The 57,671-nt window shown below is 64.3% G+C and carries 44 protein-coding genes and 2 pseudogenes (2 of these 46 running past the window's edge); 27 read left to right on the forward strand and 19 right to left on the reverse strand.

From position 1 onward, the window contains the following. The 5 genes from AB4Z00_RS15255 to AB4Z00_RS15275 all read left to right on the forward strand — a co-directional run. A protein-coding gene (locus AB4Z00_RS15255; protein WP_134093787.1) for a carboxyl transferase domain-containing protein crosses the window boundary here: on the forward strand, nt 1-1,499 show its 3' portion. Its footprint begins 103 nt before the window's first position; the window shows 1,499 of its 1,602 coding nt (coding positions 104-1,602); the start codon falls outside the window, past its left edge; its stop codon occupies nt 1,497-1,499. 5 nt (nt 1,500-1,504) lie between these two features. After that, complete coding sequence (locus AB4Z00_RS15260; protein WP_442046459.1) at nt 1,505-1,816, forward strand: DUF3088 family protein; 312 nt, start codon at nt 1,505-1,507, stop codon at nt 1,814-1,816. Then, nucleotides 1,813-3,657, forward strand: coding sequence for an acetyl/propionyl/methylcrotonyl-CoA carboxylase subunit alpha (locus AB4Z00_RS15265; RefSeq protein WP_442046460.1), 1,845 nt, complete (start codon nt 1,813-1,815; stop codon nt 3,655-3,657). The genes AB4Z00_RS15260 and AB4Z00_RS15265 overlap by 4 nt, the downstream gene beginning before the upstream one ends. A 107-nt stretch (nt 3,658-3,764) precedes the next feature. Further along, the gene (locus AB4Z00_RS15270; protein ID WP_442046461.1) at nt 3,765-4,184 is read left to right on the forward strand and encodes a hypothetical protein; all 420 of its coding nucleotides are present in this window, start codon (nt 3,765-3,767) and stop codon (nt 4,182-4,184) included. A 63-nt stretch (nt 4,185-4,247) separates the two neighbouring features. Continuing rightward, nucleotides 4,248-4,700, forward strand: coding sequence for a MaoC family dehydratase (locus tag AB4Z00_RS15275; protein WP_132267969.1), 453 nt, complete (start codon nt 4,248-4,250; stop codon nt 4,698-4,700). Nucleotides 4,701-4,744: 44 nt separating this feature from the next. Here AB4Z00_RS15275 and AB4Z00_RS15280 read toward each other — a convergent pair whose 3' ends face one another. From AB4Z00_RS15280 to AB4Z00_RS15305, 6 genes are all read right to left on the reverse strand, one after another. Beyond that, entirely contained in the window at nt 4,745-5,749 is a 1,005-nt protein-coding gene (locus tag AB4Z00_RS15280) for an LLM class flavin-dependent oxidoreductase (RefSeq protein ID WP_442046462.1), read from the reverse strand. A 132-nt stretch (nt 5,750-5,881) separates the two neighbouring features. Beyond that, nucleotides 5,882-6,919 (reverse strand): DUF2889 domain-containing protein, encoded by a 1,038-nt coding sequence (locus tag AB4Z00_RS15285; RefSeq protein WP_442046463.1) that lies wholly within the window; start codon nt 6,917-6,919, stop codon nt 5,882-5,884. 33 nt (nt 6,920-6,952) lie between these two features. Then, on the reverse strand, nt 6,953-7,975 hold the full coding sequence (locus AB4Z00_RS15290) for an NADP-dependent oxidoreductase (RefSeq protein WP_442046464.1): 1,023 nt from the start codon (nt 7,973-7,975) through the stop codon (nt 6,953-6,955). Nucleotides 7,976-7,983: 8 nt separating this feature from the next. Further along, nucleotides 7,984-9,306: a cytochrome P450 gene (locus AB4Z00_RS15295; protein ID WP_442046465.1), complete on the reverse strand. Its 1,323-nt coding sequence runs from the start codon at nt 9,304-9,306 to the stop codon at nt 7,984-7,986. Nucleotides 9,307-9,308: 2 nt separating this feature from the next. Further along, nucleotides 9,309-10,109, reverse strand: a complete 801-nt coding sequence (locus tag AB4Z00_RS15300) for an SDR family NAD(P)-dependent oxidoreductase (protein ID WP_442046466.1) — start codon at nt 10,107-10,109, stop codon at nt 9,309-9,311. 13 nt (nt 10,110-10,122) lie between these two features. Beyond that, on the reverse strand, nt 10,123-11,547 hold the full coding sequence (locus AB4Z00_RS15305) for an aldehyde dehydrogenase family protein (protein WP_442046467.1): 1,425 nt from the start codon (nt 11,545-11,547) through the stop codon (nt 10,123-10,125). Between the two features lie 238 nt (nt 11,548-11,785). Here AB4Z00_RS15305 and AB4Z00_RS15310 point away from each other — a divergent pair, with 238 nt between their 5' ends. Further along, a complete protein-coding gene (locus AB4Z00_RS15310) occupies nt 11,786-13,237 on the forward strand; it encodes an NAD-dependent succinate-semialdehyde dehydrogenase (RefSeq protein ID WP_442046520.1) in 1,452 nt (483 codons plus the stop codon). A 73-nt stretch (nt 13,238-13,310) separates the two neighbouring features. Here the strand turns inward: AB4Z00_RS15310 and cydX are convergent, their stop codons facing one another. From cydX to AB4Z00_RS15325, 3 genes are read right to left on the reverse strand one after another with little or no spacing between them, the layout of a single operon-like run. Then, nucleotides 13,311-13,427 carry a cytochrome bd-I oxidase subunit CydX gene (cydX, locus tag AB4Z00_RS15315; RefSeq protein ID WP_132267958.1) on the reverse strand — a complete coding sequence of 39 codons (117 nt, stop codon included), beginning with the start codon at nt 13,425-13,427 and terminating at the stop codon, nt 13,311-13,313. Between the two features lie 10 nt (nt 13,428-13,437). Next, nucleotides 13,438-14,586, reverse strand: a complete 1,149-nt coding sequence (gene cydB / locus AB4Z00_RS15320; RefSeq protein ID WP_442046468.1) for a cytochrome d ubiquinol oxidase subunit II — start codon at nt 14,584-14,586, stop codon at nt 13,438-13,440. A 13-nt stretch (nt 14,587-14,599) separates the two neighbouring features. Next, the gene (locus tag AB4Z00_RS15325; protein WP_442046521.1) at nt 14,600-16,195 is read right to left on the reverse strand and encodes a cytochrome ubiquinol oxidase subunit I; all 1,596 of its coding nucleotides are present in this window, start codon (nt 16,193-16,195) and stop codon (nt 14,600-14,602) included. A gap of 132 nt (nt 16,196-16,327) precedes the next feature. Between AB4Z00_RS15325 and AB4Z00_RS15330 the strand changes: the two genes are divergently transcribed. Together AB4Z00_RS15330 and AB4Z00_RS15335 are read left to right on the forward strand one after the other, a co-directional pair. Then, nucleotides 16,328-17,926 carry an ABC transporter ATP-binding protein/permease gene (locus tag AB4Z00_RS15330; protein WP_442046469.1) on the forward strand — a complete coding sequence of 533 codons (1,599 nt, stop codon included), beginning with the start codon at nt 16,328-16,330 and terminating at the stop codon, nt 17,924-17,926. After that, nucleotides 17,923-19,533, forward strand: a complete 1,611-nt coding sequence (locus AB4Z00_RS15335) for an amino acid ABC transporter ATP-binding/permease protein (RefSeq protein WP_442046470.1) — start codon at nt 17,923-17,925, stop codon at nt 19,531-19,533. Before AB4Z00_RS15330 ends, AB4Z00_RS15335 begins: the two co-directional genes overlap by 4 nt. A 5-nt stretch (nt 19,534-19,538) precedes the next feature. On the opposite strand, the gene AB4Z00_RS15340 is transcribed toward AB4Z00_RS15335, so the two are convergent. Both AB4Z00_RS15340 and AB4Z00_RS15345 read right to left on the reverse strand, forming a co-directional pair. Continuing rightward, nucleotides 19,539-19,958, reverse strand: a complete 420-nt coding sequence (locus AB4Z00_RS15340) for an ArsR/SmtB family transcription factor (protein WP_442046471.1) — start codon at nt 19,956-19,958, stop codon at nt 19,539-19,541. A gap of 1 nt (nt 19,959) precedes the next feature. Further along, complete coding sequence (locus AB4Z00_RS15345) at nt 19,960-20,607, reverse strand: peroxiredoxin (protein ID WP_442046472.1); 648 nt, start codon at nt 20,605-20,607, stop codon at nt 19,960-19,962. Between the two features lie 389 nt (nt 20,608-20,996). Here AB4Z00_RS15345 and AB4Z00_RS15350 point away from each other — a divergent pair, with 389 nt between their 5' ends. The 7 genes from AB4Z00_RS15350 to AB4Z00_RS15380 all read left to right on the forward strand — a co-directional run bounded on the left by AB4Z00_RS15350 (nt 20,997) and on the right by AB4Z00_RS15380 (nt 32,355). Then, entirely contained in the window at nt 20,997-23,798 is a 2,802-nt protein-coding gene (locus AB4Z00_RS15350) for a TonB-dependent receptor (RefSeq protein WP_442046473.1), read from the forward strand. A 189-nt stretch (nt 23,799-23,987) separates the two neighbouring features. Continuing rightward, complete coding sequence (locus tag AB4Z00_RS15355; RefSeq protein ID WP_442046474.1) at nt 23,988-26,210, forward strand: chondroitinase-B domain-containing protein; 2,223 nt, start codon at nt 23,988-23,990, stop codon at nt 26,208-26,210. Further along, nucleotides 26,207-28,498, forward strand: a complete 2,292-nt coding sequence (locus AB4Z00_RS15360) for an alginate lyase family protein (protein ID WP_442046475.1) — start codon at nt 26,207-26,209, stop codon at nt 28,496-28,498. Before AB4Z00_RS15355 ends, AB4Z00_RS15360 begins: the two co-directional genes overlap by 4 nt. Beyond that, nucleotides 28,495-29,757 (forward strand): MFS transporter, encoded by a 1,263-nt coding sequence (locus AB4Z00_RS15365; protein ID WP_442046476.1) that lies wholly within the window; start codon nt 28,495-28,497, stop codon nt 29,755-29,757. The genes AB4Z00_RS15360 and AB4Z00_RS15365 overlap by 4 nt, the downstream gene beginning before the upstream one ends. A gap of 13 nt (nt 29,758-29,770) precedes the next feature. Continuing rightward, entirely contained in the window at nt 29,771-30,523 is a 753-nt protein-coding gene (locus AB4Z00_RS15370; protein ID WP_132269792.1) for an SDR family NAD(P)-dependent oxidoreductase, read from the forward strand. A 62-nt stretch (nt 30,524-30,585) separates the two neighbouring features. Continuing rightward, nucleotides 30,586-31,488, forward strand: a complete 903-nt coding sequence (locus tag AB4Z00_RS15375) for a rhamnogalacturonan acetylesterase (protein WP_442046477.1) — start codon at nt 30,586-30,588, stop codon at nt 31,486-31,488. A gap of 129 nt (nt 31,489-31,617) precedes the next feature. Further along, the gene (locus AB4Z00_RS15380) at nt 31,618-32,355 is read left to right on the forward strand and encodes a FadR/GntR family transcriptional regulator (RefSeq protein WP_132269788.1); all 738 of its coding nucleotides are present in this window, start codon (nt 31,618-31,620) and stop codon (nt 32,353-32,355) included. 99 nt (nt 32,356-32,454) lie between these two features. Here AB4Z00_RS15380 and AB4Z00_RS15385 read toward each other — a convergent pair whose 3' ends face one another. From AB4Z00_RS15385 to AB4Z00_RS15405, 5 genes are all read right to left on the reverse strand, one after another. Beyond that, nucleotides 32,455-33,144 (reverse strand): hypothetical protein, encoded by a 690-nt coding sequence (locus AB4Z00_RS15385; RefSeq protein ID WP_134093772.1) that lies wholly within the window; start codon nt 33,142-33,144, stop codon nt 32,455-32,457. Nucleotides 33,145-33,385: 241 nt separating this feature from the next. After that, nucleotides 33,386-34,525 carry an ABC transporter permease gene (locus tag AB4Z00_RS15390; RefSeq protein ID WP_431567753.1) on the reverse strand — a complete coding sequence of 380 codons (1,140 nt, stop codon included), beginning with the start codon at nt 34,523-34,525 and terminating at the stop codon, nt 33,386-33,388. Continuing rightward, nucleotides 34,522-35,454 (reverse strand): ABC transporter ATP-binding protein, encoded by a 933-nt coding sequence (locus AB4Z00_RS15395; RefSeq protein WP_442046478.1) that lies wholly within the window; start codon nt 35,452-35,454, stop codon nt 34,522-34,524. Before AB4Z00_RS15395 ends, AB4Z00_RS15390 begins: the two co-directional genes overlap by 4 nt. After that, nucleotides 35,451-36,458, reverse strand: coding sequence for an HlyD family secretion protein (locus tag AB4Z00_RS15400; protein WP_442046479.1), 1,008 nt, complete (start codon nt 36,456-36,458; stop codon nt 35,451-35,453). Before AB4Z00_RS15400 ends, AB4Z00_RS15395 begins: the two co-directional genes overlap by 4 nt. Beyond that, the gene (locus AB4Z00_RS15405) at nt 36,451-37,965 is read right to left on the reverse strand and encodes an efflux transporter outer membrane subunit (RefSeq protein ID WP_442046480.1); all 1,515 of its coding nucleotides are present in this window, start codon (nt 37,963-37,965) and stop codon (nt 36,451-36,453) included. The genes AB4Z00_RS15400 and AB4Z00_RS15405 overlap by 8 nt, the downstream gene beginning before the upstream one ends. A 90-nt stretch (nt 37,966-38,055) precedes the next feature. Here AB4Z00_RS15405 and AB4Z00_RS15410 point away from each other — a divergent pair, with 90 nt between their 5' ends. The 4 genes from AB4Z00_RS15410 to AB4Z00_RS15425 all read left to right on the forward strand — a co-directional run bounded on the left by AB4Z00_RS15410 (nt 38,056) and on the right by AB4Z00_RS15425 (nt 42,812). Then, nucleotides 38,056-38,733, forward strand: coding sequence for a TetR/AcrR family transcriptional regulator (locus AB4Z00_RS15410; protein ID WP_431567749.1), 678 nt, complete (start codon nt 38,056-38,058; stop codon nt 38,731-38,733). 213 nt (nt 38,734-38,946) lie between these two features. Then, the gene (gene opgC, locus AB4Z00_RS15415; RefSeq protein WP_442046522.1) at nt 38,947-40,191 is read left to right on the forward strand and encodes an OpgC domain-containing protein; all 1,245 of its coding nucleotides are present in this window, start codon (nt 38,947-38,949) and stop codon (nt 40,189-40,191) included. Between the two features lie 199 nt (nt 40,192-40,390). Continuing rightward, complete coding sequence (locus tag AB4Z00_RS15420; protein WP_442046481.1) at nt 40,391-41,326, forward strand: glycosyltransferase family 2 protein; 936 nt, start codon at nt 40,391-40,393, stop codon at nt 41,324-41,326. A 22-nt stretch (nt 41,327-41,348) separates the two neighbouring features. Beyond that, nucleotides 41,349-42,812, forward strand: coding sequence for a lipopolysaccharide biosynthesis protein (locus AB4Z00_RS15425; protein WP_442046482.1), 1,464 nt, complete (start codon nt 41,349-41,351; stop codon nt 42,810-42,812). Nucleotides 42,813-42,964: 152 nt separating this feature from the next. Here the strand turns inward: AB4Z00_RS15425 and AB4Z00_RS15430 are convergent. After that, nucleotides 42,965-44,063: pseudogene (locus AB4Z00_RS15430) on the reverse strand (IS3 family transposase). Between the two features lie 523 nt (nt 44,064-44,586). Here AB4Z00_RS15430 and AB4Z00_RS15435 point away from each other — a divergent pair. After that, nucleotides 44,587-50,322, forward strand: a complete 5,736-nt coding sequence (locus tag AB4Z00_RS15435; RefSeq protein ID WP_442046483.1) for a hypothetical protein — start codon at nt 44,587-44,589, stop codon at nt 50,320-50,322. A gap of 267 nt (nt 50,323-50,589) precedes the next feature. Here the strand turns inward: AB4Z00_RS15435 and AB4Z00_RS15440 are convergent, their stop codons facing one another. Further along, a complete protein-coding gene (locus AB4Z00_RS15440; protein WP_442046484.1) occupies nt 50,590-51,030 on the reverse strand; it encodes a transposase in 441 nt (146 codons plus the stop codon). Between AB4Z00_RS15440 and tnpA the strand changes: the two genes are divergently transcribed. The 3 genes and pseudogenes from tnpA (at nt 50,926) to tnpC (ending at nt 53,312) form a co-directional block, all read left to right on the forward strand. Beyond that, complete coding sequence (tnpA, locus tag AB4Z00_RS15445; protein ID WP_442046485.1) at nt 50,926-51,333, forward strand: IS66-like element accessory protein TnpA; 408 nt, start codon at nt 50,926-50,928, stop codon at nt 51,331-51,333. The genes AB4Z00_RS15440 and tnpA overlap by 105 nt on opposite strands. Then, nucleotides 51,299-51,550, forward strand: a complete 252-nt coding sequence (tnpB, locus tag AB4Z00_RS15450; protein ID WP_442046486.1) for an IS66 family insertion sequence element accessory protein TnpB — start codon at nt 51,299-51,301, stop codon at nt 51,548-51,550. Before tnpA ends, tnpB begins: the two co-directional genes overlap by 35 nt. A gap of 161 nt (nt 51,551-51,711) precedes the next feature. After that, nucleotides 51,712-53,312, forward strand: a pseudogene (gene tnpC, locus AB4Z00_RS15455) (IS66 family transposase). On the opposite strand, the gene AB4Z00_RS15460 reads toward tnpC, so the two are convergent. Next, nucleotides 53,223-53,432, reverse strand: coding sequence for a hypothetical protein (locus AB4Z00_RS15460; protein ID WP_442046524.1), 210 nt, complete (start codon nt 53,430-53,432; stop codon nt 53,223-53,225). The pseudogene tnpC and the gene AB4Z00_RS15460 overlap by 90 nt on opposite strands. 655 nt (nt 53,433-54,087) lie before the next feature. Between AB4Z00_RS15460 and AB4Z00_RS15465 the strand changes: the two genes are divergently transcribed. The 4 genes from AB4Z00_RS15465 to AB4Z00_RS15480 all read left to right on the forward strand — a co-directional run. Continuing rightward, the gene (locus AB4Z00_RS15465) at nt 54,088-56,484 is read left to right on the forward strand and encodes a glycosyltransferase (RefSeq protein WP_442046487.1); all 2,397 of its coding nucleotides are present in this window, start codon (nt 54,088-54,090) and stop codon (nt 56,482-56,484) included. Nucleotides 56,485-56,534: 50 nt separating this feature from the next. Further along, the gene (locus AB4Z00_RS15470; protein ID WP_442046488.1) at nt 56,535-57,065 is read left to right on the forward strand and encodes a hypothetical protein; all 531 of its coding nucleotides are present in this window, start codon (nt 56,535-56,537) and stop codon (nt 57,063-57,065) included. A gap of 65 nt (nt 57,066-57,130) precedes the next feature. Then, nucleotides 57,131-57,295, forward strand: a complete 165-nt coding sequence (locus AB4Z00_RS15475) for a hypothetical protein (protein WP_442046489.1) — start codon at nt 57,131-57,133, stop codon at nt 57,293-57,295. Nucleotides 57,296-57,481: 186 nt separating this feature from the next. Then, on the forward strand, nt 57,482-57,671 hold the start of the coding sequence (locus tag AB4Z00_RS15480) for a hypothetical protein (protein ID WP_442046490.1). Its footprint extends 1,658 nt past the window's final position; the window shows 190 of its 1,848 coding nt (coding positions 1-190); its start codon is at nt 57,482-57,484; the stop codon falls past the right edge of the window.

A 57,671-nucleotide genomic window follows, 5' to 3' on the forward strand; every position in this document is an offset into this window, starting at 1 on the left:
TCGCCGCGGCAGCGCTGGGCGGAAACGCAAAATCGCGGGAACGCCATGTCGCGCGCGGCAAGCTGCTGCCGCGCGAACGGGTGGAGCGCTTGCTCGACCCCGGCTCTCCGCTGCTGGAGCTGGGCCAGCTCGCGGCCGAGGGTCTCTACGAGGACGATATTCCCGGCGCGGGGCTGATTACCGCCATCGGTACCGTCTCAGGGCGCCAGTGCATGATCGTCTGCAACGATGCCACCGTGAAAGGCGGCACCTATTACCCGATCACGGTGAAGAAGCACGTCCGCGCGCAGGAGATCGCCCAGGAGAACAACCTGCCGTGCATCTACCTGGTCGACAGCGGCGGCGCCAACCTGCCGCACCAGGCGGAAGTCTTCCCGGACCGCGACCATTTCGGCCGCATCTTCTTCAACCAGGCGCAGATGTCCGCAAAGGGCATTCCGCAAGTCGCCTGCGTGATGGGAAGCTGCACAGCGGGCGGCGCCTATGTGCCGGCGATGAGCGACGAATCGGTAATCGTGAAGGAACAGGGCACGATCTTCCTGGCCGGTCCGCCGCTGGTGCAGGCGGCGACGGGCGAGGTGATCTCTGCCGAGGACCTTGGCGGCGGCGATCTGCACAGCCGCAAGTCGGGTGTGACCGATCATTTGGCCGACAGCGACGAACATGCGCTGACCATCGTGCGCGATATCGTCAGCCACCTCGGCCCGCTGCATCACCACGACCAGCCGCTGCGGACCCCGCGCCCGCCCAAGTACGACCCCGAGGAACTCTACGCGATCGTGCCGGAAGACGTGCGCGCGCCCTACGACGTGCACGAAGTGATCGCCCGCATTGTCGACGGCAGCGAATTCCACGAGTTCAAGGCGCTCTACGGCAGCACGCTGGTCTGCGGTTTCGCGCATATCCATGGCCAGCCGGTGGCCATCCTCGCCAACAACGGCGTGCTGTTCTCCGAATCCGCGCAGAAGGGCGCGCACTTCATCGAACTGGCCTGCCAGCGCCGCATTCCGCTGCTGTTCCTCCAGAACATCTCCGGCTTCATGGTCGGCGGCAAGTACGAGGCCGAGGGCATCGCCAAGCACGGCGCCAAGCTCGTCACCGCCGTCGCCACCGCCACGGTGCCGAAGATCACGGTGCTGATCGGTGGCTCGTTCGGTGCGGGCAACTACGGCATGTGCGGGCGCGCTTACGATCCGCGCTTCCTGTTTACCTGGCCCAATGCCCGCATCTCGGTGATGGGCGGCGAGCAGGCGGCCTCGGTGCTGGCCACCGTCCACCGCGACGCCGCCAAGTGGTCGCCCGAGGAGGCCGAGGCGTTCAAGGCCCCGATCCGCCAGAAGTACGAGGATGAGGGCAATCCTTACTACGCGACCGCGCGTCTCTGGGACGACGGCGTGATCGATCCGGCGCAGACCCGCGATGTGCTGGGGCTGGCGCTGGCCGCCTGCCTTGAGGCGCCGATCCCCGAAAAGCCGCAGTTCGGCGTGTTCAGGATGTGATGGCGATGGCCAAGGATACTCTCTTCGTCCTCGACACCGACTATGCCGATCCGGCGTTCGGCGGCGAGCGGCGCTTCTACTGCAAGGACTGCGTGACGGTGGAGGGCCTGCTGGCGCTGTTTCCCGAACGGGCGGCCAATATCGACGTCGTCCGCGTCGGCTGGCCGCGTCCGCGTCCGGCCGTGGTCGCGGCGCTGGGTGAGGAAAACCAGAACCTTCCCGCGCTCGCCTTTGCCGAAGGCGGCTTCGCCAACGATATCGAGGGCGTCCTTGCGGCGCTGCACTCCCGTCACGGTTTCCCGGAGCGTCACCCATGATCCAGTCGCTGCTGATCGCCAATCGCGGCGAGATTGCCTGCCGCGTCATCCGCACGGCGCGGGAACTCGGCATTCGTACCGTCGCGGTCTATTCCGACGCCGATGCCGATGCGCTGCATGTGCGCGAGGCGGACGAGGCCGTGCATATCGGCCCCTCGGCCGTGCGCGAATCCTACCTTGTTGGCGAAAAGATCATCGCCGCCGCGAAGCAGACCGGTGCGGAGGCGATCCACCCCGGCTACGGCTTCCTCTCGGAGAACGCCGCGTTCGCACAGGCGGTGAAGGACGCGGGGCTGATCTGGGTCGGCCCGAACCCGTCCTCGATCACCGCGATGGGCCTCAAGGATGCGGCCAAGACGCTGATGGCCGCGGCCGGAGTGCCGGTGACCCCCGGCTACACGGGCGCCAACCAGGAGCCGGCTTTCCTGGCCGAAGAGGCCGCCAAGATCGGCTATCCGGTGCTCATCAAGGCTGTTGCCGGCGGCGGCGGCAAGGGCATGCGGCTGGTCGAGGCGCCAGCGGATTTCGTCGACGCCCTGGCATCGTGCAAGCGCGAGGCGGCGTCCTCGTTCGGCAACGACCATGTGCTGATCGAGAAGTACATCGCCAGCCCGCGCCACATCGAAGTGCAGGTCTTCGGTGACAGCCACGGCAACGTCGTCCACTTGTTCGAGCGTGACTGCTCGCTTCAGCGCCGCCACCAGAAGGTGATCGAGGAAGCCCCCGCGCCGGGCATGGATTCGGCAACGCGCGAGGCGCTCTGCGCGGCGGCGGTGCGTGCGGCCAGGGCAGTCGACTATGTCGGCGCCGGCACCATCGAGTTCATTGCCGACGGTTCGGGCAAGCTTTCCGCCGATCGCATCTGGTTCATGGAAATGAACACGCGCCTGCAGGTCGAGCATCCGGTGACCGAGGAAATCACCGGTGTCGATCTGGTCGAATGGCAGCTTCGCGTTGCCAGCGGCGAAGCGCTGCCGATGTCGCAGGAAGACCTCACCATCGATGGCTGGGCGATGGAAGCGCGCCTCTATGCCGAAGACCCGGCGAAGGGCTTCCTGCCCAGCATCGGCAAGCTGGAACTGCTGGAATTCGGCGAGGCCGAAGGGGGCCGTATCGACACCGGCGTCTATCAGGGCGCCGAAGTCTCCCCGTTCTACGACCCGATGATCGCCAAGGTCATCGCCTGGGGCGAGGACCGCGAAGAGGCGCGCGAGCGGCTGGGCGAAATGCTGGAAGACAGCGCCGTCTGGCCGGTGCGCACCAATGCCTCCTTCCTCGTGAAAGCGCTGCAGCATCCCGACTTCGCCGCGGGCAAGGTCGACACCGGCCTGATCGGCCGCGACGGCGAGGCCATGGCAGAAGCGCCCCGGCCTTCGGACGAAGTGCTGGAGGCAGCCGCCAATTCGCTGGTTCCGGTGCGCGCGCTTCCCGGCTTCCGCCTCAATGCCGCGCCTGCGCAGTCGGCATGGTTCTCGCTCGACGGCGAGAAAGTCGAGATCGCGCTGACCGGAGAAGGCAGCGAGGAGCCGGACGACGCCGTTCTGGTGACCGAGCAGGGGCAGGCCTGGCTGCTTACCCCCTGGCGGCGCGACGGCGTGCATGGCGGGGCCGATGGCTCCGGCGCGATCCTGGCGCCGATGCCGGGCAAGGTGATCGCGGTAGCCGTTGCCGAAGGGCAGGCCGTCACCAAGGGACAGAAGCTGCTGACCCTGGAAGCGATGAAGATGGAGCATACGCTCACCGCGCCGTTCGATGGCGTGGTGGCGGAGCTGAACGCCGTAACGGGCGCACAGATCCAGGTGGATGCGCTTCTCGCGCGGGTCGAACCGACGGAGGCTTGAGGCAGGTTACGGGCTGGGCCGAAGAATCCGCATTTTCAGTTCATCCGGATCGGCCTAGCCCTCTTGCATCCGCGCCTTCGCGCGGACTCGATACGAGGAGACTTCCCGTGAAATTTTCGTATCTTCCTGCCTGCTCATTCGCCTGTTTCGCAGCCGCTCTTGTTGGCACCTTTGCCGTTTCCCTTGCCTCTGCCGATGCCGCGCCGCCCTCGAACTGGCGGGTACTGGCCTCGCAGACCGTGGCCACCGGCAGCAGCCGCACCACGATCCGCATTCCCGGCAGCAATCGCTATCGGCAGATCCAGCTCTGCACGCGCAATGCCCCGATCCGCCTGTCGAACTACACCTTCCGTTTCGACAACGGCCGCCAGCAGAGCGTGCGCGTGAATACCCGCATCAACACCGGCGGCTGCAGCCGGGCCATCAACCTGACCAATCCGCCGCGCCGGATCGACCGCGTGGACCTGGCCTACCAGCCGATCCCGCGCGGTACACGCGCTCCGCAAATCCGGGTGGTCGGACGCTGAACACTGTTTCCGGCCGGAGCGCTGCTGCGGTCCGGCCGGACATCATGAAAAGGAGAGAGGATCGTGCCGGGGCGCTTTTTCGACGAATGGACCGTGGGTGACCGGATCACTCACCAGCCGAGCCGTACGGTCACTGAGACCGACAACCTGATGTTCTCGGCCATGACGCACAATATGCAGCCGCTGCACCTCGATGCGGAATTCGCAAAGAAGAGCGAATTCGGCCAGATTCTCGTCAATTCGACTTTCACCTTCAGCCTGGCGGTGGGCCTGTCGATCGCGGATACCACCGTGGGCACGCTCGTCGCCAATCTCGGCTTCGACAAAGTGGTGACGCCCAAGCCGACCTTCATCGGCGATACGCTGACCTGCACGAGCGAAGTCATGGAGATGCGCGAAAGCAAGTCGCGGCCCACGCAGGGCATCGTCGTGTTCAAGCACGAGCTGACCAACCAGCGCGGCGAAGTGGCGCTGTCCTGCCTGCGTTCGGTGCTGCTGAAAAAGAAGGACGCCTGAAAGTCCGCTGAAAATTCGCGGTAGACGAATTTTGCAGGGGCGGCTCAGGCCGCCACCGCTTCCTTCAGGCGCGGCATCGTCCGCTCCAGCAACCTGAGGCTCTTCCAGCCCTCTTCCGGCGACAATCCGCCGAGCAGAGGCTGGAAGCCGACTTGCCCGCCCGGCCCCAGCGCCCGCACTCTTTCCACCAGCTGGTCCGGCGTCCAGGCCGCGAACATGCCGGCATGGCGCAGCGCGGCCGGATCGGTGAGGCCCTTGAAAGGTGAGTTCGAACCATCGCCCTCCTGCTCGGCCCATTTGGCATATTCGGTGATGACGTGGACGGCGTGAGGCGCGATGGCTTCCCAGCCCGCCTCCGGGTCCTCGCATAGATGCACGGCCAGCGGCATGCCCGGAACCGGGCGGAAATAGGTCCGGGGCGCATGGCCGAGCCGCTCGCATTCGGCCAGGTAGAGATCGATCAGGTCCGGCTTCATCGGCCCGAAGCCCACGCCGAATTTGGCCGCGCGCCGCGCCGAGGCAGGTACGCCGCCGCCGACCATGACGATGTCCTCGGGTGCCTGGACCGGCAGCGGGCGCACGAAGATCGGGCGGCCGTCGAACTCGAACTTCTCACCCTTCAGCGCGCGCAGGATGATCTCCAGCCCCTCGTCCATCAGCCGCGCGCGGTCCTTGAGCGATTTGCGGAACATGGCGAATTCGAACGGGACGTAGCCGGCGCCGAAAATGACGTTGAGCCGCCCATTGGACATCTGGTCCACAATGGCGATCTGCTCGGCCAGTTCCACCGGATCGTGCAGCGGCAGCACCACCGCGCCCAGCATGAACCGGATCCGGCTGGTGACCGCGGCCATGCCCCCGGCCAGAGTGAAAGGCTGCGGCAGATAGCCGTCGTCCGACCCGTGGTGCTGCATCAGCCCGATCTGATCGGCGCCGATACGGTCCACGAACGCCGCCATCTCGATCGCGGCCCGGTAGAGCTGCGGGGTCGGAGTCGCCCAATCCGGCGAGCGCATGTCGAACGAGACATTGATGCGGATATTGTTCACGGCCTCACTCCCCTGCGGCAAACCTGCCCGGGTGGTGCGCCAATCGGTTGCCCGCCGCAAATCCGCCGCGGGAGATACCGCCGGGGCGGTCTGCCTGCCAACCGGCCGCAGCGCCCGGTCACCTTGTCCCGCTCAAGCCGGCTGGCGCAATTGCTCGACCAGCCGCGGCACATCGGCCAGCGCGCGCAGCGCATCGTTGAGATGGGTGCAGCCTTCCGGCCCGCGCAGCATCTCCAGCACGTCCTCCCGCACCTGGCCCAGATTGCGACCGACCAGCCGCGTCACATTGTGCACGGCCCCCGGACACTCGCGAAACGGCAGGATGTGTGCCTTCGGTTCGAGGGCGATCACTTCGAGCGTGCCAGCGTCCACCGTCGCGCCCAGGCTGTATTCGTGAATGGCGACACGTCCGCCCTCGCGCAGCCTGGCGCTGTCCTGGAACGCGGAATCGATGTGGATGGTCCCGCGATCGGCGCCGTGCGTCACGTCGATCCGGCGAGCACGGCGGAAGCCCGGGCCATCGTGATCGAGGAACGCGTGCCAGCCCGCCGGGTCCGCCGGATTGCGCAAGTGGCCCGCGTCGGCATCGGCGACGTTCTCCAGCGCGGCGCCGCCGGTAACGCCGCTGTTGCCGGCCTGCAGGCCCCAGCAGACGTTGGCGCGCTGGGCCAGCACCGAGCCGTCCTCGTTCCCGCCGCTCAGCCGCTTGCGCAGCACCTCCATGCGCTCTGGGAACCACTGCCCCCACGCGAAGGCGGAGACCAGCGCGGTGCCGGACAAGTCGTCGAGCACGAGATAGAGCGGGTCCGCGCGCGCGATCAGTTCGGGCACGACCTCGCGCAGCAGCATGCGCAAATGGCCGCCCGCGCGGGCGCCGACAAGCCGGCCGATTTCCGCGGGGGCGGGATCGGCGGCGATCCGGGTGATCGTCTTGTCCTCGCTCATCCGCAGGGTGAATTCGCCCTCGGCAAGCGTGCGGCCCTGTCCGTCCGCGCCGGTGAGGAAATCGCGCGCGCGGCCAACGAAGAGGCGCTCGCCATCGACACCCTCGGGCCAGGCCACGTCGATACTGGAAGTGCGGCGCAGCGAATTCACCGGGCGCGGCGGCGCCGGGTTCGCCGTTTTGCGCGGCGGCGGCGGGTAGGACGCGGAAGGGGTATGCATGGTCATGGCGGCATCCTGCGATTTTATCGTTATCGCGAGTCAGCCTGACACCTTCACCAGCAACTTGCCTAGATGGCTGTTGCCAGAAAACACCCCGGCGAAGGCTTCGGGTGCGGCTTCCAGCCCCTCGACCACCGATTCGGGGCAGCGGATCCGGCCCTCGGCGATCCAGCCGGCGATGTCGTCGAGCGCCTGCTGACCGCCGACAAGGAAGCCCCCGAAGCCCTTGATTTCCAGCCCCTTGGACATGATCGTGCGAAAAAAACCGGGAAGCTTGTCGGGGCCCGGCCCTTCCATGCCCATGCCGTAATAGGCGATGAAGCCGCAGACCGGCATGCGCGCGCCGCGTTTCAGGTGGGGCAGCACGGCCAGCATCACGCCACCGCCGACATTGTCGATGAAGACGTCCGCGCCTTCGGGCAGCGCCTTGGCGAGCTGTTCGGCGAAATCCGGCGCCTTGTAGTCGGCTGCTGCGTCGAAGCCGAGGTCGAGCAGGCCCCGGCACTTGTCCGGCCCGCCGGCGATGCCGACGACTCGCGCACCGCGAATCCGGGCGATCTGCCCGGCAAGGCTGCCCACCGCACCTGCTGCGGCCGAGATCACCACCGTCTCGCCCGCCGCCACGCGGCCGATGCCGATCACGCAGGCATGGGCGGTCTGCCCCGGCATGCCCAACGCGCCCAGCGCAGTGGAAACCGGTCCCAGCGCGGGGTCGAGCTTTCTCGGCGGCCCGCGCCAGTCGGCCTTGTCCGGCGCGACCACGGCATATTCGCGCCAGCCGGTGCGGTCCTCCACCAGGTCGCCCACCGCGTAACCGGGGTGGTTGGAGGCGACCACCGCGCTGACGGTCGGCCCGTACATCACCTCGCCTGGACGGACCTGGGTAACACCGGAGAGCCGCTTCTCGTCGATGGCGAAGCGGATCAGCGGGTCGAGCCCGAGCCAGAGCGTCCGCAGCAGCACCTCGTCCTCGCCCGGCTGCGGGATCGGCGCATCTTCCACGCGGAAGTCCGATGGCTTCGGATTGCCGCTGGCATAGCTGGCCAGCACGACTTGCTTCATCGTGCCGCTCACCGCAGCTTCACCGTCACCGCCGACATGCCGCGATGGTCGAGGCCCCGATATTCCGGCTTCGGCTTGCCCGGATCGAGCGTCATGTTCGGGAAGCGGTCGAGCAAGCCGTTGATCGCCACCACCATCTCCTGCCGCGCGACATCCATGCCGAGGCATCGGTGCGGGCCGAAGCCGAAGCCCATATGGTGCTCCTTGCGGCGGAAGATGTCGTATTCCTCCGGCTTGTCGAACACGTCTGGATCGTGGTTGGCGGCGCCGAGGCACAAGTGGATGCGGGTTCCGGCAGGGACTTTCACGCCCTCCATCTCGGTATCTTCCATGCAGAGGCGCATGAACACCGGGTCGGTCGCGCGCCAGCGCAGACCCTCTTCTACGGCGAGGTCGATCACGCTGCGGTCGGCGCGACAGGCTTCCCAGAAGTGGCGGTGGTTCATCAGCGCGTCGATGGTGATGCCGAGTTGCCGCCATGTGGTGCCGCCGCCCGCGAAGATGGCGAGCTTGCAGTAGCCGAACAGCTCATCCTCGGTGAGCGGCCGCTTGGTGCCGTCCTCGTGGGTGATCTCGCAGCCGATCAGCCCGGCGATCAGGTTGTCACCCGGCTCGCGCTGGTTTTCCGCGATCAACCCGCGCAAGGTGCCGTCAACCCAGGCGCGCGCCTCGGCGGCTTCCTCCGGCGCGAGATAGCGGGCGCCGAATGTCGCGCGGTTGAGCTGGTAGCGGAACTCGATCACGTCCTCGCCCTCCAGCCCGATGGCGCGGGTGACGGTGGCCATCGGCAGGCGGGCGCAAAGTTCGGTATTGAGATCGGCGGTCTCACGGTCGAGCAGCTGATCGAGCAGAACGTCCACCGTCTCCTCGATCCAGCGCTTGTTCCACCAATCCAGCACCTTGGGCCGCTTGAACAGCGGCTGCGCGGCGGAGCGCAGGCGCTTGTGCGGCTTGCCCACCATCGACAGGATCGTCGTGCCCAGTGTCCGCACGCCCGCGCTCTCGTTATAGCCTTCCGAGGAATAGAGCTGGTTCTCGCGAAAACCGATCTCGCAGGCGCGGTAGGAGAAGAACGTCATGTTCTCTCGCGGCGCGCCGAGCATCGAGACCATTTCGGGCACGCCCAGCAGTTCGCGCAAGGTGCCTTTGTGCACCGCCCCCGCTTCGCGCAAGGCATTCATATCCTCGGTATAGTCGCGGCTGGGATCGACGCCGGAATTGGCGTCCACTTTGTCGACATCGAACATCTCGGCATAGCGCGGATTGTCCGAGAGCAGCGATGCCAGCGCGTTCGAGCGCGAATCGCTTCCGGAATAGGGACAAGTCGCCATGGTCAGCCTCCTACCTTGCGTCCGGCCGAAAGCCCCCCGTCAACGGGAAGGTTCACGCCGGTCACGTTGCTTGCGAGATCGGAACAGAGGAACAGCGCCGCCGAAGCGGTGTCGCGCGGGTCGATCGCCCGGCCGAGCGGGTGGACGCGGCCCATGCCTTCCAGGATGCGGTCGCGGTGCTCGCTGTCGGGGTCCATCCCGGCATAGTGAGTGAGCATGCCCGCCGGGCAGACCGCGTTCACGCGAATGCCCTTGTCCGCCACCTCGATGGCGAGCGCGCGGGTAAGCTGGACCACCGCGCCCTTGGTGGCGCCGTAGAACACGCCGCCATAGCCGATCAGCCCGGCGACCGAGGCGGTGGAGACGATGGCGCCGCCCCCGCCCTGCTTCTCGAACTGCCGGATCGCGGATTGGCAGCCGTGGACCACGCCCATTACGTTGACTTCGGCCACGCGGCGCATGTCCTCCCCATCGCATTCGGTGAGGGTGCGCAAGCCCTTGCCGGGGATCGGGCTGATGGTCACGCCGGCGTTGTTGTAGATGCAGTCGAGCCGGCCGTAAGCTTCGACGCCCGCCGCCACGGCAGCATCGACGGAGGCCGGATCGGCAACGTCGCACGCGGCGGCGATGGCCTCACCGTTCTGGGCGCGGACCATCTCCGCCGTTTCCGCCGCATTGTCTGCATTCACGTCCGCCGCGATCACTTTCGCGCCGTGTTCGGCAAAGAGCAGGCAGGCCGCGCGGCCAACGCCCGATCCTGCCCCGGTTATCAATGCGACTTTGCCTTCGAGCAGTCCTTTCATCCCGGTCCTCCCCCTACCCGCCGATATTGAGCGTGGTCATGATCTGGAATTCGCGCAGGCCTTCGACGCCGCGCTCGCGGCCGAGGCCGCTCATCTTGATGCCGCCGCCGCTGGCATGGCTGGAGGCGAGCGCGCCATTGACGTTCACCGCACCGCTGCGGATCTTCAGGCCCACTTCCAGCGCCTTGACCTTGTCCTTGCCGTGGACCCAGCCGGAGAGGCCGAAGCGGCTGTCATTGGCCATGTCCACCGCGTGATCGAGGTCGCGGTAGCCGATCACCGAAACGACCGGGCCGAAGATCTCCTCCTGCGCGGCGGGGTTCGCATTGTCGGGCAGGTCGAGCACGGTGGGTTCGAAGAAATAGCCCTTCTCCAGCCCCTCGGGCCGCTTGCCGCCGCAGACGACGCGGCCGCCAGCCTCCACGGCGGCGGCAACGAAATGCTCGCACCGCGCGCGCTGGGCGGCGCTGACCACGGGGCCAAGCTGTGTTGCCGGATCGCGCGCGGGGCCGATCTTCACGCCGGCCAGCAGCTTCGCCATCGCCTCCAGCACCTCGGCCTTGCTTTCCTGCGGCACGAAGACGCGGGTGCCGAGCACGCAGCCCTGCCCCGCATGCGAGGTGCAGACCGAAAGCGCCGCCATGGCCGCGCGCTCCACCGAATCGGGCAGGTAGATCTGCGCCGACTTGCCGCCGAGTTCGAGCACCAGCCGTTTGAGCGTGGGCGCGGCCTGCTTCGCGACCTCCACACCCACGGAGGAGGATCCGGTGAAGCTCACCATGTCCACACGGCGGTCGCTGGTCAGCGCCTGCGCGCCCTCGACGCCCGCCTCGATCACGAGGTTGAACACGCCCTTGGGCAGCCCCGCTTCCTCGGCCGCCTCGGCGAAGACCAGCGAAGACAGCGGCGTCAGCGGATTGGGCCGCAGGATCACCGTATTGCCCGCCATCAGCGCCGGCACGACTTTCCAGAGCGCGGTGTAGAACGGCACGTTGTAGGCCGAGATCGCCGTCACCACCCCGATCGGCGACCAGCGCTTGACGCTCTGCACTGCGAAATGGGCGTTGACCCGCTCATGCAGCGGCAGGGCATTATCCTCGATTTCGGGCAGGCGCAGGAACATCTCGACGATCTCCCGCGCCATGCGCAGCGGCGCGGCGACTTGCGCGCCCATGACCGTGGAGGAAACCGGGCAACCCGCCTCGCGCACGGCCAGGTCCTTCAGCCGATCCGCGCGCGCGGCCATGGCATCGGCGAAGCGCAACATCGCCGCGCCGCGCTCGTGCATGGAAAGGCCGGGCCACATACCCGAGTCGAAAGACCGCCGCGCCGCCGCTATCGCCGCCTCCACTTGCGCGCCCGACAGCCCGGAAAGCTGCGCCACCACGCTCTCGTCCGAGGGATCGAGCACCGTGAACGAAGCGCCCGCCCCGGCCACGAAAGCGCCATCGACATAGCCAGCCTGATCCAGCGACTCTCTCCCGATTAATTCGTTATTGTGAACTTATGTTCGCAAATGAGACTATCGAAGCAATCTGCTCCCGTCAATCGCAGGCGCGGTGCCCGCTCTCCGATCACCTGTCACAGTTGCCTCTCCTTCGGGCTGACCCTATTTCATGCCCGCAAAGCGAGGCGATGCGCACGGCATGGCCGCAACGAGCGAGGATCAGCACGAAATGGCTTTCACCGACTTCCTCCGGCAGCAGTGCTACATCGATGGCCAGTGGTGCGACGCCGACAGCGGCGCCACGCTGGACGTGACCGACCCAGGCACCGGCGAAACCCTGGGCACCGTGCCGAAGATGGGCGCCGACGAGACTTCGCGGGCCATCGATGCCGCCGAACAGGCCCTCCCCGCCTGGCGCGCCAAGACGGCAGGCGAGCGCGCGAAGCTGATGCGCAAGCTGTTCGAACTGATGCTTCAGCACCAGGACGACCTGGGCGAACTGCTCACCCGCGAGCAGGGCAAGCCGCTGGCCGAAGGGCGCGGCGAGATCGCCTATGGCGCCAGTTTCATCGAATGGTTCGCCGAAGAGGGCAAGCGCGCCTATGGCGACGTGATCCCCGGCCACGCACCGGATCGCCGCATCGTCTGCATCAAGCAGGGCGTGGGCGTGGTCGCGGCGATCACGCCCTGGAACTTCCCCAATGCGATGATTACCCGCAAGCTCGGCCCGGCGCTGGCAGCGGGCTGCACCGTGGTCATCAAGCCGGCCTCGGCCACCCCGTTCTCGGCGCTGGCCATCGCGCAGCTTTGCGAGATGGCGGGCATTCCGGCGGGCGTGGTCAATGTCGTCACCGGCAGCGCCGGGCAGATCGGCGGCACGCTGACCGCCAGCCGCAAGGTCGCCAAGCTGACCTTCACCGGCTCCACCGAGATCGGCCGCGATCTGCTGCGCGAATGTGCCGAGACGATCAAGAAGACCTCGATGGAACTGGGCGGCAATGCGCCGTTCCTGGTGTTCGACGATGCCGACGTGGATGCCGCGATCGACGGCGCAATGATCTCCAAGTTCCGCAACGGCGGGCAGACCTGCGTCTGCACCAACAGGTTCTACGTGCAGGACGGCGTCTATGACGAATTCGTCGAGAAGCTGGCCAAGCGCGTCTCGGGGATGAAAGTGGGCTACGGCATGGATGCCGGCAGCGAAGTCGGCCCGCTGATCGACGAGAAGGCGGTCGAGAAGGTCGAGGAACACCTCAAGGATGCGGTGGACGGCGGCGCGAAAGTCCTCGCCGGCGGCCAGCGCAACGAACGCGGCGGTTCGTTCTTCAACCCCACCGTCGTCGCCGGGGTGAAGCCCAGCATGAAACTGGCGAAGGAGGAGACCTTCGGCCCTCTGGCCGGGGTGATCCGCTTCACCGACGAGGCCGAGGCGATCCGCATGGCCAATGACACCGAGTTCGGCCTCGCCAGCTATTTCTACGCATCGGACATCAGCCGCGTCTGGCGCGTGGCCGAGGCGCTGGAGGCCGGCATGGTGGGCATCAACACCGGGCTGATCTCCACCGAAGTGGCGCCGTTCGGCGGTGTGAAGCAGTCCGGCCTGGGCCGCGAAGGCTCGCACTACGGCCTCGATGACTACATGGAGGTGAAGTACCTCTGCATGGGTATCAAACCCGCCTGAGACGCAGCCTGAAACAACGAAAAGGGCAGGAGGCCATCGGCCCCCTGCCCTTTTTCATGCTCGGTCCACTCGATCAGTCGAGCACCGTCTTCTCATCCGACGGGTCTGTGTGGAACTCATGCCACACGCCGTTGATGATGCCGAAGCCGACAGCCAGGCCGACGCCGAGGACCCAGGAAAAATACCACATCGTCGTTTCCTCAGTAGAAATCGGGGTTGAGGTTCACTTCCCGCTCGGTGATCCGGCCGAACATGACCTTGTAGGCCCAGGCGGTGTAGGCAAGGACGATCGGCAGCAGCACCGCGGTCACCAGCAGCATGATGAAGAGCGTGGTGTGGCTGGACGAGGCGTTCCAGGCCAGCAGGCTGGAGCGGGCATCGATCGAGCTGGGCAGGATGAAGGGGAACATCGACAGGCCTACCGAGGCGATGATGCCCAGGTTCGCCATCGAGGATCCCGCGAAAACCACCGCGTCCTTGCGCCCGCGAATGCCGACGAGCGCCACCAGCGGACCGGCCAGGCCAAGCAGCGGGGCCAGGATCATCCAGGGATGCGCGCCGTAGTTGGCCAGCCAGGCACCGGCGGCATGGACCGTCTCGGTCATGCGCGGGTTGGAGGGACCGCCCGCCTCGGCCACGCCGGCTACCCGGTAGCCGATGTCTCCCATCGCTAGCCAGACGCCGCCGAGAGCATAGAGCACGAAAGCCGCCAGTGCCACCACTTGCCCATAGCGCTGGGCGCGGTCGCGAACCGGGCCGTCTTCCAGCTTGAGCGTCAGCCAGCCCGCGCCGTGCAGGACCAGCATCGCCACGGAGACGAGGCCCGCCAGGAGCGCGAAGGGGCTGAACAGGCCGAGCAGCGAACCTTCGTAGAAACTGCGCAAGTCGCTATCGAGCCGGAAGGGAACGCCCTGGAGGACATTGCCCACCGCCACGCCGAAGACCAGCGCCGGCACGAAGCCGCCGACGAAGAGCGCCCAGTCCCAGCGCGCGCGCCAGGCGGGATCGGGGCGCTTGGACCGGTACTTGAAGCCGACCGGGCGCAGGATGAAGGCGCAGAGCACCAGGAACATCGCGAGGTAGAAGCCCGAGAAGCTCACGGCATAGACGAAAGGCCAGGCCGCGAAGATCGCGCCGCCGCCCAGGATGAACCACACCTGGTTGCCTTCCCAGGTCGGGCCGATGGCGTTGATGACCATGCGTCGCTCGGCGTCGGTGCGGCCGACGAAGGGCAGGAGGGCGGCCGAGCCGAGGTCGAAACCGTCGGTCAGGGCGAAGCCGATGAGCAGGACGCCCATGAGCGCCCACCAGATCAGCCGCATCGTTTCGTAGTCGAAGGGAATGGACATTGTTGCCTCCGTCTTACTCGGCCGGGATGGCGGTGAAAGTGCTGGACGAAGATTGCCGGCTTGCGTGTTCGAGCGCAGGCCCGCCTTCGTAGGGCTCGTAACGGTCGGGGCCGTGGCGGATCGCCGAGAGCATGAGCTTCACTTCGATCACCGCCATGACGCTGTAGAGCGCGGTGAAGCCGAAGATCGTCGCCCAGATCTGGGTGGTCGTCAGGCTGGATGCGCCCAGGAACGTGGGCAGAACCCCTTCCACCGCCCAGGGCTGGCGGCCGAACTCGGCCACGGCCCAACCCACTTCGATCGCGATCCACGGCGCGGGCATGGCGATCACGGCCAAGCGCAGGAACCACTTGCGGTCGAACCGGCGGCGGACCGAAAAGGCGAAGGCGGTGGCGAAGAACACGATCAGGAAGAAGCCCAGCCCCGCCATGATGCGGAACATGAAGAACAGCGCCGGTACGTTGGGCACGGTGCTCCAGGCGGCCTTGTCGATGGTCGCATCGTCCGCCAGGCGCGGATCGGCCACGAAGCGCTTGAGCAGCAGGGCATAGCCGAGGTCGTTCTTGTTCCGCTCCCAGGCTTCGCGCGCGACCAGGTCCCGCGGGTTCACCTTGAGCTTTTCCACCGCGTCATAGGCCAGGATGCCGGTACGGATGCGATGGTCCGCGCGTTCCACCAGCGGGATGATGCCGGTGACTTCGCCCGAAAGGCTGCGCGTCGCGATCAGGCCCAGAACGTAGGGGATCTTGATCTCGTAAGCGGTCTCGTGCGCCGAATTGGAAGGGATGCCGAACAGGGCCAGCCCGGCGGGCGCCTTGTCGGTTTCCCACATGGCTTCCATCGCCGCCAGCTTCATTTGCTGGTTGTCGGTAAGCGCGTAACCGCTCTCGTCACCCAGCACGACGACCGAGAGCGAGGACGCCAGGCCGAAGGCCGCCGCCACGGTGAAGCTGCGCTTGGCCAGTTCGATATGGCGACCGCGCAACAGGTAGTAGCAGGACACGCCCAGCACGAAGACGCTGGCGCAGACATAGCCGGCGCTGACGGTGTGGACGAACTTCGCCTGCGCCACCGGGTTGAAGATCACGTCCTTGAAGTTCGAGACTTCCATGCGCATCGTCTCGGGATTGAATACCGCGCCCGTGGGGTGCTGCATCCAGCCGTTGGCGATGAGAATCCACAGCGCCGAAAGGTTCGAGCCGACCGCGACCATGATCGTCGTCAGCAAGTGGCCGCGCTTGGACAGCCGGTCCCAGCCGAAGAACATCAGGCCCACGAACGTCGCTTCGAGGAAGAAGGCCATCAGGCCCTCGATCGCCAGCGGGGCGCCGAAAATGTCCCCCACGTAGTGCGAGTAATAGGCCCAGTTGGTGCCGAACTCGAACTCCATGGTGAGGCCGGTGGCCACGCCCAGCACGAAGTTGATTCCGAACAGCTTGCCCCAGAACCGCGTGACGTCCCGCCAGATGGGACGGTCGGTTATGACATATACACTTTCGGTAATTACTAGAATGAAAGAAAGCCCCAGTGTCAGGGGCACGAAGAGAAAATGGTACAGCGCCGTCAAGGCGAACTGCAGCCGCGATAGTTCCACCACTGCCATGTCGATCATGTCGAATCCCGCTGTTTTTAGCGGCTTGAGGCGGAGAGAAAGCAATTGCCTCAAGCTGGTTGGTTTCGTAGGGTCGCGTTAGGCTTGCATCTGAAAGCTGTCAAACTTTACTTACATGGTTTACTTAATTTGATCTATGTCAAATTTGCCCGGGCCTTGATACCCGGAGCCTGGCTTGTCGATATTGCGGGCGCCGCGCTCTTTGCGTGGGGCGTGGCGAGCGGTGTGGGCGCGGTTGCCAGCCATGCGGCGATCGCGCTGCCTGCGGCATGGATCCTGTGCGGGGTGATGTTGCGCGCGGTGGCGACCTGCACGGTCGACCGGATCGCAGTGGCGTCGGCACAGGCCGCAAGCCGCACAAGGCGGGCCGGCCTGTGGCACAGACTTCTGGGCGGACGACTGGCGAGACTGATCTCCTCAGGCGAAAGCGCAAACCTTGCCCTCGATCATAACACCGCGATCGAGAATCGGGACCAGCGGTTTTCCCCTATAAGGATCAACGCCGTAGTCGGCCCCCTCGTGGTCGCCTTGGTCGTCGCCCCCGCAAGCTGGGTAGCGGCGGCAATCATGCTGGGCACCCTGGTGCCTTTCACGCTCGGCATGATCCTGGCAGGCACCGCATCGCGCCGCGCCGCGGAGCGCCAGCTCGCGGCGCTGGGAGCGCTCTCGGGCCTTTTCGTGGACCGCGTGACTCACCTGCCGCTGATCCGCCATTTCGGAGCGGAAGCCCGGATCGGCCGGCAAGTCCGCACCGCCACCGGCGAAGTGGCCCACCGCACGGTCGCGGTCCTGCGCACGGCCTTCCTTTCGAACGCGGTGCTGGAGTTCTTCTCGGCCCTGTCGATCGCGCTGGTCGCGGTCTATTGCGGCTTCTCGCTGCTCGGCCTCCTGCCCTTCCCGGCGCCCGAGAAGCTGACGCTGGTCCCCGCCTTCTTCGTCCTTGCGATGGCCCCGGAATTCTACCTGCCGATGCGCCGCCTGGCCGCGGCCTATCACGAGAAGCAGCTGGGCGAAGCGGCAGAGCAGGCCCTTGCCCCCTTCGCAGCGGAGCCTGACACCTATGGCCGAGATGGCGCCGCCGGTGGCAGCGCCGTCAGCGATCACGCCAGCCCAGCGCCATTCGACGGCCTCCATGTCGAGCGCCTCGTGCTCGCCTTCCCCGGCCTTGCCGTGGGCCCGCTCGATTTCGACCTCGAATCCAGCGACCTGGCCGCCCTGTCCGGCCCCACCGGCAGCGGCAAGACGAGCACCCTGGCCGCCATTGCCGGACAGCTTGCCCCCTCTTCCGGCAGGATCTTTAGCCGCGCGGGCACACCGCTCGCCGGAAACGCCGCCGCCTGGGCGGCGCAGCGCCCACTGTTGATGACGGGCACCCTCGGCCACAATCTGGCGCTCGCCGCACCCCAGGCCACCGAAGCCGAGATTCTCGCCGTCGCGCAGCGAGTCGGCCTCGGCCCCGTGCTCGCGCGGCGCGGCGGGCTCGCCATGCCCATCGACCATGCGGGTTCCGGCCTTTCCGGCGGCGAACGTCGGCGCATAGGCCTGGCCCGCGCGATTCTCTCCGCGCGCCCGCTGATCCTCTGCGACGAGCCCACCGCGGACCTCGACGAAGACTCCGCCGCCGGCATCATCGCCCTGCTGCGCGAACTCGCGGCCGAGCGCTGCATCCTCGTCGCCACTCACGACCCTGCGCTGATTCGCGCCGCCCGCCAGGAGATCGCGCTGTGATTCCGACCCATGCCGCCACGCTCCCCGCCGCCGCCCGGCCCGCGCTTCTCGCCACGGCCGGCCTCGCCCGCCGCCGCCTGGCCTACGCCAGCCTCTGCGCCGGCCTTGCCGCCATCGCCGCGATCGGGCTGCTGGCACTCTCCGGCTGGTTCCTCACGGCTGCCGCGCTGGCAGGCTCGGCCGGTGTCGCCACCGCCATGGGCTTCAACTACCTGATCCCGAGCGCGGCCATCCGCCTGCTCGCCATCGTCCGCACCCTGTCCCGCTATGGCGAACGCCTGCTCTCCCACAAAGTCGCGCTGGAAGGCATGGCGGACTTGCGCGGCTCGCTGTTCGACAAGCTGGCGGCGCAGGACAGCCGCACCGCACCCGATACCTCGCCCGGAGAGGCCAGCAACCGGCTGATCGACGATGTCGAGGCGCTCGAAGACCTCGTCATCCGCCAACCCGCACGCCACGCCGCGGCGGTCTCGGCATTGGTGAGCCTGGTGCTCGTCGCTTTCGGCGGATGGCGCGCGCTGCTCTTCCTGGCCGCGATGATGGCGGGCCTGCCCTTCCTGTTCCGCCGCATTTCCGAGCGCCTCACCCGCGCGCCGGCCGAAGCCGCCGCCGCCGCGCTGGGGGATTTGCGCAAGGGCTATGTCGAACTGGCCAGCGCGCGCGCGGAAATCGCCGCCTATGGCCTGGCCGATCAAGCCATCGCCCAACTGGAGCCGTCCGCCAGCGCCTTCGACAAGGCCCGCGCCGACCTGTTCCGTGCCGAGGCGCTGCAAGGCGCCCTGCTCTCCATCTACGGCGGCCTTTGCGTCGCCGGAGTCCTGTTGCTCGCCCGCGAATCGGCACCGATGGTCGCCCTGGCCATGCTGGCGACGGCATCAGCGGTCGAAGCCATGGGCGGCCTTTCGCGCAGCTTGCTGCGCCGCGCCGCGCTGGAGGCCGGGCTGCGCCGCATCGCCTCGCTCAATGCCCTCGACGCCGCTCTGCAGGAGCCCGTCTCCGCCGCAGCCGCGCCGCTGGCTTTCGGCATTCACCACGTCCCGACCGGCGCCCGTCTTGCGATCACGGGCCCCTCGGGCTCGGGCAAGACCCGCGTGCTGCTGGCCCTTGCCGGCATGCAGCAACCTGTCGCGGATCTGAGCATGGACCCGACGCCGCTCGCCTCGCTTCCGGCATGGCGCCTGAACAGCCAGTTCGCGCTGTCTCCCCAGGACGCGCCCATGCTGATCGGCACCGTCGCGGACAACTTGCGGCTTGCCCGATCCGGCGTGACCGAGGCGCAAATGTGGGAGGCCCTGAAGGTCGCCCAGCTCGACCAGCGAATCGCGCGCAGCGAAGCGGGGCTCGACACGCCCGTCTCCGAGGGCGGCGGCGTGCTGTCGGGCGGCGAACGCAAGCGCCTCTCGCTGGCCCGCGCTTTGCTGGCCGAGCGGCCCTGGCTGCTCCTGGATGAGCCGAGCGAAGGTCTGGACGCGGCCACCGAAGCGGCCCTGGTGGAAAGCTTGCGCCGCTGGCTGGATCGTACCGGCACCGGCCTGGTGCTGGTCTCTCACCGCAAGGCGCCGCTGACGCTATGCGGCGAAACGATCGACGTGACCGACCTGGCCTGATCCGCTCAGCGAAACACGCGCGCGAATCGGGCCGCGCCGCCCGGCGGCGTCGGGCCGGCGCCCCTCGTGCCGCCTGCTGCGCCCAGCGCGGCTGCTGCCGTGGAGGCGTGCCGAAGCGCGGCCTGCCCCGCCCCCGTGCCGCTCAAGGCCGCGAGCGCCTCGGCCACTTCGGCCATCCGCTCGCCATCGACCTGATAGAAAACCTGCTTTCCGCTCCGCTCCGAACGCACCAGCTCCGCCTTGCGGAGGATCGAGAGCTGCTGCGACAGGCCTGGCTGGCCGATGCCGGTCGCCTCCTCGATCTCGCCGACTGCCAGTGGCCCGGCCCTCACGGCATGGAGGATCTGCAGCCGCACCGGATGGGCAAGCGCACGCAGCAATTCCGCCGTCCCGTCGAGTTCGGCGGCGATATCCGGGTCCATCATCTCAGGCTCCGTCGCCCAGCGGCGCATGGAACCATCCAGCCGCATCGTCCGACCCCAGCGCCGCCTCGGCCGTTTCGCCCGGCAGCCGCAACAGCGGCGCGCCCGGCTGCCAGTCCGCCGGCGCCAGTCCGGCCTGCGCCCGCACCGCCTGAAGCGCTTTCAGCACCCGCAACATCTCGGGAATCGAGCGCCCGACCGTGAGCGGATAAGCGCTGGTCGCCTGGATCACGCCCTCGGGATCGATGAAATAGGTCATCCGCACCGTGCCGCTATCCCGCGCATCGCTGCCGACCATGCCATAGCCGCGCGCGATCTCCATCGTCGGGTCCTCGATGATGGGAAAGGAAACGGTCACCCCGGTCGCATCGCGAATCAGCCTTATCCACGCGAGATGCGAATAGAGACTGTCCACCGAGAGCCCGACCAGCCGGCACCCCAACCCCGCAAACTCATCCGCCGCCCGCGCCAGAGCAATGACCTCGCTCGTGCAGACCGGCGTGAAATCCGCCGGATGGGAAAACAGGACCAACCAGCCCCCCCGATAGTCGTCGAGATCGAAGGACCCCAAAGTACTCCGCGCCAGAAACCGCGGCGCCTGATCGCCAATCTGGAGCGGCAGGATAGCGCTCTCGCGCCTGATGTCGTCCAATTGGCCTGTCATGGGGCCATCAGTTACAGATTTGCCCGCTACGGTAAAGTGAACGCTGCAAGCGCCGCCTGCATATCGGAAATGCCACGGCCATTCCCCGTCTGATATTTCTTTTTCCGACCCTGATGCACCCCGGTAAAGGCGCCATCTCCCATCCATTTACCGAAACGCCGTATCTGTCCGGACCACACCTAGCCGACTGGCCCTGAATTCATGCCTGTTGTGACAGTACGATTGGTATGAATATATTGATTGACATATAAGCGTCCATCGGACCAAGTATGCGGTATATAAAAAAGGCGAGGAGAGTCTGAGTGGCTATGGGGCAGCAATCGGCTGGCGTTGGTTTTGCACGCTTGCGAGCGACACTTCTCGTTGGTGGCTCTTTGATGGCATGTGCGGCCGGGCCGGCATTCGGGCAGGATGCGCAAGCTGGCGCCGCGCCGCCTCCTGCGCAGGAGCCCGCCTCCGGGGATATCCTCGTCACCGGCGTGCGCGAGACGATGCAGAATTCGATCGAGACCAAGCGCAGCGCGGATGCGATCGTCGATGCCATCTCATCGAAGGAAATCGGCGAACTTCCTGGCCAGTCGGTGGGCGAGGTGATCGCCACGATAACCGGCGCCTCCATCGACCGCGCCAATTACGGTCCTACCGAAGTCTCGATCCGCGGCCTGGGCTCAGGCCTGAGCATGACCACCTTCAACGGGCGTGAAGCGACCAACGGCTCGGGTGACCGCGCGGTCAATTTCGGGCAGTTTCCCGCCGAACTCTTCAATGCGATCAAGATCTACAAGACCCAGCAGGCCGATCTCATCGAAGGCGGCGTGGCCGGCCTGATCGAGTTGGAAACCCGCAAGCCGCTCGATCACAAGCGGCGCCAGATCCAGGCCGAGATCAAGGGGAACATGAACCCCTATCAGGACCGGATCGACGGAGAGAGCCCCTATGGCTATCGAGTTACGGCCAGTTATATAGACCAATTCAATCTCGGCGCTCTGGGCGACGTGGGAATTTCCATCGGCTTCCAGCGCAACAAGGTAAGCGATCCGGTAGAGCGCTTCTACACCAGCTCGACCTGGTTCACCTGCAACGCCGCAATCGTCTCCACCGGCAATTGCACCGAAGTGAGCCGAGAACAGGGCAATTCCGGCACGCCTTTCTACCACGCCTCGAATTCCTATGCCTTCCGACAGATGACCACCTCGGACTTGCGTAACGCGCTATTCGGAGCCCTGCAGTGGAAACCCAGCCCCACGCTCGACATCAATTTCGACGTTCAGTACTCGCGCCGCCAATATAGCGAGGAGCGCCACGATTTCGGCACGGCGGAAGGCCGCTACAATCTTCACAACGTCGTCATAGGCGATAACCACCAGTTGCTCGCTGCCGATGGCTCGGCGACGATGCAATCGGTTTCCGGCTTGTTCCAGCGCGACGAGAAATACCTCGGCCTCGGCGGCAACCTGGCCTGGGAAGCAACCGATCGCCTGACGCTGAGCGCCGATGCGGGCTATTCCCACACCAAGCGGGTCGACATCACCCGCCAGGTTCGCCTGCGCACCGATCCCTTCGACATCTATGGGCAGCGTACCGCGATCAACAACCAGCGCATCCCCTACCATGTCGACCTGAGCCAGAGCTTCCTGCCGGTCTTCACATTCGACCAGCGCTTCGACCCGACCAATGCCGACCTCTTCAGCGACGATGCCCGCCTCACCCGCTCGCAGGACGGCCGTGACGACGAGATCTATTCCGCTCGCCTCGACGGGCGGTACAAAATGGACGGTTTCCTTGAGGAAGTGGCGATCGGCGGCCGCTGGTCGCAGCGCACGTTCTTCGGCTACAGCAACGACGTCAATATCGACCAGACCGACCCGGCGGTGGACCGCGACGTCAACCTCGCCTGCCGAACGCCATTCGCGCAGAAGAATTTCTTCGCGGATGGCCCCGCCGGCGCGATCACCAATTTCGCCACTTTCGACGTGCTCTGCCAGTTCCGCAATTATCTTGGCACCGAAGACCCGGGCAACACCGGCGACTTGCGCGCGGTCGAAAACTCGAACGTCACCGAAAAGACCCTCGCCGGCTACGTCATGGCGACCTACTCGGGCGACCTCGGCGGCATACCGGTGCGCGGCAACTTCGGCTTACGCGGCGTGCACACCCGCGTCACCGCGCGCGGCCTGCGCAGCGGACTCGACGTCATCAACAATGCCGACGGCTCGATCTCGCTGCGGGAAAACGGCGACTTCACCGAGACGAAGATCGGCTCCAGCTCGATGCGCTGGCTGCCCAGCCTCAATGCGATCTTCGACATTTCGGACAAGGCGCGCCTGCGCACCGGGCTCTACCGCGCCATGTCGCGTCCGGCGCCCAGCGCGCTTGGCGCCGGCCGGCAGATCACGCTGGAGACCGGCACCGGCTTCACTTCGGTAACGGACGCCATCAACACCATCATCGCCACCGGCAGCCCGGCCCTGAAGCCGACGATGTCGTGGAACGCGGACCTCAGCCTCGAATACTACGCGAACAAGGACACGCTGCTGGCAGCGGCGGTCTATTACAAGCGCTTCACCGGCGGACGCATCCCGATCGAGGAGGACGAGGACTTCACCATCGGCGGCACCAGCTATTCGGTGCCCGTCACCCAGACCACCAACAGCGACGAACAGAGCGATCTGTACGGGCTCGAACTGACGGCCAGCAACCAGTTCACCTGGCTGCCCCACCCGCTTGATGGGCTGGGCGCAAAGCTGAGCTATAACTACGCCTGGACCAATTTCAAGACCCAGGACATCCGCTACGGCGACGTGATCGACAGCGCGACCGGAGAAGTCACGCCCGGCCTGATCCCGGCCGCCAGCCTCAGCGGCTATTCCAAGCACGTCTTCTCGGCGCAGGCTTTCTACGAGATCGGCAAGTTCTCGATCCAGGGCATCTATCGCTACCGGTCGCGCTACTACCAGGCCTTCACCAGCGACAACACCCAACTGCGCTACGTGAAGGGCAACGACACGTTCGACGTCAACGTGCGCTACGCGATCAGCAAGGCCGCCGACATCCGCTTCCAGGCCCTCAATATCTTCAACGAGCCTCGGGTCGAATACATGCCGGTCATCGGCAGCACGCGGAACGTGGAATACTACGGCCCGCAATATTTCCTCAGCCTGCGCCTGCGTCTGCGCTGATCTCGGGAAACCGCGCGGGAGCGTAGCCAAGCTGCGCTCTCCACAGAAGGAAGCGGCCTTGTTCAAACCAAACCTGTCGACTTGTCATGAGATTTGGTATGAACAATGGTTGCCCAATCTTCCGCGCGGCATTATGCCAATTTCAAGGGCCTCCCAGAGGGCCGGTCTGAACTGGAAGAGAGCAGCCTGATGGCACGATCTACCACACTCGCCTTCAGCGGCCTGCTTCTCGCCGCGGCGCCTGCCTCGGCGCTGGCCCGCGATTACCTGGTGCACGACCAGAAAGAGTATCGGGCAGCGGCCGGCGCGGTGAAGGCCGGCGATGTCATCCGGCTCGCGGAGGGCGAGTGGAAGGACTTCCCGATCCTGCTGGAGGGCCAGGGTACCGCCAAGCAGCCGATCACGCTCACCGTGCAGACCAAGGGCAAGGTCATCCTGACCGGCGCCTCCAGCCTGCGCATGGCAGGAAGCCACCTGCTCGTCTCCGGCCTCGTCTTCCGGGACGGCAGTGCGCCGGGCGCCGAGGTCATCAGTTTTCGACGCGACCCGCGCAGCTACGCCCGCCATTCGCGGCTCACCGAAGTGGTGATCGATCGCTACAACAAGGCCGACCGCCGTACCGAAGACCGCTGGGTCTCGATCTATGGCAGCGACAATCGCGTCGATCACAGCTGGTTCGCCGGCAAAGGCAATCTGGGCGTCACGCTCGCGGTGATCCGGTCCAAGGGCCAGCCGGAAGCCAACCGCCACCGGATCGACCACAACTACTTCGGCCCGCGCCCACCGCTCGGCTCCAACGGGGGCGAGACCATCCGCCTCGGCACCAGCGACGAATCGCTGTCCGATTCCGCCAACCTGGTGGAGGCCAACGTCTTCGATCGCTGCGACGGCGAGGTGGAGATCGTCTCGGTGAAGTCCGGCGCGAACGTCGTGCGCGGCAACCTGATCCTGGAATCGCAGGGCGCGATCGTGCTGCGACACGGCAATGGCAACCGCGTCGAGCGCAACGTCTTCCTTGGCAAGGCCAAGCCCCATACCGGCGGGGTGCGTGTGATCAACGAAGGCCAGATCGTGCGGGACAACTACATGGAAGGGCTCGCGGGCACTGATTTCACCAGTGCGCTGGCGGTGATGAACGGCGTTCCGGGGTCCGCGATCAACCGTTACCACGCGGTCTCCGGGGCGGAGATCGCCAACAATTCGATGTTCGAGGTCGCCCGGGTGACGCTGGGAGCAGGCGCCGATGCCGAGCGCACGGCGGCGCCGACCGGCAGCCGGCTCACGAACAACCTGATCACCGGACAGGACGGCAAGCCCTTCCGGGTCGAAGCCGGCATGGTGGGCGTCACGTTCACGGATAACGTGACCGATGGCGAAGTGCCGGGCGCGATCCCTTCCGGCCTGCGGAAGACCGGGATCGCGACGAAGCGCGCGGCGAACGGGCTGCTCTATCCGACCGACCCGGCTCTTGCCGCACTGGGTGCGCCGCGCGACCTCAGGCCGGTCACGCTCGCGGAGGTCGGCCCGGCCTGGTATCCGAAGGCAACCGGCATCGCCGCATTCGGGTCGGGCCGCGCCGTTCCGGTAAAGGCCGGCGATCTCGAAGCCGCCGTGGCCGCTGCGAGGCCGGGCGACACGCTGAAACTGGCGGCCGGCCACTACACCGCCGAAACGCCGCTGCGCATCTCCGTGCCGCTGACGGTTTCCGGCCCCAGGGATGCCGATATCGCCTTCTCCGCTCCCACGCTCTTTCAACTGGAAGAAGGCGCAGCGCTGCGCCTGGAAGGCCTGAGCATCATCGGCGACAAGGCCCCGCGCCAGAGCGGCAATGCCGTCATCCGCACCTCCGCCCTGTCGACCGTCGCCAACTATGCGCTGGAAATCGACGGTACAGCCTTCTCCCGCCTCGACGGCGCCCCGGCCTTCGACCTGATCGCCACCACGCCCGGCACTTTCGCCGACCGGATCGCCATCATGAAGGCCGCAGTGAACGGCCTTTCAGGCGCGGTGCTCGCGGCTGCGGCCGAGACGGAAGGCAAGGGCCGCTATGCCGCCGAGCACATCGCCATCGCCGATTCCCGTTTCGAAAAAATCGGCAGCCTGGCCCAGATCCTGCGCGCGGGCACCGACGAGAGCACGTTCGGCCCCGAGCTGATCCTGCGCGGCAACACGGTCGTGCAGAGCGGCCCGGTTATGCTCGGCCTGTCCGGCGTGCAGTCGATCCTCATCGAGGGCAATACCTTCCGCAGCAGCGGCAGGATCGCCGTGGCCAACAGTGTCGGCACACCGGAAACCCGGATCATCGACAACCACTTCATCCAGACCCCGGAGCCGACCGTGACCAAGCTCTACCCGCAAGGTTCGCCGCGCGTCCTGGTCTCCGGCAACAGTATCGGCGGAGACGCATCATGATCGCCAGGCCCCTCCTTCCCAGGCCCTTCGCTCTCGGACCTCTCCTTCTCGGCACAGCGCTGCTTGCGCTGACGCCGGTTCCCGTCTTCGCCGCCCCGTCCAGCGCCGCTCCGTCGTCCCCGGCCAGGGCTGACGATGCCCATCCGGTCTTGATGAATGCCGCGGTGCTCTCCGGCCTCGGCGCAGAGGCCCAGCGCTATCCGCTGTTCGCGGCGGAACTTGCGCGGGTGCGCAAGGATGTCGACGCCGCGATCCATGCGGGCGTCAACGTACCCGTGCCCAAGGACGCGGGYGGCGGCGCCAGTCACGAACAGCACAAGCGCAACTACACCGCGCTCTACGGCGCCGGCCTGCTCTATCGTGTCACCGGCGATCGCCGCTATGCCGACTTTGCGCGCGACCTTCTGCTTGCCTATGCCAAGCTCTACCCCACGCTCGGCCCGCACCCGGCCACCAAGAACGAAGCGGCGGGACGCCTGTTCTGGCAAAGCCTCAACGACAGCGTCTGGCTGGTCTACGGCATTCAGGGCTACGACGCGGTGCGCGATGCACTCACCCCTCGGGATCGCAAGACCATCGACGATCAGGTCTTCCGCAAGATGGCCGAGTTCCTTTCGACCGGATCGCCCAAGGTCTTCGACCGCATTCACAACCACGCCACCTGGGCTAATGCCGGCGTCGGCATGACGGGCTACGTCCTGCGCGATCCCGATCTCGTGGAGCAGGCGCTGAAGGGCCTCGACAAGAGCGGCAAGGCGGGCTTCCTGCGCCAACTCGACCTGTTGTTCTCGCCGGACGGCTATTATGCCGAAGGACCCTACTACCAGCGTTACGCGCTCCAGCCCTTCGTGATCTTCGCGGCCGCCGTCGACGCCAACGAGCCGCAGCGCCGCATCTTCGAATATCGCGACGGCATCGTGCTGAAGGCGATCCGCACCGCGATCCAGCTCACGTCTGACGGCTATTTCCTGCCCTTCAACGATGCCATGCCCGACAAGAGCCTCAAGACCGAGGAACTCTACCAGGCCGTGGCCATCGGATACGGCAAAACCCACGACCCGGCGCTGCTTTCGATCGCACAGTGGCAGGACCGCACCGTGCTCACCCCGCAGGGCCTGGAAGTCGCGCGCGACCTGGCCGCGGGCAAGGCCAAGCCCTTCCCTTTCGCCTCGATGCTGCTGCGCGATGGACCGGACGGCGACCATGGCGGGATCGCCGTCCTGCGCGATGGCCCGGGCAGCAAGGACCAGTTGCTGGCCGTCAAGAACACCGCGCAAGGCATGGGCCACGGCCATTTCGACAAGCTGAACTGGATCCTATACGACAACGGCCAGCCCATCGTCACGGATTACGGCGCCGCGCGCTTCCTCAATATCGAGGCCAAGGACGGCGGTCGCTATCTTCCCGAAAACGAGACCTGGGCCAAGCAGACGGTCGCTCACAACACCCTGGTGGTGGATGAAACCAGCCACTTTGGCGGCGACTGGAAGCGCGGGGAGACCCTCTCACCGCGCCAGCTCTACTTCTCGGCCGACGGCCAGACCCGCGCTTCGATAGCCGAGATGACGGATGCCTATCCCGGCGTCACCTTCCGCCGCGCGCTGCTCCAGGTGAAAGTGGACGGACTCAAGAGCCCGCTCATCGTCGACCTGCTGAAGGTGAACGGCGGCAAGCCCGCTCGCTACGACCTGCCGCTGCACTATACCGGTCAGCTGATCGACACGAACTTCCCGCTTCAGTCGAACGTCGCGGCCCGGCCGGTGCTGGGCAAGGCGAACGGCTACCAGCACCTCTGGGTGGATGCCACCAGCCAGCCGAACCCGGCATCGCAAGCGCGGAACGGGCACGCATCGGGGAATGTCGTCACCTGGATCGAGGACGGGCGCTTCTACAGCTATCGCGTCGCCACGCCCGGCGTAACGATGATCCTGGGCGAAAGCGGCGCCAACGACCCGCGCTTCAACTTGCGGCGCGAACCTTTCATTCTCCAGCGGCTGGACGGCGCCACCGATGCCGCCTTCGTCAGCCTGCTGGAGCCCCACGGCCGGTATGACGCCTCCGCCGAAACGACCATCGGCAGCGACAGTGCCGTGCAAGCGCTCACCCATGAGCGAAAGGGCGACTTCGACCTCGTGACGATCACCTTCCGCAAGGGCGGCAGCCTGGTGCTGGCGATCGCCGACGACACCGATCCCGCCAAGAACCACACGCTCCAGATCGGCGGCAGGTCCCAGACCTGGGCGGGCCCGGTCGGCCGCTTCGACATGACGCAGGAGGCATCCCGTTGAAGAACCTGCGCTGGATGGTCATCAGCCTGATCGGGCTGGCCACGGTCATCAATTACATCGACCGCAATGCGCTGGCCGTGATGTGGCCCGCCGTCTCCAAGGAGATCGGCGCCGACAAGTCCGATTACGCGCTACTGGTGACCGTGTTCATGCTGGCCTATGCTTTCGGCCAGTCGGTCTTCGGCAGGATTTTCGACGTAATCGGCACCCGGCTGGGCTTTGCCGTCTCGATCCTGTTCTGGTCGCTGTCGATCGGGCTGCACTCGGTGGTCCGCTCGCTCGGCATCCTGGCCGTGCTGCGCGTGACCCTGGGCGTGAGCGAGGCAGGCAACTGGCCCGGCGCAGCCAAGGCGAATGCCTTGTGGTTCCCCCAAAAAGAACGCGCTCTGGCGCAAGGCATCTTCAACGCCGGCGCATCGCTCGGCGCCATCGTTTCGGCCCCGCTGGTGGCGCTGCTGTTCACCGCCTTCGGCTGGCGCATGACCTTCCTGTTCATCGGCGTGCTGGGATTCCTCTGGCTGGTGCCCTGGCTGTTTCTCTACCGCGCGGATCCCGAGACCAACCCCTGGCTCACTCCGGGCGAGCGCAACCACATCCTCGGCACCGCCGAAGCGCAGAGCCGCAAGGCCGATGGCTATGCGCCCGGCTGGACCGAGATGCTGCGCCATCGCCAGAGCTGGGCCATCATCCTCAGCCGCTTTTTCCTCGATCCCGTCTGGTGGCTGTTCGTTTCCTGGCTGCCGATCTATCTGGCCGAGACGTTCGGCTTCGATGTCCAGCAGATCGGCCTCTTCGCCTGGGTGCCTTTCGTCGGCGCCATGGCGGGCAGCCTGATCGGCGGTTGGCTGTCGGGCGCGCTGATCGTCCGCGGCAAGACGGTGAACTTCGCACGCAAGACTGCCATCACCCTGGGCTGCGCGATCATGTTACCACCGCTGCTGCTGACCATGCATGCGGGCAGCCCCCTCTATGCCGTGCTGCTGATCGCCGTGATCCTGTTCGGCTTCCAGATGGCGATCAACAATATCCAGACCCTGCCGGCGGACTACTTCGCGGGCGGTACCGTCGGCTCGCTCGCCGGCCTGGGCGGCACTGCGGCCGTCGCCGGAACCCTGGTCACCACCTGGCTCGTGCCGGCCATGACCAAGGCGAGCTATGCCCCCATCTTCGCGCTGGCCGCCGCACTGGTGCCGGCATCGCTTCTCTGCATCTGGCTGCTCGGCGGCCGGATCGCGCCTCTCTCCTCCCCCAACAGATAACAAGGGCAAACCCATGCGTTTCAAGGACAAGATCGCCATCGTCACCGGCGGCGGCCGCGACATCGGCAAGTCGGTATCGCAATACCTCGCGCGCGAAGGCGCCAAGGTCGTCATCAACTATCGCAGCAACCGCGAGGAAGCAGCCAGGACCCTTTCCGAGATCGAGGCCGAGGGCGGCACCGCAATCCTCCACCAGGCCGACGTCAGCAATGCCGAGGATGTCGCGGGCCTGATCGCCGCCTCGGTCGCCGCCTTCGGCGAACGGATCGACTTCCTCGTCAACCTTGCGGGCGGTATGGTCGCGCGCAAAACGCTGGCGGAAATGGACGAAGCCTTCTTCGACCATGTGATGGACCTCAATCTCAAGTCGGCCTTCCTCGTTACCAAGGCCGCGCTGCCGCAGCTCGCCAAGGGCAGCGCCATCGTCAACGTCGCCTCACTGGCCGGACGCGACGGCGGCGGCCCGGGCGCAACCGTCTATGCCACGTCGAAGGGTGCGCTCATGACGCTGACGCGTGGCTGGGCCAAGGAACTGGGGCCGCAGGGCATCCGCGTGAATGCCGTCTGCCCGGGCCTCATCGGCACGAGCTTCCACGACGTGTTCTCCAAGCCCGAGGGCCGCGCCGCTACCGCGAACAACACCCCCCTGCGCCGCGAAGGCCACCCGGACGAAGTCGCCACCACCATCGGCTTCCTGCTCTCCGAAGAGGCGGCGTTCCTCACGGGCGTCAATCTCGACATCAACGGCGGCCTGTTCTTCTCGTAGGCCGTAGCATTCGCAAGGGAGACTAGAGGATGACCCGAAAGACAAGGATTGCAGCGGCTGTAATGGCAGCGCTGCTCGCACAGGTCGCAGGGACTGGTGCGGCAACGGCCCAGGTCAAGACCTTGGGAATGCCCACCGGCGCCCCGGCATCGCGGGAAGGCGACACCAGCAAGGGCCGCACGGTGCGCACCGATGCAAAGCCGCTCAGCCCCTACAAGATCATCCTGGTCGGGGATTCCACGATGGCGCCGACCAGCGGCTGGGCCTCGATCTTCTGCGCACATCACGTCAAGTCTTCGGTCGCCTGCCTCAATCTGGGGCGCGGCGGCCGCTCGACCCGCAGCTACCGGCAGGAAGGCTCGTGGGACGGCGCCCTGGCCGAGGCGAAAGTGCCCGGCTACCACGCCACTTACGTGCTGATCCAGTTCGGCCACAACGATCAGTCTTCCGCCTCGGAGCGCTGGACCGAAATGGACAAGGAATTCCCTGACAACCTGCGGCGCATGGTCGAGGAAATCCGCGCCGTTAAGGCCGTGCCCGTCTTGGTCACTCCGCTCACCCGGCGCGAATTCGTGGGCGGCAAGCTCAACAATACGCTGGAGCCCTGGGCCGAGAAGGTCCGCGGCGTGGCCCGCGCGCTGAAAGTGCCGCTGGTCGATCTCAACGCCTCCAGCGCGGCCGCCGTGCAACAGATGGGCGCGGAACCCGCGATGGCGCTGGCCCAGACCGCTCCCAACGAGGCCGAACGGGCGGCTGCACGCAGCGGCACCACCCTCAAGCCCCGCACGGCCGAGGAAGCCCGCCTGCCGCCGGTCCCCACCATGCCGGACGGCCCGCACGGGCAGTTCACGCGCAAGTTCGATTATACCCATATCGGCGACGCTGGCGCGGAAGTCTTCGCTGCCCTGGTGGCGCGTGACCTTGCCCGCGCGGTTCCCGACTTGCGCAGCCAGATCGCGCCCTGACTTTCGGCGCTTCGTTCAGCGCACCATTAAGTGCGCTGCATAACTGGTCGGACAATTGCTTCGTTTTGGCATGGAAGCTATTAGGTCTCAAACCTCATGCAGGCGTGATGGAAAGAAAGAAGACACACCATGGCTGACAGGCTGTTCCAGGGCATTGCCGACCAGATCGTTGCCTTGATCAATGAAGGCGCGTTTCCGCCAGGAACGCGCCTGCCGGGCGAGCGCGAACTGGCGGAGCGGTTCAACGTCAGCCGGGTCACGATCCGCGAGGCCGCCATCGCACTTCAGGCCGTGGGTGTGCTCAAGATCAAGACCGGCTCGGGCATTTACGTTTCGGAACTCAGCGATCGCACCGACGATGCGCTGCCCAAGGTCAGCGCGCTCGAACTGACCGAGGCCCGCTCGCTGTTCGAATCCGAGGCCGCGGCGCTGGCCGCGCCGGTCATTTCGGATGCCACGCTGGCCAAGCTCGACACACTGCTGGAAGCCATGGCGGCCGAGGGCGACGACGAAAAGTCGACCGAGATCGACCGCGAGTTCCATATGACGATCGCTTCCGCCTCGGGCAATGCGGCGATCACCCATGTCATCCACACGCTCTGGCGGTTGCGCACCGAACTGCCGGAAGTGAAGTACACCCACGAAAGCGTCTGTCACCATGACGGCAGGACGCGGCAGGACGAACACGCAGCGGTCGTTGAAGCGCTTCGCAAGCACGACCCGCAAGGCGCGCGCCTTGCCATGCGTCAGCACTTCCAGCGCCTGCTCGCCTCCATGCTGGACGCCACCGAAGAGCACGCCATCTCGGAACTGCGACGCAAGTCGCAGGAAAGCCGCGAGCGTTTCCTGATCAGCGCGAAGATCTGACCCGCACCCGTAATCCGGCACCGCCGTTTCTAACGCGGGCGCCGAAGGCTTCCGCCATGTCCCGGCGGGTCGGGCGCCGGATGGACCGGCGCCCTGCACTCAGAACCGGTAGCCCAGCGTAACCTGCAACACCGGGTAGACCTTGTAGTCGTTGATATCGTCGTTGACGCTCTGCCGCTCCGCTTCGAGATCGGCGGCGAGGGTGGAGCAGGGACCAAGGGTGATATCGGCGCAGAGACCGGTGACGGTCAGCGGCTTCACCTTGACGCTGCCCTGGAACAGGGCGCCCGCCTCGATGCCCACGGTCAGCCCCTTCGACAAGCCGCCGCCGTAACCCAGCGTCAGGGCCGGGGCGAGCTTGTCGATATCCGTTTCGGCGTGGAGCGTGCCGATCTCGGCTGCGGTGTAAGTCGTGCCGTCGATGGTATAGCTGGTGCCGTCGTTCGGTACGCCGACGCCGCGACCCTTGTTGCCGTTGACGCGCAGACCGCCGGAAATGCGGAAACCGCCGCCGAACGGATAGACATCGACCATGGCACCGCCCGAGCGGAGCTTCAGCTTCGCATCGTATCGGATGTCGTCCGAATGGATGTTGTGGCTGAACGAAAAGAACGTGGCGTTCGCGCGGACGCCGATGTTTTCCGACACCCGGTACCCGACCTCTGGCCCGATCCCGAGCGTGCCGGCGGTGACACCCAGGCTGACGCGCGCGTCATCGCCTTGAGCAAGGGCGGGAGCGGCGCCCAGGCTGGCGGCTGCAAGAAGGGCTGCTCCGAAATAGGCTCGCACGTAATCTTTCCTTTTCCATTCCGGCGGAATTTGCCGGGCATCGCACCGCGATCTTCGATCACGTCCCTATTGTAGATGGTCGGACCCCTAGGGGAGCAGACGCGATGCGTCCGATCTGGAAAAGATCCCGCCATCAGCCGGCCTCAGCCTGGCTGGTGGCCTTGATCGCGGCCGGTGAAAATGCCGGAAATCGGGGCTTTTGACCGGGCTTCGCGGCTGATGTGGCGAAAGCCGAAGGGGATCAATCGAGTGTGGTGCGCGAACGGGCGACCGTCAGAACGGCAACCACCACCAGGAATCCGCCAAGGGCGAGCAGATCGGTGCCCATGTCCGCGAGCACCTGCCCTTTCAGCAGCGATCCGCGGATGATGCGCAGGAAATGGGTGATGGGGATGATCTCACCCAGAACCCGTGCCCAGCCCGGCAGCCCCGCGAAGGGAAACATGAAGCCGGACAGGAACAGCGAAGGCATCATGTAGAACATCGAGATCTGCATGGCCTGAAGCTGGCTGCGCACCACGGTGGAGATCAGATATCCCAGCGCGAGATTGCCGGTGATGAACAGCACGATCCCCACCGTCAGCGCGATCCAGCCGGCAAGAGTCTGCGCCATGGGCACCGAGAACAGCAACCGGGCCAGAGCCAGCACGATCACGGTCTGGACCAGGCCGACCGCGATATAAGGCAGCAACTTGCCGATCATCACCTCGAACGCCGTGGCCGGGGTGGACAGCAGGCTCTCCATCGTGCCTCGCTCCACCTCGCGGGTGACGGCCATGGCGGTCATCATCACCAGCGTCATCGAAAGGATGATCGCCAGCAGGCCCGGCACGATGTTGTAAGAGGTGATGCCCTCTGGATTGTACAGCCGGTGCACCACGACTTCGAAGGGCGCTGGGGACACGGGCTTTGCGGCCGGGCCTCTCAGTTCGGCCCGGAAGGCATTCGACGGAAGAGTGGCGACCGCCGCGGCAACGCCGCCCGCAGCCGTGGGGTCCGTGGCATCGACTTCGGCCAGGATCTGCGCCCGGTCTCCTTTCAGGACGCGCTCGCTGAAGTCGGGCGGGATCGTCAGGGCGAGAGTGATCTCTCCCCGCCGCATCAGCCGGTCCATCTCGGCTTCGGAACCCGGCACATGCTTCACATCGACATAAGTCGTGCGCTCCAGCGTCGCGACCACGGCATTGGCAAGGCGGCCATGGTCATGGGAGAGCACCGCGGCCGGCATGTGCCGGGGGTCGGTGTTGATCGCATAGCCGAACAGCAGGAGCTGCATCAGCGGCATCACCAGGATCATGGCGTAAGTGATGCGGTCGCGCCGGAGCTGGGTGAACTCCTTGACCATCACGGCCGCGATCCGCGCGAACGACAGGCCGCTCACGATGCGTACCTGTCATCGCTGGTCTTGCCCATCAGCTGGATGAACACGTCCTCCAGCGAGGGTTCGACCTCGTCCCACCGGAACGGCGGCTTGCGCCAGGGCGCGATGGCCCGCTCCAGCGCTGCCCTGTCCGTGCCCGAAACATGGACGGCGGCGCCGAAAGCCGAGGCGCTCAGCACGCCGTCCTGATGCTCCAGTTCATGGGCGGCCTTGCCGATATCCGCTCCCTGGCCGTTGAAGGTAACGAGGCCCGAACCCGCAATGATCTCAGCCGCCGTCCCGCGCGCGATGAGGCGCCCGTAGAGGATGTAGCCGATGTCGTGGCAGCGCTCGGCTTCGTCCATGTAGTGCGTGGAGACCAGCACAGTCAGCCCGCCCTCGGCCAGGGTGTGGATCTCGTCCCAGAATTCGCGCCGGGCCTTGGGATCGACGCCGGCGGTCGGCTCGTCGAGCAGCAGGAGCCGGGGCTCGTGCAGGGTTGCGGCGGCGAGCGCGAGGCGTTGCTTCCAGCCTCCGGACAACGCGCCCGCCAGCTGACCACGCCGATCCTGGAGGCCCAGGCGCTCCAGGGCCTGGCCGACCCGGTCCCTGCGGTCGCCGAGTTCATAGACCCGGGCGATGAAGCTCAGGTTCTCCTCGATCGTCATGTCTTCGTAGAGCGAGAAGCGCTGGGTCATGTACCCCGTCTGGCGCTTGATGGCGTCGGTCTGCGAGCGAAAGTCCAGGCCGAGCACTTCGCCTTCGCCGCTGTCGGGCGTCAGCAGGCCGCAAAGCAGGCGCAGCGTCGTGGTCTTGCCCGCACCGTTCGGCCCCAGGAAGCCGGTGATCCGGCCCTCCTCCACCCTGATCGAGACGTCCTGCACGACGTGCTTGTCTCCGAAGCTCTTGTTGAGCCCCTTGACGTCGATGGCAGCCTGCGTGTCCGTCATCGGCGCGGCAGGGCCGCGGCATCCGGCGCCACGTCCATCGGTTGGCCGGGGGTGAGCGCACGCGGGTTGGAAGGCAGAGCCTCCACCAGGAACACCAGCTTCTCGCGGGCATCGACACTGTAGATGACGGGCGGCGTGTACTCGGGCCGGTTGGCGACGAATTCCACGGTCGCCGTCATCCCGCCTGCGCAGCCATCGCAGCCGATCGCCACCTTGCGGCCCGGGCGGTAGGCGTTGACCCTGCTCTGCGGCACGTAGAACCGCACTTTCACCTCGCCGTCGGGCACGATCGACACGATGGGTGTATTGGCGGGAACGCTCTCGCCGGGTTTGAACATCACATCCTCGATCCGGCCCGCGGCGGGCGCCGGCGGGGAAAGGTCGCTCAATTCCCGCTTTGCCGAGGTAAGGCCCGCCTCAGCCTGCCGCACTTGCGCTTCTGCTGCCGAAATCGCGGCCGAGGCGGACTGAAGCTGGGTTCGTGCGGCGTCGCGTTTGCGCAGGGCGCCTTCATAGGAAGCGCGCGCCTGATCGAGATCGAGCTGAGCGATCGCCCCCTGCTTCTCCCGCTGCGCCGCCGTCAGGCGGCGCACTTCCGTGCCATAGCGATCGGCATCGGCCTGGGCGGCGGCAAGATCGGCGCGGGCATGGCCAAGGCCGGCTCTCTGCTGTTCGACCTGGGCGCGGTTGGCCGCGATGGTCGCGCGCGCCTGCTCGGTCTGGGCTTCGCGCACGGTCGGATCGACCCGGAACAGCGCGGCACCGGCGTTCACCCGCTGGCCGCGCCGCACCGAAACGCGCGTCAGCGTGCCGCCGACGGGAGAGGACATGTAGATGTCGTCGCTCACGACATAGCCGGTGAACTGCTCGTCACCGGCATGCCGTCCCGGTTTGAGCAGCAGCCAGAGCACGAGGCCCGCCACCACCACGATGGCGACGACAAGCAACCGGCGGACAGGAAATCGCCCCCCTCTGCGCGGGGAAGTTCCAGGTGCCTCAGCCACGCGTTCGCTCCACTTCCTGCTGTTCGCGGCGCTCGTCCCAGCCGCCGCCCAATGCCTTGTAGAGCGCGATGGCGTCCTGCGCCGCGGCGGCTTCCGCCTGCGCCAGCCCGTCCTGCACCGAGAGCGCGGTCTGCCGCGCGGTCAGCACATCGGTATAGGCGACAAGGCCGTGCCGATATCGCACTTGCATCGTCTCAGAGGCATCGCGCGCCGCCTGCAGCGAAGTCCGCAAGCTCTCCGCCCGGCGGCGGTCGGCGGCGAGCCGGGTCAGGGAATCCTCGACATCGCGCAAGGCGCCAAGGACGGTCGACTGATAGGCGAGCAGCGCCTCGTTCGCCTGCGCTTCCCGCAGCCGGACCGTCGCGCGCGAGGCCCCGCCCCCGATCAGCGGCAGCGAAAGCCGCCCGGCGCCATTGGCCGTGATGCTGTCGGTTTCCAGCAGGTGAGTCAGCGACCGCGACGCCAACTGCAGCGCGCCGGTGAGACTGAACTTGGGATAGAGGTCCGCCGTCGCCACGCCGATATCGGCCGTCGCCGCAGCCAGCTGCCGCTCCGAAGCGCGGATATCGGGCCGTCTCTGCAGGAGATCGGAGGGGAGACCCGCGGGCACGGCGACCGGATAGGGCGGCGCGGCGGGCGCGGCGGGCGCGGCCGCAAGCTGCGCGGCCAGTCCTGTCGGCGCCAGTCCCGTCGGCGCCAGTCCGAGCAGTGTGCCCAGCGCGTGGACATGGACCTCTGCCTGCGCCGCCAGATCATCGCGCTGGGCGATCTGGCTCTGGATGTCCTGCTGCTGGCGGCGCGTGTCGAGCGTCGTGACGAGCCCCTTGGCCGAACGCACCTCGATGAAACCGAGCAGGTCACGCGCGGCGGCGATGCTTTCGTCAGCCACGGCGATGCGCCGCTGCAAGGCGCGCAGCTGCTGGTAGGTATTTGCCACTTCGCTGGCGAGCAGCACTTGCGCATCACGCTGCGACCAGACCGCCGCGGCCACCCGCGCGCCTGCCGCCTCGTTCGCGCGGCGCTGGCCGCCGAACAGATCGAGTTCCCAGGAGGCGTCGAACCCGGTCTGGAACGTGGCGAAGTCCTCGCCCGCAAGGCCGATGCCCGGGCCACCAGAGCCCGACCCCGTGTTACCCGTGCCGAAATTGGCCAGCGCAGATGGCAGGGCATTGCTGCTGAGGCGGGTGTAGCCGGCTTGCGCGCTGGCATTGACGGATGGCCCGCCGGCCGCGCGCGTCGCCTGTTCCTGGGCGCGGGCCTGCTTCACCCGCGAGGCCGCCTGCTGGATATCGAGATTGCCGGCCATGGCGCGGGCCACCAGATCGTCGAGCACGGGATCGCGGAACGCCTGCCACCAGACGGCGGGGTCGTCCGCCGTTGGCGTGGCGGGCTCGGCCGAACTATAGGCGGTGGGCATCTCTACGACAGGAGCGTGATAATCTGGACCGACCGTACAGCCTCCCAGTAGGAGCGCTGTAGCGACAACGGCGATTCGAGCGGATGCCATGCCGCAATTCAATCCTACCTATTGACCAACAGGTCAATAATTATATCGTTTTCTGCCTGGGCACGGGATCGGTAGAATCAGGGACCAGACGTGAAGAAGACCACCGAACCGAAACAGGATTCCATGCAGCTTCCCGCCAAGGCCGCGGCGCAAGGGCGGCGTCGGCGCAAGGATGCCCGGCCCAGCGAGATCATCGACGCTGCGCTGGAGGTCTTCGCCGAACAGGGCTTCGGGGCCGCCAGGGTGGAAGAAGTCGCGCGCCGGGCCGGGGTCTCGAAAGGCACGGTCTTCGTCTACTTCGCCAACAAGGAGGAATTGTTCAGGGCCGTGGCCCGCAGCATTCTCGCGACTCACCTGAGCCTGCTTCCGGCGCCTTCCGCCGAATTCGCGCCGCCCCTGGCCGAATTCGTCCCGGCGCTCCTGCGCAAGGTCGCGGCAACGGCTGGCAGCCGGGCTCCGGCCATGGTCCGCCTGCTGATCGCGGAAGGCTCGCGTTTCCCGGATCTCGCGCAAGTCTGGCACGACGAGGTGGTGTCCAAGGTGCTCACCCTCGTGACGCGGGCTATCGAGCAGGGGCAGCAACGCGGCGAAGTGCGCGCCGGCGATCCGCTGCTCTATGCCATGTCGATCATCGGCCCGATGCTGGCCGGAACCTTGTTCCGCGAAGTCCTGGGTAACACGGGCGCCCGAATGCCCGACCTGCACGAACTGGCGGTGCAGCACGCAGGCGTGGTCCTGAAGGGCATGCTGACCGAGACGGGCGGCTGACCGGCGCCGGAGCGGGTTCCGCGAACCTCGGAGCGCGAATCGCGGCCCGGTCGCCGGGGCCCGGCCTGCGCCGTCTCCAAAGCCACGAAAATCGGCTTCGTCCTTCTAAATGAAGGCAAAAAAGAAGCCTTCCATCACCCTTTTTAGAATGCCCCTTGTGGTTCCATGCGGGATAATGTGCCGCCGGGACGCTCAGATAGGGAGTACGCTGCGATGCCGCCAGGTCGCAAGATCCTGGGACTTGATATAGCTCGGACCGTGGCGATCACCCTGGCGATGCTCAACCACTCCTTCATCGCTACGAACGTTTGGGAAGATTTCTTCGAGCAAAAGCCGCATTTTGCATTCGTCGTAAGACTGGCGACTCCCATGTTCATCATTCTGTTCGGCGCCCTGCTGGAGGTCGTCTACAGGAATCGCGCCGATCGCGACGGCATCCAGTCGGTGACGGCCAGATTGTTCGAACGGGCCTTTCTCTGCTGGCTTCTATACGCCCTGACCTTGATTCCCGTGCTCTGGATGGGAAGACTGAGCCTGAAAAGCGCGTTTTTCGGCGCATTGCTCGCGGGGAAAATTCCGCTGAGCGACATCCTTCGATACTACGCCATTCTCTTCTTCCTCGCCCCGCTGATCCTCGTGGCCCGGCTGCGCTGGGGCCTGGCGCCGCTGCTGATCGCCTCGACCGCGATCCTGCTGCTGCACCCCCTGTTCGTGCTGCTGCCCGCCCCGCCCCCCAATTTCGCCCACTATGTGCCGGCGCGACTGGCTGACCTGCTTCTGGGCATAGGCGATGCCGTCGCCGGGCCCTCCGTGCTGCACAGCCTGTTTTTCGTCGCCGTGGGCATGCTGATCGGCTGGCTGCTCAGCGAGGATCGGTCGGCGGACGCCGAAGTGAGAAAATCCGTGACCCGGCGCTTCCTCCTCCTCTGCGGGGCACTCGGCGTCGGCGCGCTCGCAACCTATTTCATGGGGCCGGAGAAAGTGACTGCCGAGACCGCAGCGGGAATGGTCCTCAGGAACGCCAACCATCCCTTCTATTTCTTCTGCGGCGCGCTCGGCACCGCGATGATCGTCGCGCTCTGCCGTTCCGTCAGACAAGGCGGACCCGGCTTTGAACGCGCGACGATGCTGGGTCGGCGCAGCCTGTTCACTTTCTCGGCGGGCAATGCATTCCTGATCTTCGTCACGCGGGATTACGATCAGTCGATCCCGGAAAGACTGCTGCTGAGCGGGTTGTTCTTCGTGGTCGTGGTCGGCCTTGCCGCGCTTTACGACATCGTCATGCAGCCGGACGCTCTCACGTCGCCAAATCCGGTCGTAAGGGTGTCGTCGCGATGGTGGCGCGCGATCACCGATCCGGTGAACCGCCTGCTGCGCACCGCCGCCCTGCGGCTGACGTCCCTGCTCTCATGGGTTCCGATCTTCTCGCAGCGGGAAGTGCAGAGCAGCCAGCGATGATGGACCATCGGCCGGCTGCTCCCGCCGATCAGCGGCGCTTGGTATGAATGGAAGTGCGCGTCTCGATAATCGGTCAAGTCTTGATCAGGAGAAGACTGGTGCCTTTGTTGAAGCACAAACTGGATCACCACCCGGGATCTCTGGGGGCGCGAAGCCATTGCTCCGGCCTCGATGCATTCCCCGCTTCCGGTGTTGAAGGATGAACCCGGTGATGCAGCCGAAACTGTCCGTGATCCTGGCGGCCTACAATTGCGCGGACTTCGTGGAGCGCTCGATCGGTTCGGCTCTCGATCAGCAGGGGCTCTCGGTGGAAATCGTGGCGGTGAACGACTGCTCGACCGATGCGACACTGGACGTCCTGCAGGCGATCGCGCGCAAGGACCCGCGATTGCGCGTCATCGACAGCAAGGAAAACCTCGGCCCATCCGGCGCCCGAAATCTCGCTTTCGACCATGCCGCCGGTGAATGGGGCGCCGTTCTCGACGCGGACGACGCGCTGGAAGCCGGCGCCCTGAGCCGTCTCGTGCAGATTGCCGAAGATCGCGATGCCGACATCGTCGCCGGATCCATCCGCTTTTTCTCGCATCAGCGTCAGGAGATCTCGGGGCCCGTCTTCCAGGAAAACGCCCCGATAACGACCCTCAGCCTCGGCGATTTCGTGGAAGCGGCCCGGCCGGCCAACAGGGAGCCTGACTACGGCTTGTTGAAACCTCTGTTCCGGATCGCCTTCCTGAATGACAACGGCCTTCGCTACCGGACCGACATCCGGCATGGAGAAGACTTTCATTTCATCATCGATGCGCTGTCGAAAGGCGCAAAATACGTGCTCGCCCGCGAGGTGCTGAGCTATATCTATACCACGCGGGACTCCGGCCTCAGCCGCACGCGGGTGGACTACAGCCGGATGATCTCGGAGACGGAAAAACTCTCCCGCCGCGCCCCCTTTGCCAGCAATCCGGCGGTCGCAGGCGCACTCACCCGCCGCGCGGACGCGCTCAGGACGCATGAACTGAACGTGCTCTACGGGGATGCACCGAATCTCTCATCGAAGCTGGGAGTCCTGGCGAAATCGCTCAAGAGTTCCGCAGGACAGCACTGGCTGAAAACCAAGATTGTGAAATACGTTGGCCGGTAATCCCTCAGCCCTGGACTCCGGTTTGACGCCGGGCGACCACTCCTCGATGCGCCGCAAGTCGGCGCAGGGCATCGCCATCAACATGAGCGCCCAGGCGGTGCGCTTCGGGCTGCAATTCGTCGTGTCGATCGTCATGGCCCGCCTGCTGGGCCCGACCGAGTTCGGCATTCTGGCAATGGCGGCGCCCTTGTTGGCATTCGTGGCGCTGTTCGCCGACCTGGGCTTGAGCCAGGCCACCGTTCAGCGGCCGCAGATCACGCAGGCACAGCTCAGCCTCATCTTCTGGACGAGCGCGCTGGTAAGCGTCACGTCCGGCATAATCGTGATGCTGGGCGCGCCGCTTGCATCGATCTTCTACCACGACGCCCGCGTTGCGCCCGTGCTGGTCGCGCTTGGCGCGATCCTGATGCTCACCGGCTTCTACAACCAGCATGTCGCCATCCTCAACCGGCGACTGGCATTCGGTTCACTGGTGGCCGTCGATCTCGGCTCTTACGTCCTCAGTTCGATAGCGGGCATTTCGGCGGCCTTGCTGGGGTTTTCCTACTGGTCGCTCGTGATCAGCCAGGCCACGCTGACGACCACCGCGCTCGTGCTGGCCTGGTCGCTGGCCCGCTGGGTCCCTTCCAGGCCGGGAAAAGCGCCGGAAGCGCGAGAGATCCTGGGCTTTGGAGGCAACGTCACCTCGTTCAACATCTTCAACTATTTCGCCCGCAACCTCGACAACATTCTCATCGGCCGGCACCTCGGCGAGGTTCAGCTCGGCATATACGACCGCGCCTACAAGCTGCTGCTGCTGCCGCTCAGCCAGATCACCGGCCCGATCGCCAAAGTGGCGACCCCCCTGCTCTCCCGATTGAACGACGACCGCGAGAAATACTCCAAGTCGTACCTGATGCTCCTGGAGACGATCATACTCCTCACCTATCCCAGCATCGCCGTTACCGGCGTGGGGAGCAAGCTGGTCATCTACACCGTGCTCGGGTCGAAATGGCACGCGGTAGCGCCCATCTTCCAGGTCCTGGCGATAGGAGCGCTCTTCGCGCCCGTCAGCAACAGCACGGGCTGGCTGTTCACCACGCAGAACCGCACGCGCGAGATGAGGAACTTCGGGCTCTTCAGCTCGCTGGCCTTCGTCGGTTCATTCATCGTGGGATTGCCGTGGGGGATACAGGGCGTGGCGAACGCCTACATCGCCACGGGCTGCGTCCAGGGCCCGCTGATCTGGTACGCCGCAACCCGGAAGGGGCCGGTCAGCTTCGGCACCCTGCTGCGAGCCCTCTCCCCTTACGCCTTTTCCATAGCGATAACCTCGCTGATGGTGTGGATCTGGACCCAATACCTCACCGTGGGCTGGGTAAACGTCTTCATACTCCTGGCGGCGGGATACCTCCTCTTCTGGTCCCTCGTCGCCGCCACCCCCCGCGGCCGCGCAACCCTTCTCACCCTGTTAAGCGAAGCCCGGAGACTGATAAAGCGCTCCTGACGGGCGGGAATTTGCGAGGCGAGCGCAGCAGGTGTGAGGCTCCCATGAGCTAACTCGAGCGATTCGCTTTGAGCTGCTCCAAATGCTGAAGCCGGTACGGCAAGTGACCCTGTCCCAGTTCTGCCACCGGCCAGAACGAGAGATCCGGCTTTTCATCGGCCGGGGTGAACCCCGGCCGATGAAGCAAATTCGGCCGGTGTCATGAACCCCAGGGATGTGTGAGGTCGGGTCTCATTGAAGTCCGTCCGCCACGCCTCGATCTTGCTCCTGGCGTCGTCCAAAGACAAGAACCAGCGCGTGTTCAGACATTCGTCGCGAAGCCGCCCGTTGAAGCTTTCAACGAAGGCATTGTCCGTCGGCTTTCCATGCCTTCTGAAGTCCAGCGTGACGCGGCTGATATAGGCCCAATGATCGAGCGCCCGAGAGATAAATTCCGGGCCGTTGTCCACCCTGATCTTCTCAGGCGCGCCGCCGCGCTCGAACAGCAGGCGATCCATCACAGCGACGACCTGCTCACCCTTGATCCCCTGATCGACATGGATTGCCAAGCACTCGCGGGTGTAGGCATCAACGACGGTCAGGGCGCGGAAGCGCTTACCATCGAACAGGGCATCGGACACGAAGTCCATCGCCCAGATCTCGTTCCTGTGCGAGGGCAGCGGCCGTTCCACTCGCCGCGCGGCCATGAAGCCGGCGGGGCCTTTCGGCCCGTAAATTAAGGCCTTCCAGGCGATAGAGGCGGTGTACCCGCTTCACTTTCACCGCCCAACCTTCGCGCCGAAGCAGGACGGGGATGCGGCGATAGCCATAGCGCATCGGGTCGCGGCGATCTCCTTGATCCTGTTCCTGAGCGGCGCTTGGTCGCTTCGGATCGACCGGTAGCGGTGCGTCTTGCGATCGAACCGGAGAACCGCGCAGCTACGCTGCTCGCTCACCCGATAACGATCCTGCACCCAATGGACGATCTCGCGCAGTCGACCAGGCGCTACATTTTTTTGCCAGAACCTCCTGGAGCATGGCCTTGTCCAGCGAAAGATCGGCCACGAGCCGCTTCAGCTTCTGGTTCTCTTCTTCAAGCTGCCGCATCTTGCGCAGCTCCGAAGGCCCCAGGCCGCCGTATAGCTGCTTCCATCGCTAATACGTCGCCTCCGAGACGCCCATCTTCCGGCACACCTCGGCGACTGGCGTGCCAACCTCCGCCTGACGCAGCGCAAACGCAATCTGCTCGCCTGTGAACTTCGACTTCTTCATGCAAAATCTCCAGCTCAAATCCGCTTCGATTTTTGCCAGATTCCTCTCATTCCCGCTGGAGGCATTATCCGGGACAGGGTCACAAGCGCTTTGGCAGATTGGCAAAGGCCCCGACAGCGTGCCCTCGCCATTCACAGCAGCGGTGTGAACCGATACCGCTGTGATCTGAGAATTTTTTGAAAATGTAGCGGTAGCGTGAGTATAAACCACCGGACAAGTAGTTGTTTTTATTATATATGGTCCTTTAAATTTTTATTTCGGTCCATTCAGCATACCCTTGTCAAGAAAGAATTACTTGGTTCGATTCTGGGGAGAAAAATCGAAGCCGCGTGGGGCAACGCGGTTTTCTCGCAACGATGAAAGACGGGGGGCTGCGTTGATACGCCGACGAGCCGCCCTACGCAGCATCAAACCCTATAAAAATTCTTTCATCCCCTCCTGACTTCTGGACAACGCCCCTTGTCCTTGCGCATGGCGGAAATTCGGCGGTTTATCAGCTGCTACATACGGGGGTATTGTTTCAATGATCGACCGACAGACGGCGCGGGTGCGTCGATGGTCCTTTGTGCTCGGTTCGAGCATCGCAGCCGTTGCGGCGGCATTGGCTACTCCGGCCTGGGCAAAGTGCAGCCCCGACCCGACGGCAGCAGGTGGCATCACCAACTGCACCGGTGCGGATACCGACGGCCTGCGCGTCACCACAAACGGCAGTTTGGTGCAGGTTGCTCCCTTGGCTAGCGTTTCCGGCTCGGGCGCTGCGGCGATTACCGTAGAGATCGCCCCGGTTCCCGATAGCTACTTTGCCCGAACCGCCACGATCACCGTGAGCGGCAGCGTGGATGGCGGCACCCAGAGCGGGATTTCTGTCCTGTCCGGATCGGTGCCGGCGAACAGCTACGACTTCTATGGTACCGAGGCTCAGGTGACGGTGAAGGCAGGCGCCACGGTGACCGGCGCCACCGGCATTACCGCCGGCTCTTCGGCGACGAACAGCTATGCGCCCGCTCTCGTCAGCATCACCAATGCCGGCACGATCTCGGGAACGAGCGGCGTTGCCCTGGAGGCGACCAATCCGGCACGCGGCGCTTTCAATGTCATCGAGAACCAGCAGGGCGGCACGATCGGCGCGATCGTCGGCATGATCGGCACTCTGAACAATGCCGGGATGATCGATGGCGGAGCGCTCAGCGCCATCGACCAAACGACCACCTATAACAACAATCCCTATTTCACGGGGTGGACCAACAGCGGCACGATCAGCTCCGCCTCCAGGGCAGCGACGATCGCCAACCTGTCCACGTCGTTTAATCCGCTGACCAACAGTGGAAACATCGTCAACGCCGGCACCGGGGCCGCCATTCAGAGTACGGGTGCGCTGCAGGTCGTTAACCTCGCCGGGGGGACCATTTCCACCGCAGGCAGCACGGCGATTTCCGTAGGATCGCTGACGCTGACCAACAGCGGCATGATCATCGGCGATATCGTGACCCAGCCGCTCTACGGTTCTTATACCTACAGCGTGATCGATTCCACGCAGGGCACGATCGCGGGCAACGTCTCGCTGGGCAGCGGCAACGATCTTGTCTACGGCCGCTACGACGGCACGGAAACGCTGGTGACCGGGATCACAGGCACGCTCGACGCCGGCCTAGGCACCAATTCCCTCGTTTTAGCGACCGACGCGAACCTGACCGTCTCCACTGCGATCACGCTACCAACCGGGTTCCAGCGTCTTCGGCTCACTCCCGGGGAGGCCGCCACGCTAACGCTGGCCGATGGCTTCGTCGCTCCCGGCACGATCGAGATGGATGGCAACGGCACGATTGTGAACGAAACGGCGATCAAGACGCAAGGGCAAGCCTTCGTCGTGCCTTATCCCGCATCTGGTTCGCCTAGCCTTACAAATACCCGCTCAATCGATGCGGACATGGGGGCGAACCGCTACCTCTACGCTATGGTCATGGGCTCCCAAAACACGCTAACCAACAGCGGCACGATCACATCCAGCGGCTTCGGCGTGAACACGGACGGCGAAGTTGCCAATTCCGGCACGATCACCGCCGCCGACACCGCGCTGTATATGTTCGGCGAAGGGCTGAGCAACAGCGGCACGATCCGCTCGACCGGCGGCATCGGCGTCGATCTGAACGGCAACTCATACTATACCGCCACGAACAGCGGCACGATCGAAGGCGCGACTTACGGCGCCGTTATCGGCTATGTCCTGAACAACAGCGGCACGATCTCCACCAGCGCCACCGGTACAGCTGTGGGTCTCGACGGCTACGGCGTGCTCAACAACCTGGCAGGCGGCGTGATCGAAGGCGGCGCTTGGGCGATCACCGGCAAGGACCCCTACGGATCGACCAGCACGTACAATGCCGCAGTCTTCAATGCGGGCACGATCAACGGCGACGTAACGTTCGTTTCCCCGCGTGACAGCAGCTATTACAGCAATAACAACACCTACGTCGCGCTTACCGGCGGTGTCCTCAACGGCACCCTGACGCTGGGCACGGGCGATACGCTGGTGACCGACTTGGTCAACACCGGCACGGGCCAGTTCGCAGGGATCAACGGCACGGTGACCACCGCGGGCGGCCTGCTTCGCTACCGTGTCTCGGGAGAGGCGAGCGCGGTGATCGGCGCCGTGGGCCCCTTCGCCACGGCCGGCTACGAACTGGTCGACGGCGCGAAGCTGACGCTGACCGCAGAAGCGCCGCAGACTCTGCCGCTGATCCTTGCCGGCACCGGCACGGTAGACCTGACGACTGACATCCAGACCACCAACCAGACCGCCCTGAGCGTAATTTGGGCGGCGAGGCCCGATAATTCGTCGCTCAATAATCCCAACGCACTGACGGTCGTGAACCACGGCATGATTTCGGGAACGATCAATGATTACTGGGGCGGCGGCTTCGGTGTCGTCAGCCTCGGCACGAACAACACGCTGCAGAACGATGGCACGATCAACGCCACGTTCACGGCTACCAACGGCGGAACTTCGTACAATGCCGCCGTCACTTACGGCAGCACGCTGGTCAACAACGGACGCATCACGCTGGATGGCAGCTACGGCAGCTACAACGTCAACACCGTGGCGAACACGGGCACGATCGAACAGACCGGCCCAAGCGCTTCCTACGGCCTTTACAATGTCTCCAACGTGACCAACAGCGGCACTATCCAGACCGCCAACAGTGCGATCCGGGGCGATTACGGAGGCGTGGTCGTCAATTCCGGTACAATCGCCAGCACCGCAGACACCGCGATCTCGTCCGTCATGAAAGTCACCAATCTGGCTGGCGGCACGATATCGGGCGGCGCCGGGACGGCGATCTCCATGAGCGACGGATCGGTGAGCAATGCGGGCCTCATCCTGGGCAATGTCGACCTCGGCTACTGGGGCGGCTACGGCAGCGCCTATTACGCCAACGGCGGGACGCTGATCGGCGACCTGACGCTGGGTAGCGGCAACGACCTGTACCTCCAGAGCGGCACCGAAACCGGTGTAAGCGGCACGATCGACGCGGGCGCTGGCCGCGACACTTACGGCATCGCCCTCACCAGCAGCGGCACGGTTGCGGTCGGCGCTGCGCCCGGAACCGGCTTTGAAGACGCAATGGTCGCAGCGTTGGGCGCCGATACGGTCGCCACCGTCACTGGTCTCGATGCCGCGTTCACCGATCTCCACGCCGCGGGCGACGGCACCGTCGTCAACGCGATGAACCTCTCCGGCGCGCTGATCATGGGCAGCAATGCTTATACCGGACAGGCCTATATCCTGGGCCAGACACTCGGCACGCTCGTCAATGACGGGTCCGTGGCGGGCGGCGTGAGCGGTTTCGTGGCCCGTCTGGTCAACACCGGCACGATCGCCTCGGCAGAGCTGGCCTATTCCCCGATCACGGTCTGGAACTGGGGCGATATTGCCTTCGAAAACAGCGGTATCGTAACGCCCGGCCAAACCGAAGGCGCCTTCTCGTCGCTGGCCGGATACGCCATCACCATCGCCAATAGCGGCACGATTGCAGGCGGCTTCCAGGCCTTTGCGGTCGCATCGCAAGAAGGCACCGCGGGCACCGTCAGTGTGGCCAACAGCGGCATGATTGCCAATGAAGGTGCCGGCGCGGCCCTGCAAATGCTGGCGGGATCTGTCGATGTCAGCGTGCCCGCCGCCTTGTCGCTTGAAAACAGCGGCACGATCCGTGCGGATGGAGACGGCGCGGTCGCGGTCGGCCTTGGTCTGGCTGTTCCTAACTACGGCATTTTCCCCCCTCCGCCGCTGGGCACGGTAACCGGCACGCTCATCAACGCGCAAAGCGGGACGATCTCGGCTTCGGGCAAGGACGCCATTGCGATCCAGTCGCTCGGCACCACGTTCAACCTCGAAAATCACGGCCGCATCGAGGCGAGCGGCGAGGGTGCGCTGGCCATCCTGACCACCGATGCCTTCCCCGCCGTGCTCCGCAACACGGGCACGATCGTGGGCGGCGTGATGCTGGGCGGCGGTGACGATCTGGTCGACAACGGCGGCAAGATGGGCGCTATCGACCTTGGCGCCGGGGACGACCTGTTGCGCCTTTCGGGCGGCACTTTCGCAGGTGCGGTCTATGGCGGTGAGGGTAGTGACAGCATCGAGATCACCGGCGGCCGGGCTGCGTTCACAGCGATTTCCGACGTCGAAGCCCTGCGTATGAGCGCGGGCCTCGCAACCGTCAACGGCAGCGCCTCGTTCGACAGCATGGCGCTTACCGGTGGCCGCATGATCGGGCTGGTGGGTTCGACGATCACGGCCCCGACGATCACCGTGGGACAGGAGGCAGCCTTCGGTTCCGCAGGCACCGTCAACGGCGATATCGCCGTCGCCGGCACGCTCAGCCCCGGCGCCTCGCCCGGCACGATGACGGTCAACGGCAATGTCACGCTGGCGGGTACTTCGGTCTCGATCTTCGAGATCACCCCCACGGTTTCGGACAAGCTGATCGTCAACGGCAATCTTACGATCGCCTTGGGCGCCACACTGCAAATCGACGCCAGCGGCATTGTGAACCCCGGCCAGTCGCTCGAACTGATCGACGCCCAGAGCATCACCGGCAGCTTCACCAACATCATCCGCTCCGGCTCGCTCTTCGGCGTTCTCGTCCAGGACGGCGGCACGGTTTCGCTGCTCGGCGAGTTCAAGAACGATACGGCCTTCACGCCGCAGGTTCAGGGCGCGATCGATTACTTGAACGGCCTGATGACCAGCGGCACGGCGTCGGCCGCATTCATGACAGCGGTTCCGGGACTGGCCGCCAGCTCCAACACCGCCAACCAGACCGTCTTCGCGCAGCTGACGCCGGAGGCCTATGCCTCCGCCAAGCAGATCGCCGTGGAGCAAGGGCTGGAACTGGCAGATGTCGGCCGCAGCGATGCCTTTGCTCCGCGCCGCGACACGCCCGGAGCGTTCACTTTCGGAAGCATGCTCGGCAATACGCGTACGCTTGAAGGCGGCTCGCAAGGCCCGGCACGCGCACGGATCAACGGCTACGGCTTCCTCGGCGGGATTGGCTGGGGCAGCAGCGACTGGTCGATCGGCGGCTTTGTGGGCTATATCAACAGCCGGCAGGCACTGTCCTCGCTCGGCACCCGCACCGAGGTCGACGGCGTGGTTGCCGGCGTCCATGGCCGCTGGAGCAACGGCAAGCTCGGCATCAAGGCGACAGTGGCTTACGATGGCGGCAAGGCCGATACCCAGCGTAACCTGCTCGGCGCTTCGGCCAAAGGCTCCTATGACCTGACAGGCTGGACTGGCGACCTCAGCCTTACCTATGCGATGCCGCTCAGCCGTGGCTGGACAGTGCAGCCGACTGTCGGCGTGACTGCAATCCGCACGACTCGCGGCCAAGTGGCGGAAAGCGGCAACAGCCCCTACGTCCTCGAAGTTCAGCGCGAAAACGACTACGCGGTCTTCGTCGACGGTGGCCTTACCTTCAAGGGCGCCATGGAGGAAGGCGCGGCCGCGCGTCCCTACTTTACGGTCGGGATGCGCTATCAGGCGGAAGGCCGCGCTCCGTTCGCGCTCGCCGCTCTCGGTGGCGGGGACTTCAGCCTTGCGGCGACCGGCGTCTCACGTGCTCCCGTCCTCGCCACGGCGACGATGGGCGCGGATGTTGTCGTAACCTCAAGCCTCACGCTGTTCGGCGCGGTAAGCGGCGAAGCCGGTGAGTCTGACAGACGCGCCAGCGTACGCGTGGGGCTGCGTCTGGCGTTTTAAGCAGATAACCGTGTCTAATTTCGGTGACGCCCGGTCCTTTCTGATTTTATCGATCGCTGTCAATCCTAACCTTAACCAGAAAACTTCCCCCTCGCCTTTTTTGGTACGTCGCAGATTTGCGTGAAAGGGGATGGAAACAGCGGTTGTAAGGCCCTGCTACCGGAGTAAGATGGCATCAAAACCCCGCTTTTCCGCCACCGGTGCCGTGATGGATTAGCTATTCACGATGGCGGCCGTCGGGCTTTGTTTGCGCCTTCACGTTCGCGGTCAAGCATCAAAGTGACGTCGTGGATCGTACGGAAGAAGAGCCGGCGCACGAAGCGCGCGAAAACACCAATGCACCGTTTGCCAAAGCGGGAAGTCGTTTTGCAACATACGCCATCCCCAACCTGTTCGTGCCAGATAGCGAAGCGCATCGAGCACATCACGCAAGTCCGTCGCCGGCTTGCGTCCGCGATTAGTCACAAGTGGCAGAAAGGGTAAGCGCGAAATTCCGCGCACCTGGTCGGTTGAGTGAGGTGGTGTGAAGGATGTGTCCACCAAGGAAGAGGTGGACACATGGAGATGGCACCGATAGGCCCGTATGGGCTCGTGGTTGTAAGGGTGACGAGTAACGGCCGGCGCTATTATGGTCGTGCGGGGAAGGCAAGGTTGGTCCAGGCGTGCCTGGAGCCTGGCATATCGGTGGCGAGACTTGCGCTGGAGCATGGTGTCAACGCCAACCAGCTTCGCAAATGGGTCAGCAAGTTTCAGCAGCGGCAGAGTACGAACGGGCAGCGGAGTACGGGGCAGTTGCCGGATCCGTCGGCGTTTGTCCGGGTGGAGACGTCTCCGGCACCCGCGGTGCGACACACTGGCGGGATCGCGAGCCGGCCTGCGGGATTGGTACCCTCAGCGCGGCTGCAGGCGTCGATGCCAAATGGCGTATCGCTGACGCTGGAGGGGTGTGACGCGCAGTTACTGGCGGTGATGATCGATGCGCTGGGGCATTGCAATGTTCCGGCTTGCTGATGATCTGCGCGTCTATCTCCACCGGGATCCGATCGATTTTCGTTGTGGGATCAACAGCCTTGCGATCCTGGTCGAGCAGTCGATGGGCCTCAATCCGTTTGAGCGCGCGGCGTTTGCCTTTTGCAACAGGCGCCGGACCCGGATGAAGCTGTTGTTCTTTGACCGGTCGGGCTTTGTGTTGGTGCTCAAGGCACTAACAGAGGACAAGTTCCGATGACCCCGGCGGGCGGAAACGGTGGTGGCGCTCACCGCTGAGCAATTGCGCTGGCTGCTCGACGGGATCGATATTGACGCGCTGGTCCCTCATCCGGTGCGGCAATATCAGTTTGTCGGCTGAAGGCTGTTGACGCAGGAACGGGCTTTCGATTCAAGACTGCGATGGATCGAGGCGGCGCCCCCACTATTGCGGAATTGATGGCGCTTCTGGCGGCGAAGGCCGCCGAGGTCGAGACATTGGCGGCCGAGAGAGACGCCCTTGCCCGGCGCATCCTGAAGCTTGAGGAGGAACTGGCGCTGGCGCGGTTGCACCGCTTTGCGCCGCGCAGCGAAAAGCACTTGGATCGTGTCTTCAATGAAGCCGAGCAGGCCTCCCTTGAGGACGATACCGACGATGGACACAATGACGTTGATGAGCCGGTCACCGCCGATCTTCCCGACACGGGATTGCCGGAGGCGAGAAAGCCAGAAGGGAAGAAGCGCGGGCGCAAGCCCCTTCCTGCCGACCTGCCGCGCCAGCGCGTCGAATATGACCTCGACGACGACCAGCAGGTCTGCCCGTGCTGCAGCGAACGGTTGCATCGCATGGGGGAAGTGGTAACCGAGCAGCTTCACATCGAGGTGAAGGCCACTGTTCTTCAGAATGCCCGCGCCAAATATGCATGCCGCAATTGCGACCGCACCGGGATCGCCACGCCGATCGTCATTGCGCCGATGCCCGCACAGCCCTTGCCGGGCAGCATTGCCATGGCCTCGACGCTGGCCTTTGCCCTTGTTCATAAATACGTCGATGGCACACCGCTTTATCGCCTGGCGCAAACCTTCGAGCGCGCAGGGGTACCTGTCAGCCGTGGTGCTCTGGGCCGTTGGGTGATCGCCTCGAGCGAGAGGCACCTGCATTGCATCTATGACGCCCTGAAGCTGCGGCTTCGGTCCCAGGACGTCATTCATGGCGACGAGACTACGGTTCAGGTGCTGAAGGAAGAGGGCAAGGCCCCTACCAGCACCTCGTATATGTGGGCCTACCGCAGCAGCGAGGACAGCGAACAGCCGATCGTGCTGTTCGATTATCGACCCGGTTGCGGGCAGGAACATCCGCAGGCCTTCCTCGGCGACTATCGCGGCATGCTGATGAGTGACGGCTATACGGCCTGGCGCACATTGAAAGGTGCCACGCATCTGGACTGCATGGCCCACGCCAGACGGCGCTTTGCCGACGCCCTCAAGGCGAGGAAGAAACAAGGCGGGCCGCCCGCACAGGCGCTCAAGTTCTTCGACCAGCTCTACCGGATCGAAAGGCAGGCGCGGGACGAAATACCCGATGAGGGGGAAACGCAGGCCAGCTACATGCGTCGCTTCCGCCAAAAACATAGCGTCCCGGTCCTGGATGCACTCAAGGCGTGGCTCGATGGCATCGCACCAAAGGTTGTGCCCGACACTAAGCTTGGTGATGCGGTATCCTATACCCTCAACCAGTGGGAATACCTGACGTGCTACGTCGAAGACGGCAGGATGCCGATCGATAACAATCTTCTCGAACGCGACATCAGGGTTTTTGCAACTGGAAGAAATCTTGGCTTTTCTGCGACACCATGGACGGCGCACGGGCGAGCGCCGTCACCTACAGCCTGATGCTGACTTGCCGCGCCTGCGGCGTCGAGCCTCTCGCGTGGCTACGCCATGTCCTCACTGAACTTCCCCAGCGCCCTCACGACGCCGATATCGACGACCTGCTGCCATTCAACTTTGAAAGACAAGCCTGACTCGCCGTCGTCGCTGCGGTGGCCTGTCTCGTCCAGCGTCAACTGTGATGGCCGCACTGCCTCCGGAAGCAGCGTGCTACGAAATGCGCGCTTACCAGAAAGGGCTGAATGAACAGCCATTCTTCGTCCGTCAAATCGGTGGGCAGCGCCTTGATCCCTTCTCAAATCCAGCCATCCGGCCACGGCTCGCTAGGGTCCACATCCCAAGCTTGAATCATGCCCGAACGGCTTCATCAACCCATTCTCAAACGGTATCGCGGATTAGGCAAAAGAAGTTGCAAATGGAAAAATGCAGCGGATTTTGACGGACATGTGCACGCAGTCCTTCGACAGCGCCCCGTTGATGATCGTCACGACTATCGCTGCACAGACATACGTAGCGATCTACCAATCCTACGGGCGCACAGTTCCATGGAGGACCTTGAAGCGATATTTCGTTACCGAGATGAGATGTTAGCGATGATGAAATGTCATGTGAGCCGCTTGTATTGAGGCCAGTATCCGACCGAAGTCGGAGGGGTTACTTTCCGCAAGAAGATTTTAAAAGATGAACGTGTTGCCCGCTTTAGCAGGGTGTCCAGACGACGCATCGCTGCTGCCAAAAATTTCCATGTCATCTTAGACTATGAGTTGCGTTCGTAGCGGAAGGTCCGGTAGAGGACCGAACACCGGATTGGGGGCCTTACGGGAGCCGATATCTTTTTCTGGCCAAGGGGCTTCGTTGCCGGCTGCGCGGCATAGGGCCTTATTAAACGCAAGATTTAAAGGAATGGGAATGTCGCGCGATATGATGCCCGAAGATAACGCTGGGCGGACGGCAATCTTTACCATTAGCTCCAATAACTACATGCCCTATACCAGCACATTGGTGAATTCATCAGTTGCTTCACACCCGAACGCCGATCATTATCTTTGCCTTGCCGATACACGAGTAGAAACTCAAGGATTCTACCCTGATAAATGTGAAATTTTAGAGACTTCCGAACTGCAAATACCCGATTTTCATGGATTTGCATTTAGATATGACATCATGGAAATGAATACGGCGGCGAAGCCGTACATGTTCCTTTATCTTTTTGCCAAAGGTTACGACCGGGTCGTTTACTTTGATCCAGACATTAAGGTTTACAGAAAAATCACCCCGGTCTTCGAGGCCATGGATGCTGGTGCACGGGCTGTATTCACCCCTCACCTGACCGAACCGGCAGAAACTGTAGTTCCGCCTGACGACATAACGATCATGCGCGCAGGCATCTACAACCTAGGTTTTGCGGCGTTCCGTCGTAGCGAAGGGGTAGAAGAAGTGCTGCGCTGGTGGGCACGCCGCCTACGCTATCAATGCGTCAATGCCCAAAACGATGGTATTTTTGTCGATCAGAAGTTCATGGATCTGGTGCCCGGGTTCCTTCCAGACGTTGCCATTTTGCGTAATACCACACTCAATGCAGCCTATTGGAACCTTTTTCAGCGCCACCTTGAAGGCAATGGCGAGGGTGATTGGCTTATAGATGGCGAATCGCTAATATTCTTCCATTTTAGCGGCTATGATCCACGTAATTCCCAACAGCTTTCCAAACACACGTCGATGTTTTCCCAGGGAAATAGCGACGCACTTCTAGACCTACTTCAGGATTATAAAAAAGACCTCAAGCAAAATGGCTTGTATTCAACACCTCGGGCAAATTATGCTTACGGTTCATTTGAAAATGGCGCCAAAATTCCAACCTTTGTCCGCCATTACTTTCGCGATGAGCATCTTACCTGGGATGGAAATCCATTTACAAACTTCCAGGATTATCTTGAACAGCCCGCGTTAGGGACTGCTGAAGCCCCTGATGGGCTAATCTGCTCCAACCTGATGTACGCCTTGTGGCAGTCATCCGATTATCTGAAGGCGACCTACGATCTCAAAACTGCAGCGGGCGTCGCCGGATTGGCCGAATGGTATGTACGCCACAGCCATCGCTCGGGCATTGATCCGCGCCTTACACACGGGATCGTCGAGGGTGTCAGCGCGGCGAGGCGCTGGAACACGGCTAAGCCAGCGGCTTCCATAGAGCCAACCAACGCTGACATATCGGTCATCGGCTACCTGACGACGGATACTGGCGTCGGTGAGGTAGGTAGGCTCACGCTTAAATCCCTCACCGCCTCTGGACGCCGGACCGAAGGACTTGACATTGACCTCAATGTCGCTTCTTCGCGTACCAACGTGGAAATGCAGTCCTTGATCAAGGACAAAGCGGCCGGGCGCTTGCATATCTTCAACATCAACGCCGACCAACTGCCGCTGGTCCAGCAAGGTTACGAAGACCGGTTGAGCAAAGGTGCATACCGTGTGGCTATGCCGTTCTGGGAACTCGCCGAATTTCCTGATCCTTGGATTCGCTCGTTTGATCAAGTCGATGAAATTTGGGCGCCTTCCCGATTTATTCAGGCAGGGCTGGTCATGAAGACAAAAAAACCGGTAATCCACATGCCGGTTGCTTTGGATTTCACAATCGACCAAGTCTTCGATCGCAAGGCGTTGGGTTTACCGGAGAACCGCTTCCTATTTCTGTTCTCTTTCGATTTTCTGTCTTTCAGAAGCCGAAAAAATCCCGAAGCCGTGATCGATGCATTTACCGCCGCCTTCAAGGGAACGCCCTATCGCGACCACGTCTCGCTCGTCATCAAGTGCGTCAACTCTCGGCACAGGCCCGATGAACTCAAGCGCATCAAGGAGGCAGTCGGCAGCAGCCTCGATGTGCACGTCGTTGAAGCGGAACTGACGCGCTCCGAAATGCTGGGACTAGTTAAGGCGGCGGACTGCGTCGTCTCGCTGCATCGCAGTGAGGGGCTGGGGCTGCTCGTCGCCGAAGCTATGGCACTAGGCACACCGGTCATCGCAACGGACTATTCCGCAACGACTGAATTGGTGACGGCTGCCACCGGGTATCCTGTGGAGTACAAGATTAAGGAACTTCAGCCAGGAGACTATCCCTTTGCAATGGGCCAGATATGGGCCGATCCGGACATTTCTCATGCTGCATGGCAGATGCGCCAAGCGGTCGATGCCGCAGGCCAAAATGCAGAAATGCTGGAGCGCGCGCGTCGGCAGATCATCGCAAATCACGGAACGGAAGCGGTCATTCGCGCCCAGGACCGACGCTTGCAAGAGTTGGGATTGTGAGAGAAATGGGCCATGGTAATTGGCACTGGAACGATTGGAACAAGAGTCTTATGGATGAAGTCGAACGCAAGGATGTGGCGATGCGAAACGAACCGCCAGCCTCTCCTTCCAATCCGCCGAAAATGAAGCAAGTGGGATTCGATACCCGCAGCCGCGAGGCATTTGAACTGCTCAAGCTGGGCGAGGCAATCTGCAACCTGCAGGTAGATCAGCGCAAGATGCGCCTAAATGCCGAGGATATGCGTTTCGAGCGTGACCGCTACAAGGCATCCGCAGCGGCATTCCAAGACAAGCTTACTGCAGCCCTCAATGAAAATGCCAGACTTCGGGACTTGCGCGAAGTGCTCAAAATCATGTCGCAGGAAAAGGAGGCCGCTCACCCCGCGCAAGTTGAACAGTTGCGTCAGGGCAATACGCATTTGATTGCTACATTGCGCGCAACGGAGGAGCAGCTTGAACAGGCATACCAAGAATTGGAGATTGCTAAAGCGCACATGGAAAGCATGCGCCTAGCGTTCATCGAATTAACGCGGAACCTAATAGCAGAAGCCAAGGCTGCGACTGAAGTTGTTGTGCATTAGAGCCGGAAGGACAAGCACAATTCAAAGTCAACGAAATTTTAGAACGTAAGGGTAAAGATATGGCCATGAGCCGCGAGGACGTAATCTGGGTCTACAGGATCTTTCTTGGGCGCGAACCGGAGAATGACGATGTCATCAACCAACAGGTGAGCAGCGGCCGCACCCGTCTCGAGATGATCGCTCAGATCATGGAGAGTGAGGAGTTCACATCCAAGCATGTGGTGCGGTGAGCGGAACAGCAGGCACATTGGCTATACCCACGGCTGTAGCCTCTTGGGGGGGGGATAAGGTCAAAGCAACTGATCATGCTGGCGCCCCTCCGAGTGTCCTGAATGCGTTTTATGGACTAGCATCCCGCAACTGCATTTTGTCTTTCTGCAGACGACCTAAAAGCGGGCACGCAGATGGAACCTAAGATGAATAAGACGCAAAAAAGTAGCGAAAACCTTCAAACGGTCTTCATCCATTCGTCTTTTCGAACCGGCAGCACATGGCTGTGGTTCAAGTTCCGAGAACAACTGGATTGTTACTGCTACTATGAAATATTCAACGAAATACTGGGAGAAATAAATTTTAAAAGCATTTTACAATCTGCTGAGGACTGGA

Origin of the sequence: Novosphingobium sp. YAF33 (assembly GCF_052113265.1) — a bacterium.
In the GTDB taxonomy this organism is placed as follows: domain Bacteria; phylum Pseudomonadota; class Alphaproteobacteria; order Sphingomonadales; family Sphingomonadaceae; genus Novosphingobium.

Excerpts from the sequence above, each read along its gene's own strand:
- tnpB (WP_442046486.1), top strand. The coding sequence starts at position 51,299 with ATGCGCTGGGGCATTGCAATGTTCCGGCTTGCTGATGATCTGCGCGTC.
- AB4Z00_RS15440 (WP_442046484.1), bottom strand. The coding sequence starts at position 51,030 with ATGCTCCAGCGCAAGTCTCGCCACCGATATGCCAGGCTCCAGGCACGC.
- AB4Z00_RS15405 (WP_442046480.1), bottom strand. The coding sequence starts at position 37,965 with ATGGCATCCGCTCGAATCGCCGTTGTCGCTACAGCGCTCCTACTGGGA.
- AB4Z00_RS15355 (WP_442046474.1), top strand. The coding sequence starts at position 23,988 with ATGGCACGATCTACCACACTCGCCTTCAGCGGCCTGCTTCTCGCCGCG.
- AB4Z00_RS15290 (WP_442046464.1), bottom strand. The coding sequence starts at position 7,975 with ATGAAGCAAGTCGTGCTGGCCAGCTATGCCAGCGGCAATCCGAAGCCA.
- AB4Z00_RS15310 (WP_442046520.1), top strand. The coding sequence starts at position 11,786 with ATGGCTTTCACCGACTTCCTCCGGCAGCAGTGCTACATCGATGGCCAG.
- AB4Z00_RS15295 (WP_442046465.1), bottom strand. The coding sequence starts at position 9,306 with ATGGCGACTTGTCCCTATTCCGGAAGCGATTCGCGCTCGAACGCGCTG.
- cydX (WP_132267958.1), bottom strand. The coding sequence starts at position 13,427 with ATGTGGTATTTTTCCTGGGTCCTCGGCGTCGGCCTGGCTGTCGGCTTC.
- AB4Z00_RS15285 (WP_442046463.1), bottom strand. The coding sequence starts at position 6,919 with ATGACCATGCATACCCCTTCCGCGTCCTACCCGCCGCCGCCGCGCAAA.
- AB4Z00_RS15350 (WP_442046473.1), top strand. The coding sequence starts at position 20,997 with ATGGCATGTGCGGCCGGGCCGGCATTCGGGCAGGATGCGCAAGCTGGC.
- AB4Z00_RS15340 (WP_442046471.1), bottom strand. The coding sequence starts at position 19,958 with ATGATGGACCCGGATATCGCCGCCGAACTCGACGGGACGGCGGAATTG.
- AB4Z00_RS15260 (WP_442046459.1), top strand. The coding sequence starts at position 1,505 with ATGGCCAAGGATACTCTCTTCGTCCTCGACACCGACTATGCCGATCCG.
- AB4Z00_RS15380 (WP_132269788.1), top strand. The coding sequence starts at position 31,618 with ATGGCTGACAGGCTGTTCCAGGGCATTGCCGACCAGATCGTTGCCTTG.
- AB4Z00_RS15375 (WP_442046477.1), top strand. The coding sequence starts at position 30,586 with ATGGCAGCGCTGCTCGCACAGGTCGCAGGGACTGGTGCGGCAACGGCC.
- AB4Z00_RS15460 (WP_442046524.1), bottom strand. The coding sequence starts at position 53,432 with ATGGCTGTTCATTCAGCCCTTTCTGGTAAGCGCGCATTTCGTAGCACG.
- AB4Z00_RS15265 (WP_442046460.1), top strand. The coding sequence starts at position 1,813 with ATGATCCAGTCGCTGCTGATCGCCAATCGCGGCGAGATTGCCTGCCGC.
- AB4Z00_RS15470 (WP_442046488.1), top strand. The coding sequence starts at position 56,535 with ATGGATGAAGTCGAACGCAAGGATGTGGCGATGCGAAACGAACCGCCA.
- AB4Z00_RS15465 (WP_442046487.1), top strand. The coding sequence starts at position 54,088 with ATGTCGCGCGATATGATGCCCGAAGATAACGCTGGGCGGACGGCAATC.
- AB4Z00_RS15370 (WP_132269792.1), top strand. The coding sequence starts at position 29,771 with ATGCGTTTCAAGGACAAGATCGCCATCGTCACCGGCGGCGGCCGCGAC.
- AB4Z00_RS15420 (WP_442046481.1), top strand. The coding sequence starts at position 40,391 with ATGAACCCGGTGATGCAGCCGAAACTGTCCGTGATCCTGGCGGCCTAC.
- AB4Z00_RS15435 (WP_442046483.1), top strand. The coding sequence starts at position 44,587 with ATGATCGACCGACAGACGGCGCGGGTGCGTCGATGGTCCTTTGTGCTC.
- AB4Z00_RS15300 (WP_442046466.1), bottom strand. The coding sequence starts at position 10,109 with ATGAAAGGACTGCTCGAAGGCAAAGTCGCATTGATAACCGGGGCAGGA.
- AB4Z00_RS15475 (WP_442046489.1), top strand. The coding sequence starts at position 57,131 with ATGAGCCGCGAGGACGTAATCTGGGTCTACAGGATCTTTCTTGGGCGC.
- cydB (WP_442046468.1), bottom strand. The coding sequence starts at position 14,586 with ATGTCCATTCCCTTCGACTACGAAACGATGCGGCTGATCTGGTGGGCG.
- opgC (WP_442046522.1), top strand. The coding sequence starts at position 38,947 with ATGCCGCCAGGTCGCAAGATCCTGGGACTTGATATAGCTCGGACCGTG.
- AB4Z00_RS15395 (WP_442046478.1), bottom strand. The coding sequence starts at position 35,454 with ATGACGGACACGCAGGCTGCCATCGACGTCAAGGGGCTCAACAAGAGC.